The following is a 57,671-nucleotide window of genomic DNA, read 5'->3' on the forward strand; positions in this document are numbered from 1 at the left end:
AAAAGGCCCAAGCGACTGTTTAGCAAAAACACAGGTCTGTGCGAAGCCGTAAGGCGAAGTATACGGGCTGACGCCTGCCCGGTGCTGGAAGGTTAAGGGGAGCGGTTAGGGAGTAATCCCGAAGCTGTGAACCGAAGCCCCAGTAAACGGCGGCCGTAACTATAACGGTCCTAAGGTAGCGAAATTCCTTGTCAGGTAAATTCTGACCCGCACGAATGGCGTAACGACTTGGGCGCTGTCTCAACGAGAGATCCGGTGAAATTTTAATACCTGTGAAGATGCAGGTTACCCGCGACAAGACGGAAAGACCCCATGGAGCTTTACTGCAGCTTGATATTGGATTTGGGTACGATCTGTACAGGATAGGTGGGAGCCTTTGAAGCATGAGCGCCAGCTTGTGTGGAGGCGACGTTGGGATACCACCCTGATCGTATCTAGGTTCTAACCTGGTACCGTAATCCGGTACGGGGACAGTGTCAGGCGGGCAGTTTGACTGGGGCGGTCGCCTCCTAAAGAGTAACGGAGGCGCCCCAAGGTTCCCTCAGAATGGTTGGAAATCATTCGAAGAGTGCAAAGGCATAAGGGAGCTTGACTGCGAGACCTACAAGTCGAGCAGGGACGAAAGTCGGGCTTAGTGATCCGGTGGTACCGCATGGAAGGGCCATCGCTCAACGGATAAAAGCTACCCTGGGGATAACAGGCTTATCTCCCCCAAGAGTCCACATCGACGGGGAGGTTTGGCACCTCGATGTCGGCTCATCGCATCCTGGGGCTGAAGTAGGTCCCAAGGGTTGGGCTGTTCGCCCATTAAAGCGGTACGCGAGCTGGGTTCAGAACGTCGTGAGACAGTTCGGTCCCTATCTGTCGTGGGCGTAGGAAATTTGAGAGGAGCTGTCCTTAGTACGAGAGGACCGGGATGGACGTACCGCTGGTGCACCAGTTGTTCCGCCAGGAGCATGGCTGGGTAGCTACGTACGGAAGGGATAAGCGCTGAAAGCATCTAAGCGTGAAGCCCCCCTCAAGATGAGATTTCCCAATTCGTAAGACCCCTTGAAGACCACGAGGTAGATAGGTTGGAGGTGGAAGTGCAGCAATGCATGGAGCTGACCAATACTAATCGGTCGAGGGCTTATCCAAAAACTATTTCAATGTGTTGCAAATTCGTTTCGTATCTAGTTTTCAGGTGATCAAAACTGAATTGTAAGTGTACAAGTTATACTTGCAAGGAGGATGATCACGGCATTTGGCGATGCCGGATCCTGAATATACGTTTGGTGGCGATAGCGGAAGGGTTCCACGCGTACCCATACCGAACACGACCGTTAAGCCTTCCAGCGCCGATGGTACTTGGACCGAAGGGTCCCGGGAGAGTAGGACGTCGCCAAGCGGTACATATTCCCTGATAGCTCAGTTGGTAGAGCACTCGACTGTTAATCGAGTTGTCACAGGTTCGAGTCCTGTTCGGGGAGCCACTTATGGAGAGGTGTCCGAGTTGGCCGAAGGAGCACGATTGGAAATCGTGTAGGCGCCAAAAGCGTCTCGAGGGTTCGAATCCCTCTCTCTCCGCCAGCAAGGACTGCATATATGGCCCGTTGGTCAAGGGGTTAAGACACCTCCCTTTCACGGAGGTAACAGGGGTTCGAATCCCCTACGGGTCACCACTTTCTTTAATGCATCAGGGGATGAGAATCCCGTCGGTTCGTCGGAGGGTAACTTCGTAAGCATAGACTTCGCAGTCTCGAACGAAGTGAGAGTATCCCCTACGGGTCACCATTATCTTTAACAACATTCCAGACGGAGGCTTAGCTCAGCTGGGAGAGCATCTGCCTTACAAGCAGAGGGTCGGGGGTTCGATCCCCTCAGCCTCCACCATGATTTATCCCCAAAAAGTGAAGCACATGCTTCGCAAGTAATTCCGATTACTTTTCGGGGGTCCCATATAAGCAACCCTTTTAATGACGCGGGGTGGAGCAGTTCGGTAGCTCGTCGGGCTCATAACCCGAAGGTCGTAGGTTCAAATCCTGCCCCCGCAACCAATTTTATATCGCGATAGCGATAATGCCTCATGGAACTGTGGTGTAGAGGCCTAACATGCCTGCCTGTCACGCAGGAGATCGCGGGTTCGAATCCCGTCAGTTCCGCCATTCTTTACTCTTAGTAATAAGAGCCATTAGCTCAGTTGGTAGAGCACCTGACTTTTAATCAGGGTGTCGAAGGTTCGAGTCCTTCATGGCTCACCATCTTTACCAAGAGAGCTTGAGACGGAATACATATTTACATTGCGGACGTGGCTCAGCGGTAGAGCATCGCCTTGCCAAGGCGAGGGTCGCGGGTTCGATTCCCGTCGTCCGCTCCATTTTGCGCCCTTAGCTCAGCTGGATAGAGCGTTTGACTACGAATCAAAAGGCCGGGAGTTCGAATCTCTCAGGGCGTGCCATTTTTTAAACTAATTTACTTACTCTATTTGAAATTTCATTGTGCCGGTGTGGCGGAATTGGCAGACGCGCGCGACTCAAAATCGTGAGGGAAACCGTGGGGGTTCGAGTCCCTTCACCGGCATTAATTAACGGGATGTAGCTCAGCTTGGTAGAGCACCTGGTTTGGGACCAGGGGGTCGCATGTTCAAATCGTGTCATCCCGATTCGAATCGAAAGACTGCTTTCAGTGTAACTGAAAGCAGTCTTTCTTTGTTATGGATTGAAAATGATGCTAATGGCAAAAGCGGAACTGAATAATTTGACAGCTTCCCGGTCACAATATGAAAAACATTGAATAGAAGGGGATAACCTTGAGTGTTTTTCATTTCTTTAAGAAGCTGTTCAGAAAACGGTGGAGACGCTGGAGACGCGCGATTTGGCCCTGTGCAATCCTATTGATCGCAGGTATCATGATATGGACCGGCCAGAATATAAAGGATCAGATGCATAAGCTGCTCACTGCTGCATCCGACGAAACGCCACTGGCCGTAGAAACGATGCATTACTTGCAGATCGCGGATGATAAGTTGGAAGAACGCCGGCAGGATCAGAGGGAATTTATGCAGAAGCTGAATACCTCGAAGGGAAAGAAGCATGTTCATGTTCGCATCACTTATGTATGTGGCATCGAAGAGCAGGATATGGGTAAGCTTACGGCGGACGGTATTTATGAACTGATGAATAAAAATCCTTTATGGCAGGGACGCTTGGATAACAAAGGAGTAGTTTGGCTGGAGCACACCGTATCCGACCTCTCCCCCGCCTGTAAGAGGCAAGCTTATATGAGTATCGATTCCCAAGGAAACTTAACGTTGTTTGATGGCCCACCGGAAGAAGAGAAAGTGATGCGGACCTTCTTTCAGCTGGATGTCGGTTCGATGGAGTCTTCTTTGCCCAAAGATGTGATCAAGCAGCTTGAAGATGGTATTCGAATCCAAGATATGGAAGAGTATAACAGTGTTCTGTCAACCTTTAGCGATTATGCACGGGATATGGCTGAGAATGTCATGAACCCGACCCCTTAAAATTGTCCCTGCTTTGTCGCTTGGTGACTGAAAATGCTGCTGCCCGGAATTTTTCCGGGCAGTTTTTTGCGTTGGAGGGGGATGTCAGCGGTCTCAATATAGTGGATACGTAACGGTTGCTTAAAGGATCAAAGTTTTTCCTCAACAGAGGTCGATCTTTTGTTATAATGAGAGAACGATACATATGTTCGCTTCATCAGAGGAGAGATTGGTTTGCGCATTTTAGGGATCGACCCCGGGATTGCGATTGTAGGTTTCGGGTTTGTAGATAAGGTTGGAAGTAAAGTCACACCGGTACAGTATGGCTGTATCCAGACGGAAGCCCATACACCGGATGAAGAGAGGCTGCAACACGTGTACGAAGGCATGCAGCAGCTTATTGATAAATATGAGCCTGAGGCCGTTGCTTTCGAGAAATTGTTTTTTAACCGCAACGTAACCACGGCGATGTCCGTATCCCAGGCCAGAGGAGTTCTTATCCTGGCTGCGGTCCAGCGCGGGCTCCCGATTGCAGAATATACGCCGATGCAGGTGAAGCAGGCGATTGTCGGCTATGGCAAGGCCGAGAAGAAACAGGTACAGGAGATGGTCAGGATGTTCCTAAAGTTGCAGAGCATTCCCAAACCTGACGATGTGGCGGATGCATTGGCAGTAGCGATCTGTCACGCGCATTCCTATACACTGAATTCCAAGTTAAATGAGGTATTGCGAAAATGATCGATTTTTTACGGGGACAGGTAGTCCACTTAGAGAGTGAATATATTGTACTGGATGTTCATGGGGTAGGATACCGGGTGTTCTGTCCGAATCCATATGCCTTTGCCAAAACCGAAGGAACCATCACGGTGTTTACACATCATCATGTCCGTGAAGATGCCATCCTGCTGTTTGGATTTCCGACACGGGAGGAACAGAAGCTGTTCCGTAAACTGATCGAAGTCTCGGGTATCGGTCCGCGTGTGGCGCTCGGCATATTGGGCGGGGGATCACCGGATCATGTGGTTTCCGCCATCTACCAGGAGAATGTATCCTTCTTAATCAAGCTTCCGGGAATCGGTAAGAAAACAGCGCAGCGCATGATTCTGGACCTGAAGGACAAGCTTGAGGGATTCGGAAATGCGAGCATGATGACAGGTCTTTTTGCCATCCAGGAGCCTGAATCGGATGATAGCGGCTCGGCGTGGTCCGAGGCTCGCGAGGGGCTGAAGGCGCTTGGTTATACGGATAGCGAGCTGGATAAAGTCTGGCTGAAGATCAAGGATTCCGGCGCAAGCGGCGAATCCGTCGATGTGCTCATGAAGCGGGCACTGCAGCAGCTATTCGCTGGTTAGATAGAGAATCGCTGCAGGAGAGGAGTTTATATAGATGGACGATCGAATTATTTCCGCCAATCTAATGATGGACGAACAGGCTGTCGAGCTTAGTCTGCGTCCACGCTATTTGGCTGAATATATAGGACAGAATCAAGTTAAGGAAAATCTCAAGGTATATATCGAAGCGGCAAAAATGCGTAACGAAGCGCTTGACCACGTGTTGTTGTACGGTCCTCCGGGACTCGGCAAAACGACACTGGCGAATATTATCGCCAATGAGCTTGGCGTTAATCTCCGTACGACTTCCGGTCCGGCAATCGAGCGACCGGGGGATCTGGCTGCACTTCTCACTAATCTGCAGGAAGGAGATGTCCTGTTTATTGATGAGATCCATCGGCTGCACCGGACGGTAGAGGAAGTGATGTATCCGGCGATGGAGGATTTTGCGCTGGATATTATGATCGGGAAAGGGCCAAGCGCACGCTCGGTACGTCTGGACCTGCCGCCGTTTACCTTAATTGGCGCCACTACCCGGGCTGGATTGCTCTCTGCGCCGCTTAGGGACCGTTTTGGCGTGGTAAGCCGTCTGGAATTCTATACGGTGGACGAGCTGAGTTACATTGTGTCACGCAATGCGGATCTTTTGGAGATCGAGATATTAGGAGAGGCAGCAGAAGAGATTGCCCTGAGGTCGCGCGGGACGCCCCGCATTGCCAACCGTCTCTTGAAACGGGTCCGTGATTATGCCCAGGTTCGAGGAGATGGCATGATAACGCCAAGCATCGCTCAGGAAGCGCTGAAAATGCTGCAGATCGATCCGATGGGACTGGACTTTATTGATCATAAAATGTTGAGCGCCATGATCAAAAGCTTCCGTGGGGGACCTGTAGGTCTGGATACCATCGCGGCAACCATTGGAGAAGAAAGCCAAACTATTGAAGATGTTTATGAACCGTATCTCCTGCAGATCGGTTTCTTGCAGCGTACACCCCGGGGACGGGTTGTAACGCCCACAGCTTATCAACATTTAGGTATTCCCTTCCCTGAAGATCGTCGTTAGATTATAGAATCATTACACTCATACCAAATCCTAATAGCTACAGGAGGAAAGACTTAAATGGATAGGAACTGGACGAAATCATTATTCGGTTGGACCACCAAGGGACTCTTGTCACTGGCTGTTGCCGGAACCTTATGGAGCTCGCCTGCAGTACATGCGGCCGCTCCTTCAATAGATACGATTCGAGTTGCGATGTTTTTGGATCTGGGAAGTCAGTATAAATCAACAACCAATGCCGTTACACTGAAATCCGCTGAGGCTCTGACGGCATCGCTGCTTGTATCCGGTGCTCAGCAGACTTTGATGAGCATTCCAGCAAACCAGCAGGTCCGAATGAGTGTGGATACATACCGCGTCAAGGTGCTTGAGACCACGGATTGGAAAACGGCTTCGGAAGCGGCGAAAAAACTGGAGGCGACGAATGACAAACCGACGCTGTTTGCAGACGGCAATGTATACAAACTATATGCCGGTATGTATGGGACAGAGAAAGCGGCCGTGGACGCGGCAACGCGAACTGCGAAGACGGTAGCTGCATATCTGAATGGTCAAACGCCTTCTGTTAAAGGCGGACTGCATTTGTCTGCGGGATCGTACGGATCGGAGGCTGAGGCGGAGTCTGTACGTAAGACGTATGCAAATGCCGGCATGGATGCCTTCAATGTTGTGGTACCTAACGGAGGTGCATCCGCTTATGAGGTTTGGGTAGGCGAGGCAGCCAACACGGCCGATCTGGCTGTAGTCAGACAGGAAGCTGCTCCAATATCCGGCGCCCTCGTTGAAATGAATGCCGCAACCACGGGTCTGATGATGAGACGAGATGTAAGCCTGAACCTGGCGACTCCTCAAGAGACACAGCATTATATGTTGTCAGGTGGTCAGTCGGTTCTGCGGGTAGAAGGAAGCTCAGGTGCCGGAACGAATGTGAAGGAGCGATCGGATCGCTCCTATCGAGGCGCTTTGGAGATCGGACAAAAGAACGGTCAATTGTATCTCGTCAATGAACTGCCGTTCCAGCAGTACCTGTATTCCGTCGTTGGAGCCGAGGTGCCATCTACTTGGGGTGTTGAAGCGCTGAAAGCACAGGCTGTAGCGGCACGCAGTTATGCGCTCTTCCAAGGAAATAAGTTCGAAGTAGCCCATGTCGTGGACACAACGCTAAGCCAGGCCTATTATGGGACCGCCTATGAGTATCCAAGCATTATTCAGGCAGTGGATGCAACTGACGGCGAAGTGGTCATGAAAGACGGCAAAATAGTGGAAACCGTGTTCTCCTCCAATAGCGGAGGAATGACGGCGGACTCCACCGAGGTGTGGGGTAACCGTAACGATCTGTTTGCCGCGGTGGAAAGCACTGGAGATTCCTCATCCCAGGCAGCGCTTAAATCTTGGTATCATGTACTTCTTCCGAGTGGCGCTACAGGCTATGTACGTGAGGACAATGTGAAGGAAACCGGCAACAAAACATCGGCAGGACTCCTGTATATGACCGTTACCGCCAAGGATACGAATGTACGCCCATTGCCATTGATCCAATCGAACGTTGAGCCTGTAGGCAAGATGAATCCAGGAGAAACGGCTGTCGTCCTTGAGAAAGTGGCGGAATCCAACAGCTATGACTGGGTTCGCGGTCCGTATACTTCGGATCAACTACTGTCCTCTCTAAAAGGAAAAACCACTAACAGCCTGCCTGCTTCTATTACTTCGCTGGATGTAACGGAGCGAGGCCCTTCTGGACGTGCCCTTACGGTGAAAGCCAACGGTCAAGTGCTGGACGTAAAATATCCGGATATGTTCCGCTCGGCTTTTAACGGACTGCCAAGCACATTGTTTGATATTGAATCGACCGGAAGTTATACTGTATTGAGCGCGAATGGTGCGGTATCCACGGTTTCAAGCGGCCAAACTATATCCGTTATCTCAGGGAGCGGCAACGGAAATGTCAAAGGTTCCGGTACCGTTGTGATGAATGGAACGGGGAAAGCACGTGTGATTGAAAGCTCTTCCGGCTTTAAATTTACCGGTAAAGGCTTAGGCCACGGACTGGGCATGTCCCAATGGGGTGCCAAAGGAATGGCAGATGAAGGGTATGATTACAAGCAGATACTCCAACACTATTACCGCAACACGACTATTACGAAGGACTGAACGACATGAATGTGGATTTGTATGATTTTGAATTACCCGAACACTTAATTGCGCAGACGCCACTGCTTGATCGAAGCTCTTCCAGGCTTCTCACGCTGGACAAAGAGAACGGACATATAAGCCATCAAACGTTTGCGGACATCATAGACAGCCTGAATCCGGGGGATACACTCGTATTAAACGATACCAAGGTCATACCGGCCCGATTGTTTGGTGTAAAGGAAGACACCGGTGCGAAAGCAGAGGTCCTTCTGCTGAAGAATATGGGGCAAGACCGGTGGGAAGCACTTGTAAAACCCGGCAAGAAGCTGAAAAAAGGGAACGTAATTTCCTTTGGGGACGGTAAATTAAAAGCGATCATTGAGGAAGAAGGCGAGATGGGTGCTCGCATCCTATCCTTTTCGTATAAAGGGATTTTCCAAGAAATCCTGGATGAACTGGGGCAAATGCCGCTTCCGCCATATATTAAGGAGAAGCTGGATGACCGCGATCGGTATCAGACCGTATATGCGAAGCATGAAGGATCTGCAGCCGCTCCCACGGCTGGCCTGCACTTCACGGAAACTCTCCTGGAACAGATTCAGGCCAAGGGAGTAGACATCGCCTTCATTACCCTGCACGTGGGACTGGGGACATTTCGTCCGATGTCCGTGGAACAGGTTGAGGATCATGTCATGCATGAAGAGTACTATTCCCTTTCCCAGGAAACCGCTGAGCTGCTGAATGAAACGAAGCGGCGCGGCGGCCGGGTTATCGCTGTAGGGACTACCTCTTGCAGAACGCTGGAGACGGTTGGATCGGCGCTGAAAGGCGAGCCGCTGCGTGAGAGCAGCGGCTGGACAAGCATTTTCATATATCCCGGATATGCTTTTACCGTCGTGGACGCGCTGATTACGAATTTCCATCTGCCGAAATCCACGCTGGTGATGCTGGTCAGTGCGCTGGCCGGACGCGAACACATTATGAAGGCGTACAAGGAAGCTGTTGAGAAGGAATATCGATTCTTCAGCTTTGGCGACGCGATGTTTATCTATTAATTCGGAGGTTGGTTAATACAATGGTAGCAGCTGTTACTTATGAACATATTAAAACGTGTAAACAATCGGGCGCGAGGCTCGGCAGAGTGCACACCCCGCACGGCGTGATCGATACGCCGACATTTATGCCTGTGGGAACATTGGCAACGGTAAAAACCATGAGTCCGGAAGAACTAAAGGCTATGGATGCCCACATTATATTGAGCAACACCTATCATCTCTTTTTGCGTCCTGGACACGATATTGTGAAGGGAGCGGGCGGACTGCACAAATTCATGAACTGGGACCGTCCGATCCTGACCGATAGCGGAGGCTTCCAGGTATTCAGCTTAGCAGAAATGAGAAAAATATCGGAAGAAGGCGTACATTTCCGTTCCCACTTGAACGGAGATAAACTGTTTATCTCCCCGGAAGTCGCGATGGAGATCCAGAACGCGCTTGGATCTGATATTATGATGGCTTTTGATGAATGCCCGCCTTATCCTGCGGAGTATGAATACGTTAAACAATCCACCGAGCGGACCTCTCGCTGGGCTGAACGCTGCTTAAAGAGCCATGCCAGACCGGAAGACCAAGCCCTATTCGGCATCGTTCAGGGAGGCATGCATGAGGATCTGCGCCGTCAGAGCGCCCGTGATTTGACTTCCATGGATTTCCCGGGTTATGCTATTGGTGGACTTAGTGTGGGAGAATCGAAGCAGCTTATGTATGAAGTGCTGGATTACACGGTGCCCCTGCTGCCGAACAATAAACCTCGCTATTTGATGGGAGTCGGATCACCCGATGCGTTGATTGAGGGCTCGATTCGTGGTGTGGATATGTTCGATTGCGTGCTTCCGACGCGGATCGCTCGCAACGGGACAACGATGACAAGTCAAGGCCGTCTTGTCGTTCGAAATGCTCAATATGCCAGGGATTACGGACCGCTGGATCCGGAATGTGACTGCTACACTTGCCGTAACTACTCGCGTGCTTATTTGCGTCATCTGATCAAGAGTGATGAAACGTTTGGATTAAGATTGACGACGTATCATAACCTGCATTTCCTGCTCAATTTGATGCGTAACGTGCGTCAGAGTATTATGGAAGACCGTCTGCTTGATTTCCGCGATGAGTTTTTTGATAAGTACGGCCTACATGATAATGAAAAAGGGTTCTAAAGCAAGTTCATGGCCATCATGATAAGTTTGTGAAAGGGGGGAAAGATATGTTAGATTTAGCAGCTGGTGCAGGTCAAGGCGGAGGCGGTATTTTAGGGTTGATTCTGCCTTTCGTTTTGATGTTTGTCATCTTTTATTTTCTGCTTATTCGTCCACAGCAGAAGAAACAGAAGACCAGAAACGCAATGCTTAGCGCCTTGTCAAAGGGCGATAAGGTGGTAACCATTGGAGGCCTTCACGGTACAATTGTGGAGATTACCGACGATATTGTGGTTTTGAAAGTGAACGATGTAACGAAGTTGACGTTCGATCGTAACTCTATCAGCCATAGTGTGAATGCGGATGCATAATTACGTTTCACCTACATATGGAATGTAATCGTTATAACAAAGGCCGATTCCTTTTAGGAGTCGGCCTTTGTTTTTTAGCATGGTAGTGAGATGCTCGCCAGGAGCGTTAGTTTGAAACTTTATTTTTTTAAGTTGACCCCGAACATTCCCCCGATGGCGCCGGCGGCAAATACCGTGGCAATCAGCGTCAAATCTCCGAGAGATAAAGAACTATCCAAAGCAAGAAAGCCAATGACGAGCAGCGTAATGCCATATATCAGCCCTGTCAGGCAGCCGTAATACCAACCTTTGTTTCCTGCGCGCTTGCCGCTCACACAACCTCCGATAAAGGCTGCGATGGCATGTACGAGAAACGTGTAGAACGATAAATCATCTTCGGCTAATCCGCTGCCCCATAGAAGCAGGGATAACGCAAACGCGCCAAGAAACATCCAGAAAAAAGAATACAAAAGTCCTGAAAGAATCGGATTGGAGATCCTGAAAGTGAAAACTCGCCGGATCGGTTCCATGAATCATCCCCCTTAACTAATCTTGATCATTAAATTGTATGGCCAAGCCTGTACATATAGTACAAACTGAGCGTTTTGCATTCGGTTTTGCATGATTTCCATTAATTAATCCGTTGTAATCGAATGGGAAAAGCTATAGCAGGCCAGAATAGCTGTACATGAGAATGTTCGACAAGCTAGGAGGGATTGTTTATGTCTCATATGACTATTCTGATTCTGCGGACCATTCTGATGTATGTGGTCATCTTTGTCACCATGAGAATCATGGGCAAACGGGAAATCGGAAAGCTGTCCATCTTCGATTTGGTCATATCCGTTATGATTGCAGAGATTGCCGTTTTTGTTCTGGAAGATGTCCAAAAACCGATTTGGGAGGGACTTGCTCCTATCGCCGTTTTGGTTGCCATTCAGGTAGGTCTTGCTTACATCGGACTGAAAAATCGAAATATACGGCTGTTTGCCGACGGAAAGCCAAGCGTATTGGTGTCCCGGGGCAGGCTGCACCGTAAGGAGATGGCAAAGCTTCGCTATAATCTGGATGATCTGATGCAGCAGCTAAGGGGCAAAGATATTGACAGTCTGGCGGATGTTGAATTTGCGATACTTGAAACATCCGGTCAGCTCACCGTGATTCCAAAGGATACGGGGAACAGCTCCAACAGCAGTTCGAACAACTCTTCAAGTTCATCCAACACCTCAGGGGCCACCAATTTTTCATCTACTTCATCCCAATCCGAAAAGAACCCTACAGTCGTAGATATTCCTTACGATAAAATTACGTATGAAGGCCTGCCCATCCCGCTTATATTGGATGGAAAGGTGCAGGACGAGAACCTTGAATTAATCCATAAAACGCGGTTCTGGCTTAAGAACGAGATCCAGAATTACGGTGCTAAGGATTTTAAGGATATTTTTCTATGCTCTATTGACCATAAAGGCCGGATTTACATTGACCGTAAAGACAGGATCTAACGACGGCTGAATTTGTTGAACCAGGTGCCGACGACAGGCACACGATCCAAATCTCGCGGTGTTACCAGCTTGGTCATAAAAATCATGATGAAATAGACCAGAATACCAACTGTAATGGAAGCCCAAAATTGCAGCCATGGCGCGGTCGAAAACGGAAGATGTTTGTACCCATAGAGGACACAGGCACCCATAATGATCATAACCGCCCCGATTTTGACATAATCCAGCAGACGGAATCGAAAGCCGATCAGTCTCGATAGGCTGAAACCGTGGAGTAATGTAACGGCAATACTGTTTACGATAATGGCAATGACGGCCCCTATTATGCCGAAGGCGGGATTGGATGCCAAAAACACGATGAGGCTCATTTTGATGATCGCCCCGAATAACGTGTTGAGTAATGCCCGGCCCGGACGGTCCAGAGCTTGCAAGGCAGCTTGAAGCGGGGACTGCACATACAGGAACAAGGCAAACGGCGCCATGATTTTGAGCATATCGCTAATCTCCGCGTTGTTGTATAGGAGCAGGCATAATGGCTCAGCCAGGACAAACATAATGATGGCAAACGGAGCTCCGGAGACAAGGGCTAGCCGAAGGGATTGGTTCATTCGTTTGTGGATGGTCGTCCGGTCATTGCGGGCGGCTGCTTCCGAGAGTGAAGGCACCAGAGAGATGGCCAGAGAAACCGTCAGAGCACCGGGCAATAACAGGAGCGGGATGATCATCCCTTGCAGTGCCCCATACTGAGCGGTTGCTACGGATGTCGCTATACCTGCCATGGCCAGGCTGCGGTTGGTCAGAATCGTCTCCAGCAGGTAGGAGAATGAACCTACCATCTTGCCCCCCGTCACAGGCAATGCAATACCGAATAAACGTTTCAGGATGCCTTTATTCGAGGAAGAGTCTTCTTTTGCAGTTTTTTCGGATATGACTTCTTGCGGTTTAGGTAAAAGTTTGTTCCTAGGTCGTCCCTCCCCGGGATATTGCAGCAGCAGGGCTATCATGCCAATCAGTTCCCCCACGGCTGTTCCGAGCATGGCACCCGCAGCCCCGTAAGCGATGCCTTTGGGCATCAAGAGATGCGCAAACCAGAGCATGCAAATAATTCGGACAATCGTCTCGATCACGGAGGAGCTTGCGGAGGGAATCATGTTCTGTTTGCCCTGGAAATATCCACGGTAGACCGACGAAACGGCAATGATGATCAACATGGGTGTCATGCTGATAAAGGTTTGGTATACACGCTCGTCCGGCAAAAGCACGCCGGTTACCCAAGGGGCAAGGAGCAGACTAAGTCCCGTAAAGAGGGCGCCTGCTGTAACCGTCAGCATCAGGCTGACATGCAGGATTTGCTTGGAAGCATCACGCTTTCCGGCACCTTCCGCTTCGGCAACCATTTTGGCAATGGCTAGCGGAATTCCGCCGGTAATGATCGTCACGAGCACGATAAAGAAGGGATAACCCAGTTGGTAAATTCCGACACCCTCGGGTCCAATGATCCGGGGGAGGGCGATCCGGGGGATAAAACCGAGTAGGCGGTTTAATATGCCGGCTGCAAGTAAAATCAGCGTTCCTTTAATAAATGATTGCTTGTTCACTGTCCATCCCACTCCCTGGTTAAGACTGAATATGGTGACACGACATGGCTATTCTTATGGATATGCCCTACCTGTCCCATCTGATGACTTTACTTTTTTTTCAGGACATGGTAGGAATAGAAGGAAAGCAATGTATCCTGTCGAATGTAACTTAGGGACAACAGGGAGTCAGTGAGGAGGCCATATGCATGGAACTCGAGCAAATGAGCGAGGAAGAATTGATGAGCACCATTGAGATGGTATGCTTGAGCAAGGTTGAGGAAATGCATTTGATTGGGTACGAATATGTGACTAGCGACGATATTTGGAACTGTGTCAGCAGTAAATATGAAAAGGAAGGCATCCCCTCCCTCCACAAACTGGTCAATGACATTCTGTCCTTGAAGGCGACAGCTTTAATGAACTATATGACAATATCAGCATATAAGGGATCTTCTTTCGATTAATCGAAGAGGTCCCTTTTGCCTTGCGGATATAAGGGTTCATTCATAAACCCGACAAATTTTGATAAATTGACTGGGTTTTATGACATCGCTATAATAGGAATATTGAGTAAAAAGGGGGAACAAAGGACGGCATGAAGAGAATAATCAGTTTCGTCGGAACCGTACTCGTGATCACTGTTTTAATGGCCGTTACAACTCCAGGCTTGCTGAAAGACGTCCGTCTAGGTCTGGATCTTAAGGGTGGATTCGAAATCCTTTATGAAGCAGAGCCTTTGATGGAAGGGCAGCAAGTCACAAAAGAAGCACTGCAGGAAACCGCAAAGAGCTTGCAAAAGCGTGCGGATGCAATGGGAACATCTGAGCCTGAGGTTACGCCGGAAGGGGCGAACCGGATTCGCTTGAAGGTGGCAGGCGTAACGGATGAGGCTGAAGTTCGAAAAACGATGAAAGAACCTGCGAACCTCACATTCCGAAGCAATGACGGCTGTAAAGAAGGCGAGGAGTTCTGTAAGATTGAGCTCCGCGGCGACGATTTCGTCGAGAACGGCGCATCGGTTGCCTATGACCAGCTTAATCAGCCTATGATAGATATTAAAGTGAAGGACAAAGGGAAGTTTGCTGAAATTACAGGACGTCTTCTCGGTCAAGAGCTGGCTATCTTCATGGACGATCAATTGCTATCAGCTCCGACGGTACGTGCCGCATTAACGGATGGTACCGCACAAATTACGGGGAGCTATTCGCTGGATGAAGCGAAGCAGATCCGGGATACGATTAATCTCGGCGCCCTGCCGCTGAAGCTGGTTGAGAAGTACTCTCAGAGCGTAGGAGCTACGCTTGGTATGAAGTCTCTTACGAAAACGGTAGAAGCAGGTCTTATCGCGTCCGTTGCGATTCTGCTGTTCATGATAATCAGATATCGCGTACCGGGTTTGCTGGCAAGCTTTGCACTTATTTTGCATACATGGCTTCTGATTCTTATTTTTGTATGGGCTGACTTTACGTTGACGCTTCCAGGTATTGCAGCATTTATATTAGGTATAGGTATGGCGGTTGATGCCAATATCATCACCTATGAACGCATTCGGGAAGAGATCAGAACGGGCAAGAGTGTTCCATCAGCTGTTAAAGCAGGCGGCAAGTCATCCCTGCGAGCCATCATGGACTCCAACTTGACGACGATACTCGTTGCCGCTGTCATGTTCGGATTTGGTACCGGCGCGGTTAAAGGTTTTGCGCTTGTATTGATTCTGGAGATTATCTTGAGTATTGCCACGAACGTTTATTTCTCCCGTTTCTTGCTCAATCTACTTGTGAATATTGGTTGGGCCCGCAAACCGAGCCATTATGGCGTAAAGGAGCGTGACATTCGTGAGCTTTAAGAACTTTGATTTCGTAGGCAAAAGCAGATTTTTCTATATTCTATCCATTGCAATTACGATTCTGGGCTTGGTATTTCTCTTGACTCGTGGTCTTAACTATGGAGTTGATTTCCAATCTGGCTCGAACGTAGATATCTCTCTCTCCAAGCCGCTGACTACGGAGCAGATTAATACCGTATTAAAAGAGGCTGGCATCGGTGAAGATGCGAGCATTACTCCTGGTAATGACCGCGTGAATATTCGATTCAGCGAGGTGCTGACCGAGGACCAGGATTTGAAGATGCGTTCCGGCATTGAGAAGCTGGATAAAACGGCCACCTTCGAGATCAACACGGTTGACCCAGAGATGGCAAAAGAGCTGGGTCGAAACGCAATTTATGCGGTATTGATTTCCTGTATCGGGATTATCATCTATGTCAGCATCCGTTTTGAATGGCGGTTTGCGATTGCAGCAATTGTAGCGTTACTTCATGATGCATTTGTTGTTATTAGTATTTTCTCCATCCTCGGTCTCGAGGTGGATCTGACATTCATTATTGCCGTTCTGACGATTATCGGTTATTCGATTAACGATACGATCGTCATCTTCGACCGGATCAGGGAGAACCTGAGGTTTGCCAAGATTAAAAGATTCTCGGATCTTAAAGATCTGGTTAACAAAAGTTTGACCCAGACGATCGGACGTTCGATCTATACAGCATTGTCTGTTTTCATCGCTGCACTCTTCATGCTCCTGCTTGGCGGTGAATCGATTCAGATGTTCTCTCTGGCAATTTGTATCGGTTTGGCATTCGGCGCGTACTCTTCGATCTTTATCGCAAGTCCGTTGTGGCTCGTCCTTAAGGGGCGCAATGTCAGCAATAAACCAAATTCGCCAAAGCCAAGCAAAGATAAGATTGAAATCTAATTCAGCCGCTGTTGGCGTAGCAGTCTAGATAGTAGAGAGTCCTATACAAGTGGAAAGCCGCGTCGCAGGCGACGCGGCTTTCTAAAGTTAACAGCGATAATAAATATAGGATCGATAGTGACATTGAGGGGGGCCTCAAGTGAGCAATGAACGTTTGAATCATACGGAGACTGTCCTTTGGACAGGCATTGTAACGGATTTTGCATTAGCCTTGTGTAAAGGGATCGTCGGATATTTATCCGGCAGTAAGGCTCTAATCGGAGATGCTCTGCATTCTGCGGCAAATGCCGTGACTTTATTGGTGGATCGTTTACCGAGCCTGGGTATATTCGGCAATAAAAGCTCCATTCGGGACAAACGGAAGGTTTCGGACACGACGGAGCCCGTGATTTCGATTCTATTTGCCGTTTTATTGATCATGGGCGGTATTCAAATTGCGGTATCCGCGATTCAAACCATGGCATCAGGCGACCTGGAGCCGCCAACCAAATCGGCACTGCTTGCTGTTTTCATATCACTCGCTGTGAATGAAGCGGTGTTTCAGTACCAATGTCGGCAGATAAAAAGAAACAAGGATCCCCGGTATGAGGTGCTGTCCGCTGATCATCGATTTGCCTTGTACTCTTCGCTAACGGTATTAATCGGCGTGTCACTAGCTATGGGGGGCTCTTATTTTGAATGGACACCCCTGCTCTATATGGATTCGGTTGCGGCTCTGATTGTGGCTTGTCTCGTGATCCGCAAAGGGTATATACTAATCGTTCATTCCGTTTATGGAACGCTCGTGGAAGAGAAGCGGCATGAGCACGAAGCCGATTTCATGGATACGATTCAGCGAGTGCATGGCGTGATCACGATCGAGGAACTGAAGGTTCAGGAATACGGGCAGATCCGTCATGTGAACATTGAAGTGAAAATTACCGTGAATCCGCGGACGTCCGTATTGGAGGCTCAAGAGATTGCCGAGCGAATCCGGAAACTGTTAACCCATCGCTTTATTCAGGTTACGGATGCCAAGGTTCACGTGGTACCCTATGAACCGGGTTATCCATATAAATCGAACTATGACTTAATGGACAACGATATGCCGACACTGCCGCAGTAGCGTCTGGAGCTAACAGTTGTAAGTCAACAGGAAAAAGGCAGGAAAAGGAAGGTGAGTCCCTGTGCTGTATTCCAAATATGAATGGAGAATACGCTCGGCAGAGTCATCGATCACCGATAGGCTGGCCCAGGATTTGTCGCTGCCACCCATGGTGGCTTCACTCATGGCGTCACGAGGGATACAATCAGCCGAGGATGGACGGAGATTTCTATATGGAACGTTTGAGCTGACGCATGACCCTTATCTCATGCAGGGGATGCAAGAGGCTGTCCCGCGTATTCGTAAAGCTTTGGAGGATCGGGAACATATTCTGATCTATGGCGATTATGATGCAGACGGTGTTTCCAGCACGTCATTGATGATTCATCTGATGCGCTACTTGGGTGCATCTTATGATATTTATATACCACACCGATCCAATGAAGGTTATGGTTTACATAATCACGCGCTGGATTGGGCCCATCAGCAAGGGGTCAGTCTAGTCATTACCGTAGATACTGGAATTAGTGCAGTCGAGCAAATTGCATATGCCAATAGCCTTGGCATCGACGTAATTGTCACGGACCATCATGAGCCGCCTGAAGTGCTGCCAGAAGCTTATGCACTGATCAACCCGAAACTCCCTACATGCCCGTATCCCTTTAAGGGGTTGGCAGGCGTAGGCGTAGCTTACAAGCTGGCACAGGCTCTCGTTGGAGAACCACCGGAGGAATGGCTTCAGATTGTTTCCATCGGGACCATTGCGGACTTGATGCCGCTTACGGGGGAGAATCGGGTGCTTGTGAAGCACGGAATCGAATCAATGCGGAATACAAGGTATGAAGGCATTCGATGCTTGCTGGAGGTATCGGGGATCCATGTGGAGCAGGTGACTGCCGTAAATGTGGCATTCTCCATGGCACCACGGATTAACGCCAGTGGCCGTCTGGATCATGCAGGCCGTGCCGTTACGCTTCTTACAACAGAACACCGTGATGAAGCGGAACGGCTTGCCTGGGAACTGGATGGGCTGAACAAGGATCGGCAGCAAGTGGTCGAAAACATCGTCCAGGAAGCGCTTAGCATGGTTCAAAACCGCTGGAGAGGACAGGAGGTTCCTCCTGTCATCGTATTGGCGGGTGAAGGCTGGAATGTTGGCGTGGTTGGTATCGTGGCATCCAAAATATTGGAGCGATTCTACAGGCCAGTCGTTATCCTCGGGATTGATCCCGAGACGGGGAACTGTAAAGGCTCCGCCCGTTCAATTCCGGGATTTGATATTTATGCGGCTCTACACTCCTGCAAGGACGTCATGGACCATTTTGGCGGACATCCGTCTGCAGCGGGCATGAGCCTCCATCGAGATCGATTGGAGGAATTTGAACAGGGACTATATCGATATGCTGAGGAAGCACTCGAAGAAGAGCATCTGGTCGCAATTTGTGAAGCGGACCTGGAGGCCAGCTTGTCGGAGGTATCGGTGTCCGTTATTGAACAGATTGAACAGTTAAGTCCGTTTGGCATGGCGAATGCCGTGCCGAAGATCGTTTTCCGGGATGTTGTCATAAAGGAAGTTCGTAAAATCGGCAAAGAAGGAAAACATCTAAAGCTTCGTTTGCAGCAGAAGCGTGAGGTTATGGATGCGATCTCATTCGGATGGGGGCATCTGGCCGATATATTGCCGGTAGGCACGGCTGTGGATGTGCTTGGTGAGCTTTCCGTGAATGAATGGAACGGGAGTCGTAAAGTACAGCTCATGATTCAGGATATCTGCGCTCCTTATCAACAGGTGTTTGACTACCGCGGGATCAAAGAGCCGTTACAGGAAATTCAGAGGTGGAGAGCGGAGCTGGAGCCGCATCTGCGTTGCCCTGCAGTTCGGTCGGCCGTGGTGTACGCAAAAGATTCACATCCGGAAATAAAAAGTCAATTGTATGATATGTGCCTTTGGGTATATGATAGGAATGCTGGCATCATGCCGGATAATGATATTGCTGAAAACAGTCAAGAAGATATTTCCGTTTTGTTCGTACTGGATGTACCGGAAACGGCTGAACAACTGGATGCATTTATGTCAGCCTTCCATTCCGTTCCCAATATATTCATGCTGCATCCGACCCGGAACCTGCACGAACGTCTGCAAATTCCGGACCGCGAACAGTTTAAAAAGCTGTACGTTTCACTTGCCGGGATGACGTCCTCTTCCATGTCGGAGAATGAGGTTGTAGCACGTCTGCAGAAGCAGACTTCCTTATCTACACGCATGCTGCTCAAAGTACTGGATGTGTTTGAGGAACTGGCGTTCATCCAGCGTGTCCAGGGACAGATTACCTTTATACCGAAGCCGGAGAAAAAACCGCTGGACGCTTCCCGTCACTTCCGTGAGCTAAGCGATTTGGCGGATATGGAGCAGCATTTGCTGCATGCCGGTACCGAACAGTTAACCCAATGGATGATGTCCCGCACAAAAGGCGTATCTTAACCGCAACTATACAGGAGGAGATTATTTTGGATTTTAAAGATTATATTCGTGTTGTTCCCGATTTTCCGCAGGCGGGGATCAGCTTCAAAGATATTACTACACTGCTGAAGAATGGTGAGGTGTATCGCAAAGCCATCGAAGAATTGAAGATCTTGGTATCCGATCTTAAAATTGATGTGATAGCTGGTCCCGAAGCTCGTGGATTTGTCGTGGGTGCTCCGCTGGCTTATGCTCTTGGAGTAGGATTCGCGCCCATTCGCAAAAGCGGAAAGCTTCCCTATGAAACGATTGAAGTGGGATACGACCTCGAATATGGAAAAGATCGCTTGGCGATGCATACCGATGCGATCGAGAAGGGTCAAAATGTATTGATTGCGGATGATCTTCTTGCAACAGGCGGTACGATTGCGACTTCGGTTAACCTCATCCGTCAATTGGGCGGAAACGTCGTTGGAGCTGCATTCATGATCGAGCTGGCGGATCTCAATGGCCGTTCGAAGCTGGATGGAATCGAAGTATTTACATTGATGCAATACGAGTAATCGACAACAATCTTCCTGATTTTCCCGGGAAATAATAAACGCCCTGAGCAACCAGCTCAGGGCGTTTTTCGATTGGGGATAGGGGTGTTACTTTCAATCCGGCGTTTTCTCTACGAGCGGCTCATCATTTTTTTCATTGGAGAGCCCGGTAATCTCGAAGACTTTGAAGAGGAGAGCCATGAGGACACCTACAATGGTAGCCAGGGCCATACCCTTCAACTCGACGGTACCGAACTTCAAGGTTACGCCGCTAATCCCTGTTACCAGGACCAACGTAGCCAGGATCATGTTGCTTGCCTTGGAGAAATCGACCTTTTGCTCAACAAAGATCCGAAGTCCGGAAGCTGCGATAACCCCAAACAGCAACAGTGATACGCCGCCCATTACAGGGGTAGGAATGTTGGCTACAACAGCGGAGAACGTGCCGGAGAAGGAAAGCACAATCGCAATAACGGCTGCTCCAGCAATTACGAATATCGAGTATACCTTTGTGAGTGCCATGACACCAATATTTTCACCGTAGGTGGTATTTGGTGTGGAGCCAACAAATCCTGACAGAATGGTGGATATACCGTTAGCCAGAAGAGAGCGATGCAGGCCAGGGTTTTTGGAAAGGTCTCTGCCCACGATATTACTTGTTACCAGCAAATGCCCGATGTGCTCCACGATAACAACGAGGGCAACCGGAATGATGGTCCAGATCGCCCCGTTATCGAATACCGGGGTTGTCAGCTCCGGAGCCGACAGGAACCTCGCGTTCGCGATTTTCTCTGTGTCTACCACGCCTAGAGCGAAGGACAGAGCATAACCGACAACAATCCCGATCAGAATGTGAATGATTTTGGAGAAGCCGCGGAACAGGATGGCCCCGAATACGGTGACACCAAGAGTCACGAGCGAAATCGTAATGATTTTCGGATCAATGGACTGTCCCTCTTCTGGTAAAAAACCAGCCATACCTGCTGCAACCGGTACAAGCTCAAGCCCGATCATTGCAATGATGGCACCCATGACCGCTGGAGGGAATACAAAGTCGATCCATTTGGTACCCGCATATTTAACGATGAGAGCTACCACGCAGAAGATAACTCCTGTAACGATAAAGGCTCCTAAGGCTTTGCCATAGTTGGCATCCGGATCTTTGGCGAGCACGATCAGAACCGGAGAGATAAAGGCAAAGCTTGAGCCGAGGTATGCCGGGATCTTCCCTTTGCATAAAAAAATGTATAGCAGTGTACCAATACCGTTCATCAGCAGGATCATGCCGGGATCCACACCGAATAGGTTCGGTACAAGCACCGTACTTCCGAACATGGCAAACAAATGCTGCAGGCTCAGAAGGAAACCTGGACCAAACGGAAGTTTCTCATCAACTTGAATTTCTCGTTGCAAACCATTTCACTCCTCTTAGGACTTTAAATATAGGACCGTTCGCGTACGATCTTTAATAGATTAAATACAATCGTTCGTTTTTTCAACAATAATTTTTACAGTTCGTCAAAATATCCAATTGGTGTCAAGTTTTGATGTCTCCGAGCCGGAAACGGGCATACTATAAGTGTCTGAACGCTCGACATGTTGACGTATAACGTCACAAGCGTCATAATGATAGGAAAACAATCACGAGGGAACCTGCACGTTTTGACAAGGGCGGGTTCCATTTTATATAGAAAGGGAAGAGAAGGACTCCAAAATGGGCATAGAGCGATTACTCGAAAAGGCCAGCGCCTATATAAAAGAACCCGATCTTCTCCGCATCCAGGAAGCTTATGAATTTGCGGAGCAAGCCCACCACGGACAAGTGCGGAAATCGGGAGAACCTTATATTCTTCATCCGCTTGCGGTTGCAGACATCGTGGTGAATATGCAGATGGACACGTTGTCTATTATTGCTGCGTTGCTTCATGATGTCGTTGAGGATACAACCGTATCGCTCGAGCAGATCCGCGAGCGCTTCGGAGATACCTGCGCACTGCTGGTGGATGGATTAACGAAACTGGAACGTATTCAATTCCGATCCAAAGAAGAACAGCAGAACGAAAATTATCGTAAAATGTTTATCGCGATGGCCCGGGACATCCGGGTGATCGTTATTAAGCTGGCGGACCGGCTTCATAATATGCGCACGCTCAAGTATCAGTCCGAGGAAAGCCAGCGCCGTATTTCCTATGAAACGCTAGAGATCTTTTGCCCGATCGCCCATCGTCTAGGTATTTCCGCGATCAAGTGGGAGATGGAGGATATCGCTCTTCGTTACTTGAACCCGCAGCAGTATTACCGCATTGCGAATTTGATGCACAAGAAGCGGGCTGAACGAGAGCAGTATATCGATAATGTCATAGTCTGTATCCGTGAGAAGCTTGACGAGATGAGTATACAAGCCGACTTATCCGGCAGGCCGAAGCATATCTACAGTGTGTTTAAGAAAATGACGGTGAAGAACAAACAATTCAACGAAATTTATGATCTTCTTGCAATTCGCATTATTGTGGACAATATTAAAGATTGTTATGCTACGCTTGGCATCATCCACACCTTGTGGAAGCCGATGCCTGGCCGTTTTAAAGATTATATCGCCATGCCCAAAACGAACATGTATCAATCCCTTCATACGACGGTGGTCGGACCGAATGGGGAACCGACAGAGGTTCAGATCCGGACCTGGGAGATGCATCGTACGGCGGAGTACGGTATCGCGGCTCACTGGTCCTATAAAGAAGGTTCCGCAGGCAACGGAGGCAGCTTTGATAACAAGATGACGTTCTTCCGTGAAATATTGGAGCTGCAGCATGAGACGAAGGATGCCTCGGAGTTTGTAGAATCTCTGAAGATGGACTTTTTTTCCGATTTGGTATTTGTGTTTACGCCAAAAGGCGAAGTAATCGAACTTCCTTCAGGCTCCGTCCCTCTCGATTTTGCCTACCGAATTCATACGGAAGTAGGAAACCGGACCATTGGTGCCAAGGTCAACGGCAGAATTGTTCCGCTGGATCATCAGCTCAAGACCGGCGATATCGTGGAAATTTTAACATCGAAACATTCGTACGGTCCTAGCCAGGACTGGTTGAAGATTGCCCAATCCTCCCATGCCCGGAGTAAGATCAAGCAGTGGTTCAAGAAAGAGAAACGGGAAGAGAATGTGGAGAAGGGCCGCGATATGCTGGAGCGCGAGATCAAGCGCCTCGGTCTTGAGGTGTCCGAGTGGACGACCGATGATAAATTAATGGAGGCGGCCAAGAAATTCGCCTTTAATGATATCGAGGATATGTTATCCGCGGTTGGCTTTGGCGGGATCACTGCCGCCCAGATCTGTACCAAAGTGACCGAGAAGCTCCGTAAGGAGCAGGAGGAAGCGAATCAGCTTGAATTGACTTCCGAGATGAAGGAAATCAAGCCGGCGGAGAAACGAAGCCGTCCGACGAACGGCGTACGCGTTAAGGGGATCGATAACCTGCTTGTGCGTTTTGCGAGATGCTGCAATCCCGTGCCCGGCGACGATATTGTCGGTTACGTTACCCGCGGTCGCGGCGTATCGGTCCACCGTTCGGATTGTGCCAATCTGCCGACCATGGATGAAGGCGAGGAGGCCGCACGCGTAATCGAGGTGGAATGGGAAACGGCCGTTGAGGCCAATTACAGCGTCGATATCGAAGTGACAGGCCATGATCGTAACGGGCTGTTAAACGAAGTTCTTCAAGCGGTATCAGAGAGCAAGACGAATATTTCCGCAGTGACCGGCCGATCTGACAAGAACAAAATGGCGATGATTCACATGACGATTTTGATCCGCAATACGGATCACCTCCATTCCGTTGTGGAACGAATCAAGCGGGTGAAGGATGTATATACCGTTCATCGAATCATGCAGTGATAGCAATGATGGCACGGCTCCCGTGGTTAACGGACTCCGGGACTTCATGGACATGAACAGTCTCGGATGATTATACGAATGCGGTCTGTTATCCTGCGGGAGACAGGCCGTTTTATTTTAAGATATCAGAGTATAGAGTTCGGAGGATCTGCTGCCTGATATTGCAAGAAAAACTACCGATAAACGCGGTCTGTCTTCTTAGAGAGTACATCGATAGACATTTTTCTTATAGAAAAGAAGGAGCTAAACCTATGAGAGTGGTTATTCAAAGATGTAAGCATGCGCAAGTTACGGTTGACAATGAAATCGTAGGCAAGATTGAAGCGGGATTGATGGTGCTGGTAGGGGTGACGCACGAGGATGAAGAGAAGGATGCCAAATACCTTGCCGAGAAGGTTGCGGGGCTGCGAATTTTTGAGGATGAGGATGGAAAAATGAATTTTAGCGTCCAGGACGTGGGCGGAGCCATTCTATCGGTTTCCCAGTTTACGCTTTATGGCGATACCCGCAAGGGAAAACGTCCGAACTTTATGGCTGCCGCCAAACCGGATGAAGCGAATGCACTCTACGAATCGTTTAACCGCGAGCTCTTAGCGAAGGGGTTACAGGTTGAGACCGGGGTATTCGGAGCTATGATGGACGTGTCGCTAACCAATTGGGGACCGGTAACCCTGATCATTGACAGTAGATCCTAAACGGTTAAAAAAGACGGGCAGCATGCATCATATTGGAGAGATGGGGCATCCTGAGTGGACAAAGGCTTGTTAGGTATTCACACAACAAAAGGAGCTGCGTTCGTTATGCGTCAACCTCCCAAATTTTCCATATGGAGCAGTTTGCCTACGATGGTCGGGTCCGGAGACATTAGGGAAGCAGTGAGCACAGAACGCATGGTTACAGCTTCTGAAGATCCTGTACGACTCATCAGCGTAAAAGGACATATCCGGAAGCAGCTGCCGAGATCGTAGAACTAAATAGGATAGCGTATTGAGTCACTTCTGGTGACTACATAGCAGAGCCTGAGAACATTTCAGGCTCTTTTTTAATTCACTCATAAGTTGGGAGTCCTAAGATTCCCTGTTATGACTTGTAACTCCAATGGTGTAGATCATGGGGCTTCCGTTCATTCCGCTGTTATAAAAAAGGCATTCCAGGGTAATAACAAATCGAGGACAATCATGAAAGGAGATATGCCAGATGAGTAAAGTTGCATTTCTACTAGCTGACCAATTCGAAGATTCCGAGATGAAAACTCCTTATGATGCCGTGAAGGAAGCGGGGCATCAAGCTGATATTATTGGATTGAAACAAGGACAAGAGGTAAAGGGTAAACAGGGCAAGGCATCGTATACTACGGATAAAGCCATTGCCGACGTCAATATAAACGATTATGATGCGGTGGTTATTCCAGGCGGCTCTTCTCCGGAAAATTTGCGTCTGGATTCCCATATATTGCAGTTTGTTGCATCAGCGGACAAGGCAGGCAAACCGATTGCCTCAATATGCCACGGGCCGCAAATTCTGGCAAGTGCCGACCTGCTGAAGGGACGTACGATCACTTCCTATCCTCCGCTTCAGGATGACATGGTAAACGCAGGCGCAAACTTTAAGGATGAGGAAGTCGTCGTGGATCGCAATTTCATTACTTCCCGGACGCCGAAAGACGAGCCAGCCTTCGTGCGTGAGCTGTTAAAGGCATTGTAAGAAGTGAGTAGTTGTATGCTATATGGTTGTCCATGTTATACCGGTTTTTCAAACAAGTGGGTTGAAAAAAGGAGGAATGGACATGTCTAGACAAATTCAAGCTTATTTCAGAACGGAAGACGACGCTGAAGGCGCAAGGACGAGGCTGTTAACGTACAACACAGAGCAGTTGGAGGTGGGACAGCTTCAGGATCCGGTTCGAGGTGGGGGCAATATCCTCGTGCCGCTGGTGCCATGGGGTAATTCCGGCACGGGTGGAGCAACTGCAGGGGCTACAACGATGGGAGCTCCAGGCGGAGTCGTCGGGGCTCCGGGGGTCATCGTGGGATCACGGGATGCCGATGACAGCCGCGATAAAGCGCAAGATCGGCCACACGGCGATGATACGCTGGGCGACGCATGGCGCGAAGCGGACGTGACGGACCGGGACTATGATGATCTGAGATATACGCTGTCCGTTAAGGTAAGGGACGAGGATTACGATCAGATCGTACATGATTTGCGGGCGAATAACGCTTATGTGGAGCGATTTGATTAATTGACGGAAAATGCCTGACAGGCGTTTGGATTCCCTAAGAAGTTGGAGATTATCATTCGTATAGGGCATATTCATTAGTACACAAAAGGGCTGTTCCGCAGATGGAGCAGCCTTTTGCGGTTCATTTATTAAAAGCGCTTTCTCGCTTGTAACATAACTGTAATGTTTGTTCAATGTTCCTTTAATATTCCCTGTTTATAATAACAGCATGACCCCCTTTTTTATATAATATATGTTTTGGACCTACAACGTGGTTTGTAGGTTTTTTTCTTTTTTCGGGCAATTTCTACAAAGTTTCTTGACTTTAGTGTGGTAGTTCATTAGAATCTAAAAATATAATGTTTTGGGTATACTATATTTATGAATAATGGATTTCATGACGGGAACAAGTACTCCATCCCCACAAGACCAGAGAAGAATCCCTTGGCTGTAAGGATTCGCTTGATGAGTGGACGAATGACCTCCCCGAGAACAGACGGCGAAGCAAGCACCGGTTGACCGGTGGGATAGACAGTAGCCGAACTGCGCGACCGGGCGTTAAACGGATGAAGCGGATGATTGAATGCACTGATTTATGGTGTGTCGACGCCGGAATGTGGGTGGTACCACGGGTGATTATATGAATATCTCTCGTCCCTGTTGTCTTAAGACAGCGGGGCGGGAGATTTTTTAGTTTTCACGACTTTTTGCGAAATGACTCCTTAGAAAGAGGGATGAAGATGGCAAACGATAAATTCGAGAAACCGACAGGCACGCAGGACATCCTGCCAGGTGCCGTCGAGAAATGGCAGTTTATCGAGGAGAAGGCACGGGATTTGTGCCGGAGATACAACTACCGCGAAATTCGCACACCGATCTTTGAACAGACCGAGTTGTTCAAACGCGGGGTGGGCGAAACCACCGACATCGTAGAAAAGGAAATGTATACGTTCAGGGATAAAGGCGATCGCAGCATGACCCTCCGTCCAGAAGGAACGGCAGGCGTCGTCCGGGCTTACGTGCAAAACAAGCTGTATGGAGAGCCTGACGTCACGAAGCTGTACTACATGGGCCCCATGTTCCGCTACGAGCGCCCACAGGCGGGACGCTACCGCCAGTTCCACCAGTTCGGCGTAGAGGTGTTCGGGACTGCAGATCCGGCTATTGATGCTGAGGTGATTGCGCTGGGTTACAGCTTCTACAAGGAGCTTGGGCTGAACGGCGTAAAAGCGGAGATTAACTCCGTAGGGACGCCAGAGGTACGGGCAGCTTACCGAAGTACATTACTTGCTTTCCTGGAACCTATGAAAGAGAGCCTATGCTCGGATTGCCAGTCACGCATGGAACGCAACCCGCTGCGCGTGCTGGATTGCAAGAAGGACCAAGGGAAGTTCGGTGATGCACCTTCGATTCTGGACAGCCTGGATGAGGAATGCAGCACACATTTTGAGAAAGTAAAAGGGTACCTGGACGCCATGGGCATCGAGTATGAGATCAATCCAAGACTTGTTCGGGGATTGGACTATTATACGCATACCGCATTTGAATTCAAGGCCCAGGGCATCGGCGCAATTGATACGGTAGGCGGCGGAGGACGGTTCAACGGACTGGTCGATCAGATCGGCGGACCGGATCAGCCGGGCATCGGGTTCGGGATTGGTCTTGAGCGAATCCTATTGATCCTGGAGCATCAAGGTGTTAATCTGTCAGCCGCCAAGCCGCTGGATGTCTATCTGGTGGCGCTGGGTGAAGCCGCCGAGCAGGAAGTGGCAAAATTGATCTACGAACTGCGGAGCAATGGCGTAGCAGCCGAACGTGATTACCTCGGCCGGAAAATGAAAGCCCAGATGAAATCCGCCGACCGTCTGCAAGCTCGTTATACCGCCATTTTGGGTGATGACGAACTGGCGCGCGGAGAAATTGCCCTGAAGTCGATGGAAACCGGCGAACAGCGTACAGTTAAATTGGATCGTCTGGTACAAGAATTGGTTTAATCGTCGCATGAAGCGACTTAATAATATTAAAGGGGAATGATAAACGATGAAAAGGACGCATCAATGCGGTCACCTGACAACCGCGAACATTGGAGAAACTGTAACACTGAACGGCTGGGTACAGACCCGCCGCGACTTGGGAGGCGTGCTGTTCATCGATCTTCGCGATCGCAGCGGCATCATGCAAATCGTATTTAACCCGGATTTCTCCGGCGAAGCTTTGGCTGTTGCCGATAAGGTCCGCAGCGAATTCGTCGTGGCCGTATCCGGTAAAGTCGTAAAGCGTGATCCTGAAACGTTCAACGCGAACCTGCCTACTGGCGAAATCGAAGTCCAAGTGACAAGCATTGAAGTGCTGAATGCAGCCAAAACACCTCCGTTCTTTATCGAAGACGGCGTGGAAGTGGATGAGCAGCTTCGCTTGAAATATCGATATCTGGACCTGCGTCGTCCAGAGATGCAAAAAACGCTGATGCTGCGCTCCAAAGCGTCTAAAGTATTCCGCGACTTCCTCGACGACGAGGGCTTTGTGGATGTGGAAACGCCGATTCTGACCAAGAGCTCGCCGGAAGGCGCCCGTGACTATCTCGTACCGAGCCGTGTGCACGCAGGTGAATTCTTTGCACTTCCACAATCTCCGCAAATTTACAAGCAGCTCCTCATGGTGAGCGGGCTTGAACGTTACTACCAAATTGCACGCTGTTTCCGTGACGAAGACTTGCGGGCTGACCGTCAGCCTGAGTTTACCCAGGTCGACATCGAGACGTCCTTCATGGAACGCGACGACCTGCTGAACATGATGGAGCAGCTAATGGTGAAGTTGTTCAAGGAAACCATCGGCGTTGAACTTGCAACGCCATTCCAGCGTATCAGTTATGCCGATGCGATGGGCAAATACGGCTCCGATAAACCGGATCTTCGCTTCGGTTTGGAATTGATCGAAATGAACGATATCGTTGCTAACAGCGGGGTCAAAGTATTCTCTTCCGTTATTGAAAAAGGCGGCGAAGTGAAGTGTTTGAACGCTAAAGGTTGCGGGACTTGGACACGTAAGGAAATTGACGATCTGGGGCCATATGCAGCCCGTTACGGAGCGAAGGGGCTTGCTTGGATTCAAGTGAAAGAAGGCGAGTTCAAAGGACCTATCGTGAAATTCTTCAGCGAGCAGGAAATTGAAGCGGTAAGAGAACGTACGGGAGCCGAAGATGGCGACTTGCTGCTGTTCTCCGCAGACAATAAAAAAGTGGTTGCCGATGTCCTGGGCGCACTCCGCTTGAAAATCGGACGCCAGCTTGGCCTGATCAACGACAACGAGTACAAGTTTGCTTGGGTGCTGGACTTCCCGCTGTTCAGCTATGATGAAGAGGCGAAGCGCTATGTGGCCGAGCATCATCCGTTCACCCGTCCAAAAGACGAAGATCTGGAATTGATGGATACGGATCCGCTTGCCGTGCGTGCGGAAGCTTACGACATCGTTCTGAATGGATACGAAGTAGGCGGCGGTTCCATGCGGATTTTCAAACGCGAGATCCAAGAGAAAATGTTTGCGGCTCTGGGTATGTCGCCGGAAGTGGCGCATGACAAATTCGGTTATCTTATGGACGCGTTTGAGTATGGCACTCCTCCACATGGCGGAATCGCCTTTGGGTTGGACCGTTTGGTGATGCTGCTTGCCGGACGCACGAACTTGCGTGAAACGATTGCGTTCCCGAAAACGGCAAGCGCAACAGATCTGTTGATGGACGCTCCTTCCCAGGTGGACGGAGGACAGCTGGAGCAGCTGCATATCAAACTCGCCAAGAAACCGGGCGACGAGAAATAAGTCCGTTGTTCTTGATAAAGGAGGTTGCTTGAATTATGCTGCACCAATTTTCCCGTACGGAATTAGCCATTGGTCCTGAGGGCCTTGAAGTGATGAAGAACAGCACGGTAGCCGTGCTGGGTATCGGCGGCGTGGGAGGCATTGCGGTGGAAGCCCTCGCCCGTTCCGGGGTAGGCCGTATCATTCTGATCGACAAAGACGTTGTGGATATCACCAACATCAATCGGCAGATCCATGCCCTAACGACCACGGTAGGTCAGAAGAAAGCAGACCTGATGGTTGAACGTGTCAAACTGATCAATCCGGAATGTGAAGCGATCGCCCTGAACATGTTCTACACCGAAGAGACGTATGAAGAGTTGTTTAAATTCGATCTGGATTATGTGATTGATGCGTCGGATACGATCATTTATAAAGTACATCTGATCAAGGAATGCCTGCGGCGCGGGATTCCTATCATCTCCAGCATGGGGGCAGCCAACAAAATGGACCCCACGAAGTTCCAGGTAGCCGACATCTCCAAAACGTCCATGGATCCGATTGCCCGTATCGTACGCACCAAGCTGCGCAAAGACGGCATCAAGAAAGGGGTCAAGGTCGTATTCTCACTAGAGGAGCCGATGAAACCCCGCCAGGACGTTACGGAGAAGATCGTACCCGAGAATGCCCCTGAAATCCGGAAAGCGAAGCAGCCTCCGGCAAGCAATGCATTTGTTCCGCCAGTGGCCGGACTGATTATGGTCAGCGTAACGGTCAGAGAACTGCTCGAAAAGGGTGGCGTTTCGTTATAATGATCCAGTAAAACTCGGATTGAGAAAACGATAGACAAGCGGAAGGCAGGACGAAACGCGCCTTCGACCAAAACATAGAGTGGTTAATAAAACGCAGTGTCCAAAGCAATGGACGCTGCGTTTTTTATGGTCATCGCCGAAGCGAGTATGAATGGAAAACCAGCACCATGAAATTCCTGTGACAGAGCTTTGCTAGTATATTCGTACCAGCTGTGCTACAATGGAACTCCTTTTTGTGTCACGGCCCTTAAAGCCAGACTTTCGATGCGAAAAAATATGTTTCTTAGGAGGTAACTGAAAGTGTCAGAATCTTTTCAAAGTGCCTATCAAGAAGAAGAGTCAAGGCTAAACGAGGTTATCGTTGAAATTGACCGTCAGCTTGAACGTTTGCGCGGGATTCCCGTATACACAGGCCATGATTTTACGGAGCAGGTGCTCGAAGCGGGGCGGGAAGAGAAACGGCAGGCCCTCGCCAAAAGTTTGCCGGAGCCTTACTTCGGGAGGCTGGATTTTCAGGAGAGCGGAACGGGAGCGAAGAAACCGCTCTACATCGGGAAGATTGGCTTCGATAAGGAAGATGCCGGGGATCACCCGATGGTGATTGATTGGCGAGCCCCGGTCGCGAGCCTATTTTATTCGTTTACGGGCGGTACCGACCCGGCATCGTTCGAAGCACCCGAAGGAATCATCGAGGGGCTGGTGTATTTAAAACGCAACGTTGTGATCCGCAAGCAAATTTTGGAACGGGTATCGGATACGTACAATCGGGAGAGCGGCGGACCTGCCGTATCCGATGAGTTTTTGGTCTACCGTCTCGGGGAGAACAAGGACAACCGGCTTCGGGATATCGTATCTACGATCCAAGCCGAGCAGGACAAAATCATCCGGGCTGCCAAAAATACCGCTCTCATTATCCAAGGGGTGGCGGGAAGCGGAAAAACGACGGTGGCCCTGCATCGGCTGGCTTATTTGCTCTATCAATACAAGGAGCAGGTAACCGCGGAGAAAATGATCATATTTGCACCCAACCTGATGTTTCTGGATTACATATCCGACGTACTGCCCGAGCTCGGAGTTGGCGATATACAGCAGCGCACGTTTGGCGATTGGGCAGCGGAGCTGCTCGATATCGAGCTCGCTTCGGATGATCATGCACAGACGCTTCATCTATGGTTCGAGACCGACCCGGGGCAGGGAACCCCGGATATTGACGATAATGTCAGCGGGCGCTATAAAGGCTCATTGAGACTGATGGAGATCATCCGGCGCTGCGTGGAGGCTATCGAAACCGAGGCTCTACCGGACGGGGACTTCTCACCATGGGATGGGGCCGTACTGAAACAGGAGACGATCGCGGAATGGTTCTACCAGGAATATAAACCATATCCACTGGCCAAACGGAAGGAACGGCTGCTTGCCAGATTGCACCGCTGGGTCGAGATGGAACTGAAGAAATCGCCATCAGCGGCCGTGATGAAAGAACGGAAGAAAAAAGCGGCTCAACGAGAAAAGGCTTATGCGAACCGATGGCCGAAATTTGAGCCGGTCTCATTATATAAACAATTGTTTGGTGCGGCAAAGGCGACCGGAACGATGTTTGCAGAGCTAACCGCTCTGATTCCGTCCGAGGTGCTCGCGGCAACGCGTAAAGATCTGAAGAAAAACGTGGTCCGCGAAGAGGATTTGCCTGCCCTGCTGTATTTCCACTGTTTGTTGAATGATATTACCGGTGAGCAGCGTTTTGACCACATCGTCATTGATGAGGCTCAGGATTTCTCGCCATTTCAGGTAGCTGTGCTGGACCTGTTCGTAAGAGGACATTCCTTCACCATATTAGGTGATTTGTCGCAGGGCATTCATGCCTATCGCGGCGTTCATGCGTGGGAGGAAATGAGCTCCTTATTTAAGGAAGAGGAAACAGCTTATTTTGCGTTGACACGCAGTTACCGCTCGACGATGGAGATCATCGAATTTGCCAACGGCATTTTGGAGAAGGGTGTCAGCAGTGATCTGCTCGCCGTACCCGTATTTCGAAGCGGCGATGCCGTTCGCCTCATTCCTTATGAGTCGGAGAAATCCAGAACAAGAGATTTGGAACGGGCGATGGAGGCACTCATCGCTAAGGAATATCGGACGGTAGCCATTCTCACCCGAACCTTGAGGGAAGCGAAAGAGCTGCATGAGCAATTAATTGCTGCATGGCCGATGCTGAATCTGATCGATGGCAGCAAAGGAACGTATCAGGGGGGGTACTCCGTGCTTCCTGTTTATTTGTCTAAAGGACTTGAGTTCGATGCGGTTTTGGTAGCGGATGCGGATCGGAGTCATTACGCGGAAAAAGCTTGGGATGCCAAGCTGATGTACGTCGGCTGCACCCGGGCACTGCATGAGCTGTGGCTGCTGCATGGTGAAGCGCGTCCTTCTTATGTGACGGCGGACGCTTCGGATATTACAGCCATCGGCTGGCCCGCAGAGTAAGATAGGATTGTGTTACTAAGCGCGAAGAGGAAAGAACATAAAATGTCCCGTGGGGTGGTACATGTCTGCATGTGCTTGTCTCTGCGGGGCTTTTTGCTGTGCCCGCGCTTAACCAAACATTTGGTAGGAAGAACCAAGGTTATCGATATACCGGATCAAAGTCCAAACGGCGAGAAAGAAGAGTGCAGCTGCCAAGATGATGTAGAGGGTCATTTTTCGCATAGGTTTTCGTTTCAATTCAAAAACCTCCCTTCGAGTTCTCATGGTCTAACGAGATTTCATCTTCCTCACTGCGGATGCCCTGTTTATACTCATAAAGAATAATGGAGGAACGGATGAAGGCATACAGGCCGATCAGGAACTGCAAGATAAGGATGGTATACAATAGATTTATCGCCAGCCTCTCATCGTCGAGGTATTCTGGCCCATAGATCTCCTTTAATAGATTGTTTTGATTAACATAGGTATAGAGTCCAAGTAAACTGATTCCCATATTCATAGCCCCTCTAGATAAATTGCGTTTGGACTTCTTGCGAGTCGTCATAGCCACTCTCCTTAGATAAGGCTTCTCTATAATTTCCTATAATTAAGTAACGCTCCGGAAAGATAAAAGTTGGTTATCATGTTAAACGAGCAGCGAATATCGATGGGTATCCGAACCACTAGCGTGGATGTCCATAGGCTTGCTACAGGCATGACAAAATTGAATATGGTATGATAGAGTGTGACGGATTTGATTGAAACCGGCTTATCTTTGCATTGATATCAGACAAGGAAGTGTAGTTATGGATTTATTCAGTATCGGGCGTGAAGGGGACCGGGATTCCAGGCTGCTGGCCGATCGGATGCGCCCTTCGTCGCTGGATGAATATATAGGACAGGAACAGATTATCGGACCGGGCAAACTGCTCAGACGTGCCATAGAAGCAGACCAGGTCTCTTCCATTTTATTGTACGGCCCGCCGGGTTGCGGCAAAACAACGCTGGCGCATATTATCTCCCAGCAAACGAAGGGGTACTTCGTTCGGCTGAATGCGGTGGAAGCCTCGGTTAAGGACGTCAGGGAAGTCATTGAGCAAGCCCAGAGCAACCGCAGTCTGTACGGCACCAAAACGATCCTGTTCCTAGATGAGGTTCACCGCTTTAACAGTTCAAGACAGGATGCGCTGCTGCCTGCCGTGGAGAACGGTACGATTATATTTATTGGCGCGACAACAGAGAATCCATTTCATTACGTAAATGGGGCCTTGATGAGTCGTTCAACCTTGTTCCAGCTTGAGCCGCTGACTAAGAACCATTCCATGATCGCCATGCAGCGCGCGTTATCCGATCCAGATAAAGGACTTGGATTCATGGATCTCCAGGCAGACGAGGAAGCATTGGAGCATATTGCAACGATGGCGAACGGCGACATCCGCCGTGCTCTGAACGCCCTCGAATTAGCGGCCATGACCACGCCCCCGGATGAAAGCGGCAGGGTTCATATTACGCTCGAAGTGGCCGAAGAATCGATACGCAAGCCGCTCGTCAAGGCGGACGAGTCCACGCAGTATGACGTGCTGTCTGCCTTCCATAAAAGCATTCGAGGTTCCAGTGATGCGGCCTTGTTCTGGTTCCTGTATGCGGTCGAAAAGCTAGGGATGGACCCGATGGTGTTCATCCGCCGATTGATTGCTGCCAGCAGCGAGGATATCGGGCTGGCTAATCCGCAAGCGATGGTGCAGGCGGTGAGCGCACTGGATGCCTACCGGAATAACGGCTGGCCGGAAGCCAAGTTGAACATTGCCCAGGCGATTCTGTTTGCGGTGGAGAGCCCCAAATCGGATGGCGTTGTGACCGCCATATCCCGGGCGATGTCCGCCATGGATGAAGTGAAATCGGCTGAGGTTCCGCTTCATCTCCGTGATGCGCATTACTCGGGGGCGGTGAAGTTGGGACATGTCGGCTACAAGTACCCGCACGATTATCCAGGCCATTACGTGAAGCAGGAATATCTGCCGAAGGAGCTCTCCCGCCGGGTGTTCTATCAGGCGACGGAGCAGGGGAATGAAGCCAAGATCGCACACAATCAGCGATTACGACGCGAAGAATAGGGTCTTACAGCACTAACAGAATCAATGGCCGCTAGTTTAGCTAAATGGAGGAAACGAATGATGAAAACAGGGAAACAGCGGTTTGTCATCCTGCTGCTGTCCGCTGGTCTTATGCTGAGCGGCTGTTCGGGGAAAAACGCCCAGGAGCAGGTCGAAAGTGGACAGGCCGCGGAGGCAGCGCATGAGCACGGACATCAGACGCAGCTGGCCAACGGGGATATTCAGGAGGCAACGGCTTCGATTGATGAGCTGCCTGCCTTTTTGATGAGCCAGACCAGCGAGATGCAAACGATCTATGCCTTGTCTGCGCAGGTGAGTGATGTCATGAAATATATTCCTTGTTATTGCGGCTGTGGAGACAGTGCCGGTCATGAGAGCAACCTGAACTGTTTTATTGATGAGATTCAGGAGGACGGCACCGTGGTGTGGGACGATCATGGCACCCGCTGCGGGGTGTGTTTGGACATTGCCGTGGAATCTGCCAAAATGAGCAGCGAGGGCAAGAGCCTGACGGATATTCGGACCGCAATCGACGAGAAATACAGCACAGGCTATGCGAAGCCGACACCAACTCCAATGCCGCCCGCCGAAAGTTAATTCTACTGTAGATAAGCAAGAAGGTACCCGATGTGATCGATGGATCACTCGAGTGCCTTTTTTCTGTTGGGCATAAGGCCCTCAAGGCTGTTTTCAGGAATCGCCTGATCCGTTTCTCAGACTGACCGCCGTGATCTATCTCACAGCATCAAACTATATATGGATGTAAATTTATAAAACGAGACTATATATAGTGTGTTGATGATCTAAGGAGAAGGAGTTGATCGATTTCATGAAAGTCATGAAGAGAGACGGGTGCCTGGTGAATTTTGAGATAAACCGGATTGTGAATGCAGTGGATAAAGCGTTTATAGCCGTTGAGGGTGTGTCCCGCATGGAGGCTTCCCTGCAGATTGGCGATGCGGTTGTTCGTGCCACCGCGGAGATGGAGCAGGTGAGTGTGGAGGAAATTCAGGATATCGTTGTCGAGCATTTGCAAAATACAGGTTATGCAGAGGCAGCGGCAGCTTATCAACATTACAGGGAAACCCGTGACCTGGAGCGGATGCGGCGGGGAGAGCTTTACAAGATCAGCACGGATGTTATTGGGGTAACGAATCTGGATCTGCTGCGGGAGAATGCGAATCTGAACGGGGAATCCTTCAGTGGAAAAATGAGTCGGATCGGCTCCGAGTACGCCAAATGGATGGCAAGCAAATTCATCCTCCCAGGAGATCTCATGAGAGCGGTGAGGGATGGTTATGTGTATGTGCATGACCTGGACCAGTATGCACTCGGAACAACGAACTGCATTTTCATTCCGTTTGACCGACTATTGGCCAAGGGATTCAATACCGGTAACGGATCGGTTAGGCCGCCGCAGAGTATCATGACCGCGATGGCGCTGGTGGCCATCATCTTTCAATCCCAGCAGAACAGTCAATTCGGCGGCGTGTCCGGAAATAAAATCGATTGGGATCTGGCCCCGTATGTCGGAAAATCGTTTCGTCGGCATTTTCGCAAAGGGCTAGCCTACTTCGGAGAGTGTGAGCAGGGGGATCATAGACCCAATGTTCGAGTTCTTCCGGATAACGAATTATACATAGACAATGAGCAGTTGAAAGAAATTTATCCACGAATATATCACTATGCATATAACGAAACGGTGAATGAAGTAAAGCAGGCCGCGGAATCCCTGATTCACAATCTAAACACGATGAGCAGCCGGGCCGGCGGACAGATCCCTTTTACATCGCTGAACTATGGCATGTGCACGTCAACCGAAGGAAGGCTGGTGTCCCACGCTCTACTGGATGCCACGATGAGAGGGCTCGGCGGGGGAGAGACGCCGATATTTCCGCAGCATATTTTCCAGTGCAAGCAGGGCATTAATCAGGCGGAAGGGGAGCCCAACTACGATCTGTTGCTGAAAGCTGTTGAGTGCTCCAGCCGCAGGCTCTACCCGAATTTTGTCAACGTGGATGCATCGTTTAATCTGGTCTACTATAACCCGGACGAGCCAGACACGATTATTGCCACCATGGGCTGCAGGACCCGGACGATTTCAGACCGGTTCGGGCGAAACCGTCTAAGCGGCAAAGGTAATTTATCTTTTAATACGATCAATCTGGTTCGTCTCGGCATTGAGCATGGCATTATCGAAGGCAAACGGGATATGCCGGATCTGAACCTCTTCTACGAGCAGTTGGATCAGTATTTGACGATTGCGGTAGAGGGTTTGATTCATCGTTACGAGCTGCAGGCCGACCAACCGGCCAAAGCGTCTGATTTTATGATGCGGGAAGGCGTGTGGGAAGGCGGCGAGGCACTGGCACCGGAGGATAAGGTTCGCGAGCTCATCAAGCACGGAACCCTTGCGCTTGGATTTATCGGGCTGGCTGAATGCCTGAAGGCGTTAACCGGGCTGCACCACGGAGAAGATGAGACCAGCCGCAGTCTGGGAATCGAGATCATCCGGCATATGCGTCAGTTTTGCGATGCAGCCAGTGAAAGATATAACCTGAACATTACGTTGTTTGCCACGCCGGCAGAAGGGTTATCGGGGAAATTCACGAAGATGGACCGGCAAACCTTTGGTGTGATCGAGGGTGTCACAGATCGCGAGTATTATACGAATTCGTTTCATATTCCGGTGTATTATCCGATGGCCGCGTACCGCAAAATCCGTTCCGAGGCTCCTTTCCATGAGCTGTGTAATGCAGGAGCGATTTCGTATGTGGAGCTGGACGGCAATGCCCGGCAGAATACGGCTGCTTTTCGGGACATCGTACAGTTTGCCCTGCAGCAGAATATCGGATATTTCTCCGTAAACCATCCCGTCGATCGTTGCCCGGCATGCAATTACGAAGGGATCATCGGAAGCTCTTGCCCTGGATGCGGAGCCTCGGAGGCGGATGGAAACTTCCAGCGGCTGCGGAGGGTGACGGGATACCTAACGGGCAATTATACGGAGCGCTTCAATTCGGCCAAGCAGGCTGAGGTCAGGGATCGGGTGAAACATCTGTGAATGTGTGCGGGTATATCCCCGAGAGCATTAATGAAGGCCCAGGAGTTCGGGCAGTTCTATTCGTGAGCGGCTGCCGTCATGCTTGCGCCGGATGTTTTAATACGGATTCCTGGGACTTTGAAGCTGGGGAGCTGTTTACAGAAGAATTGTCTGCGTCCATACTGCAGGATATTATCGACAACCCTTTGCTGGATGGCGTGACCTTATGCGGTGGGGATCCGTTCTTCTCGCCGGAGGAGTCTGCGGCGTTTGTACGCAAGCTCAGGACCCTCTGTCCTGGGAAAAGTGTATGGGCCTACACGGGCTTCACCTTTGAAGCGCTGATGAGGCAGCCAAAGCTGCGCGAATTGGCGAAACAGTGTGATGTTATCGTGGATGGCAAATTTCAGTTGGAGCTAAGGGATGTCTCGCTTCCCTTTCGAGGCAGCTCGAATCAGCGCTTAGTTGACGTAGCCGCCAGCCTAGAACGGGGAGTAACGGTTGAATATATTCTTCGCTAGCACGTAAAAAAAAGAGCACACACTTTACGGAAACTTCCGTGTTCAGTGTGTGCTCTTCGCATTACGGCAGCGGATTAATATGGAACTTTATCCGCCGTTTCGATAGTTCCGCCGCCAAGGCATTCGTCCCCTTGGTAGAAGACAACGGCTTGGCCCGGCGTGATTGCTTTTTGCGGCTTGGCAAAAGCGACATGAACGGTTCCGTCTTCGCGTGGAGTTATCGTTACCTCCTGGTCCGGCTGACGGTAGCGGAATTTCGCGGTGCAGGTAAAGGCGTCTTTGGGCATAGCGTCTTGTCCTGCAATCCAATTGATTCCGGAGGCAACGAGTCCAGTTGAATACAAACTCGGATGATCGCCTTGGACAACGTACAGAATATTGTTAGTTAAATCCTTGTCGGCAACAAACCAAGGCTCTCCGGAGCCTGAGCCGCCAATGCCGAGACCTTGGCGTTGTCCCAGCGTGTAGTACATCAAGCCATCATGGCGGCCTTTCACTTCACCCGTGACAATGTCCACCATATCACCGGATTGGGCGGGGAGGTACTGTCCAAGAAATTCTTTGAAATTTCGTTCGCCGATGAAGCAAACGCCGGTGCTGTCTTTTTTCTTGGCGGTATACAGTCCGGCTTCCTCAGCGAGTCGGCGAACTTCCGGTTTCGGCAGATGCCCGATCGGGAACATTGCTTTGGAGAGCTGCTCTTGGCTCAGCGCATTAAGGAAGTAGGTTTGATCCTTATTGCTGTCGACGCCGCGCAGCAGCCGGTACTGTCCGTCCTCCTCGATGACGCGGGCGTAATGGCCGGTAGCCACATAGTCGGCTCCCAGATCCATGGCCTTATTCAGAAATTCACCGAATTTGATTTCACGGTTGCACATGACATCGGGGTTCGGCGTTCTCCCAGCTTTATATTCATCGAGGAAATAGGAAAATACTTTATCAAAGTACTCCTTCTCGAAATTGACGGTATAGTAGGGAATGTCGAGCTGCTCGCACACGCGGCGCACGTCTTCAGCGTCCGCTTCAGCTGTGCAGTAGCCAAGCTCATCGGTGTCATCCCAGTTTTTCATAAAGATGCCGATCACTTCATAACCCTGCTGCTTGAGCAGGAGTGCTGTTACGGAGGAGTCGACTCCTCCCGACATGCCGACAACGATACGAGTGTTATGTTTTTCTTTTGACATCGTTATCACCATTTTCATATTGAATTGTGCCCATGGAGGTATTTTAACATATTGGAACAAGGTTCACACGTTTCATTTTGTCCACTCAGCGTGAACATTTTTCGGGTTTCCGGCTGGAATATTACCCATTGAGGTCCAGGATATGTTACCATAAGCTGAGGGTAATGATCGGAATACGGAGAAAAATACAGGATAAGCTGCTTCACGCTTAGATTACGTCGTATTTGTCGCTAAACCCGCCACCTACAATTCATGTACAGGATGGACATAATATACAAATTACCGAAAGAGGTGTCACCCTTGAAGATATCAACAAAAGGAAGATACGGATTAACAATTATGATGGAGCTGGCCGCCAGGTTTGGTGAAGGGCCAACTTCGCTGAAGAGCATTGCCGAGAAGAACCAGCTGTCGGAACATTATCTTGAGCAGCTGATCGCACCGCTGCGAAATGCTGGACTGGTCAAAAGCATCCGTGGCGCATATGGAGGATATATCCTTTCCCGTGATCCGGCATCCATAACGGCAGGAGATGTAATCCGTGTGCTTGAAGGACCGATATCCCCTGTGGACTTCACGGAAGAGGACGATCCGGCGAAGCGGGATCTATGGCTTCGTATCCGCGACAGCATTGCTGAAGTCCTCGATTCCACGACGCTGGACTATCTGATCAACTATCATGAACAGTCTGCTGCAGACAACTATATGTTCTATATTTAAGTTATTGTTACATTAGTTGATCAATAAAGCTGATTAAATAAAGGGATAGCGGGCTTTTATGCCAATCGCTATCCCTTAAAAAATCACATAAAAATCACATTCTCTGCAGATCATTCGGGTTCATGATCAATTCTGAGGATGTCTGCGAAGTGTTTTTGAATCTTTTGATCTGCATCTTGTCTCATTTTCTCTGTCACATGTGTATAAATCTGTAGGGTGGTTTTTTCATTGTCGTGACCGACACGGTCCATAATTGTTTTTAGATCGACACCTGCTTCAGCTAACATGCTAACGTGGGTATGTCTAAATATATGAGGAGTCGCTTTTTTTTGTATATCTGTAAATTTCAAAATAGCATACATCCGATCACGAATTGCTTGGGCATTTAATGGGTATCCGTCATTATTACGAAAGAGGAAACCCTTATCGTGATAATCCGGAAACAACAATTTGTGCTCCTTCATCAGTACCTTCATTCGATTAATGTGCTTATGCAGCATCTCCATTACCATGGGGTCCACTGAGACTGTTCGTATGGATCCCGTTGTTTTAGGAGGTGTAAGCAGATATTTCCGCATATTATCACTGTCCATTGTTTTGGTGATCCTGATACTGTTTCTATCGAAATCTAAATCAGTGTTCTCATTCAATGAACATAGTTCCCCGGACCTCATTCCGCTAAAGGCTAATAGATAAAAGATCTCCTTGTCTTGGGGCTTGCCATGATCAATAGCAGCCTTAAGGAATTCGGACAATTCTTTTCGTGAGAGATACTTCTCTTCGATAACGGCATTCTCAATTTCCTCTACGCTAAGCGTCTTTTCGGGAACGATAGTGTCGATCGCCGGATTATCCATTCTCAATTTATTAAGAACAGCGTATTTAAAAATCATGTTACCTGTATTATGAATACCGTCCATGGTGTTTTTTTCATATCCTTCATCGTCAAGGTGATTAAAGATATGTTGGTATTCTCTATGTGTAATTTGAGAGATGTTTTTCTTCGCTAGATACCTATTGAGGACTTTGATTTGGACACCTCTTTGTCTAACAGTTCTTCGCTTAACTTTACGTTTTGAATAAGTCTTTAACCAATCTTCGGCAACATCCTCGAATGTCATTTTCCGGACTTTCTTTTCATCTATTCCATGATTTTTCAAATCATCTAAAACTTTTTGTGCACGTGCATAGGCTTCCTTTTTCGTGTCTCCACGGCGAGGGATTTGCTTTCGTTTTCCTGTAACTGGGTCTGGAGGGCCCTCTAATGTACAAATCCATTTATAACCTTGCTTGTTGTTGGCAGGAATCTTTGTATAACTCGCCACTTTCATCGTCCTCCTTAAAACTCATCGCCATGGAATCTCAGAAGTTCCTCGATTTCTTTTTTTTGAATGACAAACTTGTATGCTGAATTATAATATCTGCTTGCGAGATGGCTCAGCCTTAAACTGATTCTCCCATCTTTGGTATAGTCTAAGTCATGAAATTTGACCGGTTTAGAATCAGTGAAAACTTGCAACTCATTTTCCTCAATTCGTTCAAAATGTCCTCCTAGATCGAAGAGGAGTTCTTCCTGTGACATCAACGTCTCTTTATCGACTTGAATAATGATTTGGGATGGTTCTATATAATCCTCGGTTGAATCATAATACGCATAGAACGTCGTCTCCCCAAAACTTACCTGTGTTTCTTCAATAGCATGGTTCTTTGTTAACTGCTGCCTAGATGAGTCGATAAATAGCTTTCCTTGGAGTTCTCTGCGTTGGATCTGTTCAAGTCTCCGTTTTGCCAACTTTAAGGGTACTTTGAAAGTAGATGATAAAAATTGCACTCCATCATTTTGGCGATCAGGTAATTTTAGCGGAGATATCATAAAGAAAGGCATAGACGCATACAACACAAAGTTCTCAGCTTCTGCTTCTTGGCCTTCCCTGAAAAGTAGAGGCATTTTACGCTGATCGCCTACATGCCGTAGCACATGACACAATTCGTGAAAAAATATTTTTCGTTGTTGTAAACTAGTCAATCGTTTATCAAGAATTATAATTTTTTCTTTGTTATCAGAAACTGACTTGCATGTATCGTACTTCAGGTCAACATCAAATGATTCTGCAATACGATCAATATCCAACAGGGCTTCTGTATTCCAGAACTTATGTAATTTGTAGTGTTTAGATATTGATTGTTCAAGTGACGTCTCTTGATAGTGGGGAAATAACATAACTGCACCTCTGATTAGAATGTATGTTCGTTATGGTTGGCAAAATAAAAACCGTTTCCGGCTAAGAGGGACGTTTAGGCTATTTGCTTTTTATACCTTTCGTCGGTTCAGTTTTGTCCCGTGAGAGGGTAAGAAGACTAATAATATGTTGTGGACCTGGATCCTCGACGATTGACTTTACGATCACTGGCTCGTGGAACATGCTATTTGATTTACTAACTCCAATTCTGATCATAGGAAAACATCTCCTCAATAAGAATGTATGTTCTGTTTATGCTTAAAAAGAAAAGCCATCGCTGGCCTGTTCTTCTACTATTTTTTTGAGTCTTTTTCCGCTTGTTCAGCTGCTCGTCGTTTCATTGCTCGATATCGTTCCAAAGCAGCCTCCATTTCCTCGATTTCGTCTTCGGTATAGTTTTCTGGGCCTCCGTAGAAGGACATGTTTGTCTCATAACCCTTAGGATTTTCAGTTCTTCCCAAAAGGTAGTCTGTTGTAACTTCGAAAAAATCAGCAAGTTTATTGAGAGTGTTAGTATCTGGTTCATATACGTCGGCTTCCCATTTTGAGACGGTAGTATTATCAATCTCAAGTTTCTGAGCCAATTCACGTTGAGTTAATTTTTTGTCTTTCCTTAACTCTTTGATTCTAAGTCCTAAAGACATATAGTATTCCTCCAAATTTGCTGATTCATCAAATACAGAATACCATGAATGACAATTTTTTTAAATTTAGTTGATTAAACAGCAATTTATTCGTTGACATTTGATTATTCATCAATTACCATTGAGTTAACAACTTGATTATTCATCAAATAAGGTGGTGAAAAGGAAAGATGATTAATTACGGGAAACTAAAGAACCTCAGAACTTCAAAAAAAATTTCTCTACAAGAAATGGCAGACGCATTGGGACTACTTACAGCTGGTGGTTACTCACGAGTTGAATCTGGAGAAAATAAACTGAAAGCTGAGCATTTGCCAATTCTAGCAGAAAAATTTGGGATCAGTATGAATCACTTAACAAAAGAAATTTTTTTTGAAAACAGAGTTGATGAATGCTCAATTTTCGTTGATGATTCATCCATAACATCTGAGGAGAAGGAGGTGATCTAATGGGTGCAGGTCTTTTTAAAGTGGAGTTGGATTTCGGTCAGTTACAGGAAGCAATTAATACTGCTGTAGATCAGGCTTTGGAACGTCACTCTTTAAAGAACAACCTTCCTCCATTGCTTACAAAGTCACAATTTCAAGATCTACTGGATATTGGAGCGACCAAAGCTTCTGAACTCTTAAATCGTGAGGATTTTCCGGTAATACGTGAATTCGGCCATCCGCGAGTTCCTACCCATTTGTTAATGATTTGGATTGACGAACATACCGAGTGGATCCGGGACAATGTTGGTGAAAAATCGAAGGTGAAAGGGAAGGGAAGGGTGGCATAAGATGCGCTTTCGGTGGATGCGTCAAACCTCCAGAACTGCTTGTGTATCAGCAACAGTAACGAGAAGCCTGTTGAAAAGCATTGATGTCGGGATCGCGTTGGACATGTCGCTTCCGAAGTACGCTATAAATCCGGAAAAGCTATCGAAGCTTGAAAGAAAGAGAGTTTTAAAAGAAGCGACGGAAAGCTTGAAAAGGATTGAAGAAACCCGCCGGAGCGGATCCAGCTCCAGCGGGTGAGGGGATTGGGGTGGGGAAAAGCTCTAATTACATACTACAAGGTTGAACCACACTTTCCTATTCCAAAATGGAATATTCGGGGGAGGTGAAAGAACAATGAAATTTGGTGCAATTATGCAGGCTTGCCGGGAACGGGCTGGATTGACACAAGAGGAAATGGCCGCAAGACTTCACCGGACCCAGGCTTGCATTTCGAAATATGAGAATGACCACAAAATCCCGGACATGCCGACCATGCTCAGATGGGTGGAAGTTACCGGTGCTAAAGAAGTGGTGGTCGCATTCCTTTGCGGAATGGACGGGCTATCGATCATGCAAAGCATAATGCCATTTATAGGAGGATGATTGATTTGAAAAGAGAGGATCTAGTTGAACAAGCACGCTTAGCTGCGAAGTCAGCATCTCACAATCTCGATGTGATTTCTCGAAATCCGGATAAGATGCAGCCCGACAAGCTTTATAACGGAGTTGTGTATCTAAACAACATGATCAGATTCGCGGAAAAAGAATTGGAAATAAAAAAAGACCGCCTGGCAGGGCAGTCTCGACTGAGATCACGACTAATGAGTCTCTTGATGTCTATTTTAAATGGTGAACGTCAAAAGCGCAAGGGGTTTGAGCTATGAACAACCTAGTCGCCCAATCACCTGCAGACGTATATATCGCTACCACACAAGCACTTAGAGCAAGCACAGAATCTATCTCTCAATTCATTCAGGAGGATCCGGAAAACACTCAGCGATTGAATGAGCTCAACAGTCAACGAGAAGAAGCTTACCGGAACTGGACCAATGCAGCCTATCTCTTAAAAACTTTACCTGCATCAGAAATGGCGGTAGCCCTGAGCCGGATCGAACGCGAATTGAACATATGAGACAGAGCTTTAGCTTTGTCTCTCGGCGTCGGACAGTTTTCTAACCTGTTCGGCGTCGAGAGATGCGACTAACGCATCCAAGGTGGTGTCAACCCCCGGCCCACCTTGAAAAATACATACGAAGGGAGGACAAACCATGCAAGTGATTCAAAAGCTGACAGTCGTTAGTAATCCTACCCGGATCTTTGAAGTCGGTACAGAAGTCAACAACCGGGAAGTAATTGAGATCAAACAAGTGGGCTATGACAACATTTCGGAGTTCTGGGTGCTGGATGAGAATGAAAAAGTCATTGCCAGTGTTGAGAATTGCCCAGTCATCGTGGAGTGGCAGGAATTTGTAGAAGACGGACCAGTGGAAACTGCGAAAACAGAAAATGACCCGCAGCAACGGGTCATATCTGGTGCCAAAAATTAATTTTGTTGCCCCCATATTAGCAGATGAGGGCAATAAACACAAGAGGGAGTGATTCAATTGTCAACTGCCTTTTCGGCTGATGTATCTGGTCGGACAATCGATGTGGAGATTCAGCCGGCTACACAATATTCTCCACCCGTACTGACTATTCGGCAGCAAACAGGTTCATTTCAACTACATGCCGATCCGGAGCAATTGGCTGAGGTGGAATTCAAAATTAGGTCGTTCCTGGATGGCATTCGCTATCCAGAGACTCCGGATCAACAAGCAATCTTAAATCACGAAATCAAACAATCCGTTGAGGAGGAAATCGCATGAAAAAACAAGAGATCGCAAATAGATTGTTGGCATTACCAGCAGAAATCGCAGCAGCTGAGGATGAAGTGTTGGAGGCAAATAGCAATGTAGTAACCGCTAAAGAAATGCTTCAACAAAAGGAAGATGATTTGTTACTCAGCAATGTTATTGAAGGAAAAAACGCTGAAATCCGTGCTGCTCAGATGCGGGCGAACACAGTTGATGAGCGTGGAAACCTCTCTGAAGCCGAACTGAATTTGAAAAATGCGGCGGTGAGGTTGGGTAAATTGAAAGACGAGCTTCGGGCGCTTCAAGCAGCTGCTGGGCTCCTTCAGGGGGTGGCTTAATTGGATGAAACTAACTTGACAGTCATGCCCTCTCACTCCGGTGGAAACACCGGAGGGGGGGCCATCGTTGATCTTGAATTCGGAAGTGCCACAGATCTCCGAAGAAAGCTGGATGCTATGAAACAAAAGCTAAATCTGACCAAAGAGTTTTTTCGCGAAGTGATGCAGGATGGTGTCGACTATGGCATCATCCCTGGCACTGATAAGCCAACATTATATAAAGCTGGAGCTGAGGGGCTGTGTGAGTTCTATAATTTGGCCCCGACAATTGCATCAAAGGTTGAGGATAAAGTTCACGAAACAGGGTACTACGCAGTGGACGTGACGATTCGATTGCTTCATCGAGGGACCGGTTCGATTATCGCTGAAGGTGTTGGCCATGCGAACACGTATGAAAGTCGTTACCGTTGGCGCTGGGTATCTGAAAAGGACGTTCCCAAGGGAGTTAGCAAGGAAGACTTGGTTTCGAAAGAACGCAGCGGACAATACGGCAAGTATGTGCAATATCGGATGGAAAATGACGACATGCATTCCATTTGGAATACGGTGCTTAAGATGGCTAAGAAACGCGCTCTCGTGGATGCTGTTCTATCCGCTACTCGGTCAAGTGGCATTTTTGCTCAAACACAGGATGAACTCGAAGCATATTTACAAGGAGAGGATCCAGACGGCGATCCCGAAGGAAGAAGCACTCCTCCACCAAGACAAACCCGTCAAAGCAGTAGCTCCCGTTCTTCACAAAGTAGTTCGCGCTCTGGTGGATCAACCAGCAATGCTTCAAAAAACCGCGTACTCTCATTAATGAAAAGCCAAGGACTTGATTGGAATGGCTTAGCTGAAGAAGCCAGCACGGCTCTTGGGCGACCGGTTAAGAAGGTTGTTCAGGACATTCAGTCTGAAGCTGATTGGAAAACGGTTGGCGATTACCTGGAGTTTGGTGGAGGCGGCGATCAAGAAGAAATTAACTTCGATGATCTACCGGAGGATTTGCGATGAAAATTGCTCATATTGCAGATAGTCATTGGGGGTTCGGTTATCCGGGCCCCACACCGGAATCTAGATTCGAAGATATTACTCGGACGATGGATTGGGCTGCGGATCGCATAATAGCAGAAGGATGTGAACTGGTGTTATTCGCTGGCGATGCCTTCAAGGATGCCCGGGTCTATATCGACCGTGCGACGGCTGAAATCAGAGCCTTTGTGTCCTGGATTCGCAAGTTATCAAATGCCGGCATTGAAGTTGTGATCATCAGCGGGACACCGAGTCATGATGCGATTAGCGCATACCATCTCATTTCAGAAATGCAGATTCCACGTGTCAATGTTTTTACGGACCCTGGGGTCCATCAAGTCAGAGGAGTTAATGTAACGTGCCTCCCTGGTATGAACCGTAGTTCCTTCGCTACCGAGAAAGAGTTTGCAGGTTTACCACCACATGAGTTCCATCAGCGTATGACGGAATGGATTGCTGAGGAATGTGGCAGACTTCGATCTCAATGTAGTAATAAGCAGCCCAATATCCTGATGAGTCATCTAACCTTCGATCTGGCTGACACCGGGTTCGAAGATGCTTTACTTCAAAACGAACCGATCCTGACGGACAGGGCAGCAAAGATGTTTGATCTCGTTTGTCTAGGTCACATTCATAGGCCGCAGCTCGCTGGCAGCAATGTTTATTACAGCGGTGCTCCGGATCGGCATAACTTCGGTGATGAACGCACGACTCCGGGATTTTGGATACACGATCTCGACGGCGTCACTCTTTCAGGACCCGTCCCGGGCATCAAATCGCATTTTATTGAGACTCCAGCTCGGCGATTTAAAACGATTGATTGGTGTGACATGGATGTGGCTGCTTGGCTTGACGGTCAAGTGGACGACTTTGCCAACATCCAAGACACAATCATTCGAGTCCGATACACCTGCAGCGAGGAACTACAGAAGCGGTTTGATAGGCGCACATTGGAGAAGGCTCTGTATGATGCTGGGGCGTTCTTCGTGGCCGAGATTCGGGCGGAGGTTGAACGATCAGAACGAATCCGTGATACCGAAGTAACCGAAGGGTTGAATCCATTGACAGCATTGGCTGCTTGGGGAAACAACCAGGAGTATGAAACGACAGAGATTAGTGAGCTGCAGGCAATGACGACTGAACTAATGGAGGGAACATTTTAAATGTACAACACAAATGAGAGTATCGAGGCTCAGAAGAAATATTGCGAAGAGCACGAAGCACCTCACTTCGCACCAAACACTGGACGTTGTTGGAACTGTAATCAAAATATTTACCAGCCTATCGGTTGGAAATATGAAAATGGCAGGAGAATTCGTGTAGCTGCCGACTCTCCAGATTGCAATCGTACCACCGGCATAACAATTGAAAAAGCAGGTAAAGAACTGGTTACCGGGTGCCCTCATTGCAATCGTAGCTATTGCGATTAGGAGGGCAACATATGATCCCATTACGACTAATCATTCGAAATTTCAGAGCCATTGAGTTCGCCGACATTGATTTGTCAGCGGTAACGTTAGCTGCGATTGCCGGTCGTAACGGCGCAGGCAAATCATCAGCATTTACCTTGGGTCCGCGCTTCGCACTCTTCGGTGACGTAATCAAGGGCATCAGCCTGGACGACCTTGTTCGCAGGGGAGCCCAAGAAATGTCTGTCGAGTTTCATTTTGAGCATCAAAGCAGTGTATACCGGGTCATCCGGACGCGGAGTACAAAGGGTAAAGGCAAATCTACGCTTGAGTTACAGCAGCGGGTTAACGGAGCCTGGGAAAGTCGCTCGGCTGAGAAAATTGACGACACAACGGCCAAAATCCGCGCTTTGCTCAACTTGGACGACGAGACGTTCACATCCAGTTCCATGATTCTTCAAGGCCAGGCTAACGCCTTTACTGGCGCTACGGCAGGCAAACGGAAAGAAATTTTATCCCAAATTCTCGGACTTAATGTCTATGAACAATTGCAGGAGCGTGCCCGGCAGCGGGCTGCTTTGCTCCATATCGAAATCGAGAAAGCAAAGGACAAGCTTCTGACGCTAGATGAGCGCCTTGATGGAAGACTTGAGAAGGTGAAGGAGCTGCAGACGGTAGAGGACCAGCACGTCGCAATTCAGTCTTTGGTGTCTGGAGACGAGCGGGTGGTTCGGGAAAGCGAAGCACAACTCGCCGTGCTCGAGGTAAAACGTTCCCGCATACTGCAAATTGATCGGGACCTATCGACGATTGATGACGAGATTGGCACGTTGCAAAAGGAACGATCTAACCATCACGAACGCCTTGAGCGCGCCGAGAAGATTCTTGCGAACGAGGCAGGCATCTTGGCCAAGGCCGCCGAGTTGGATCAGGTCAAGCAACAGATCACCGTACTCGAGGCGCGAGGTGCGGAGAAGGATCGCCTACAGCGCGATTTGGACGCTGCCCAGGCGGACCTTAACCAGTTGGGAGAGTCCATGATCACATTAAGTGACCGAATGATGGAACTTAAGAAGCAACTTGCAGGTCGTGAAGCTCTCCATCAACAAGCGGAGGAGTATGATCTGGAGTCACAGCGCCTGCGTGCGTTTGAAACGCAAACCGACAAGTGGACTTTGCTGGATGCAGAAATTCGGAGCCTTGAAACCCAGCAAACTAAAGAAGAATCCCGGCTGAAGCTTGAAGAACAACGTCTAACAGACAAGATTACTGCACTGGAGCAACAAGAAGCACACATCCATAATAGCGGTTGTTTACCAACCTGTAGGTTCCAGCAGGCTGCCGCTGAGGCCGTCGCGGAGCTTCCGGATTTGCAGCACAAACTGGCAGAGTTCGACCGGTCGGAATTAGAACGGCTTGTAGCAGGTATTGCTGCGAAACAAACTGAACAACAGGAAATTAGCTATGATCCGGCGGCGCACCGGGAATGCAAGGTAATGGTTGACAAGCTGAGAGACGCAGCAACGGCCTATGCCGAGCTTTCTGGCAAAGATGAGTTGCTGCAGCAGTTGGAACAGCAACTTGGCGAGAAGCAGGCTCGTATGGAGACAGGGCAAGCGCGGCGGAATGACTTGAAACAACAGGCGGCCACCCTTGAAGCCGCACTGGCACCACTGCCGGAATTGGCGGCTCGTGCAGATGAACTGCAGCGCTGGGCGAAGCTTAAGGACGAGATCGGGGCTTCTCGGGAGGCTGCAGCGAACGCGCAAGAACGAATCGCCGCCATCGACGGTGATATCGCTAGCAAGCAAGCCCGGAAGGAAGAATTAGAGAACGAAAAAAACAGTTTGGTTATTGACACGCTCGAGTATGATGCATTGAAGCGTGAGCTGGACCAATTGCAGAACGTATTGCAAAACCGTCGCCGGCAGCTCGCAGCGCTGGCCGAACAAATTGGCGGCATTAAGGCAGTGCTTACTGCACTCGAGGCAGATCAGCAAGAACGGGACCGGGTAGCCACGGACCTTGAACCAAAGGCGCTACGTTGGACCCGTTATCAGGCACTAATTAAGGCGTTTGGTCGAGACGGTATTCCGGCCTTAATCATTGAGAACGCCGTTCCACAGCTTGAACGTATTGCCAATGAGATTCTTGGTCAGATGAGTAAAGGGAAGCATTACATCCGCTTTGAGACGCAGAAGGAACTTAAAACCCGTGCTGGTCTATCAGAGACGTTGGATATTATCATTGGCGATTGGTCTGCAGAACGGCCTTATGAAACTTTTTCCGGTGGCGAGCAACTTCGCATCGATTATGCCATCCGTTTCGCCCTTGCAGAACTCCTTGCTCAACGAGCTGGCAGTAAAGTCGAATGGCTCACAATTGATGAGGGATTAGGGAGTCAGGACGCTGAACATCGCGCTTTGGTATTGGAATCAATCAAATCGGTAGCCGGACGCTTTAAAAAGGTCTTGGTAATCACGCACATTGAGGACGCACAGGCTGCTTTTGATCAAATCATTCGCTTTGACAACAGTGATGGCAGCGTTGAAGTTCTCGTCGCATGAACGATGAGTTTGGCCAACCGATGCTACGCAGCATGATGGGCAATCGGATCTGGAAGCTGATTTCATCCGATCCGGATGAGTTCAAAAGGGAGACCCGGGCCTACTTCGCCCGGGGATATCCCGGATGGACCGTGTTAAAAGTCAAATACCCGTTTGTGTTTTTGAGGGACGACAGGGGGCGTAAAGTGTGAGTGAACCCATACAGTTGGATCTGTTCGAAGAGCAAGATGCACAGACGGTTTTAAACGGAATGTACTACGAGCGGTCATCAGGTAAGTTTGTCTCCTATGTTCTCGGACGCCGGCACTTTGAGGTAACGCCAGGCCGATGCCTCGGGGATAAGGAATGGAAAGAAAGAATGATGAAGGAGCGTGCGATATGAAAGTAATGACACAGGAAGAATTAAACCAGCGTACGAAGGAGATCGTGGACTTTCTTTCTGAAAAAACGAGGAAGCGAAGAAGGCGGGTATTGATCAGCACGGCCATTTCTATACTTCTGTCGCCTTTACATTAGGATCATTGATCGGGTTTGACTTCAAGCCTGAAGGATACGGTCCAATGATCGCCACAATGATTGATTCCCTTACGGACGGGCTGCAGACAGGCGCTCAGGGCAAGGGAGTAAATGGAACCTTTATTAAAATCGTGCGGGATTGATAGCAATTTAAGGGGATGAGCAAATGCCCGAAGGCAGTTACCCTTTTCCGATATACTCCGGATTACTCGAGCCAGAACATTACAAAAGAATAGGCAGCGCGATATGGCTTTTCCTCTGGTGCGTAAGCTCCACGACGGCGGAGAGAGAAGAAGAAGGAACGGTCTGGGGCATCGTCTTTGGGAACAAGCCTATGAAGTTGTCTGAGATATCCGAAAGGTTCGGAGTCAACGAAAAAACTGTAAGCCGCTGGTTGGACACCTTAGAGAATCATCAATACATACGAGTGACCAGGGCTCCAAGAGGCTTAATACTCTGGGTCAGAAACTCCAAAAAGAGAACGGACAAAAATGTCCGATCACCCGGAAGTGAACAGACAGAAATGTCCGATCACATCGACGGTGATAAGACAAATATGTCTGATCACAAACAAACTGATCAGACAAAAATGTCCGATCAGACGTCATTTTCGGATAGTGATCGGACAAATATGTCTGATCTAAAAGATCTTAAAGATCTTATTACTACTACTCCTACTACTGAGGATTGGATTGAGGAAGATGCTGATCCTCAGATAGACGGAATGATTGCCATTTTAAACGCTTATTGCAAGTTGAATAACAAGCTTGATTTCCATGTTAGACAAAAAGAGCGCGAAGCCATGGGTAAGATGGTCGCCGGGGGGATGCCGGTACCCTTTACCATCCGAACTATGGAGGGCCTGCTTCAGGCAAAGCGTGAACGGGAGGGAGAAAGCTTTAAATACCCGACCAGCTTTTTGTACTACGTGGACGGAATTCACGAAGCTTGGCAGAACTCCCAAACTATCAGTCCGCCGATGACTGAAGTCGCCCAGGGAGCGCCAGAGCAACCGAAACGATTGAGCAAGCAGCAGCAGGCGCTTGAAAACTTACGAAGACGAGCAAGGGAGGAACGACAGCGTGAACAGAGCTGAGGTAATCGACCTTTTCATCGAAATCAAGCAAGAGTACCCACATTTTAACGACAGTGACGAAGAAATTGATCGTCACTTGAAATATCTCAAAGATTTTCCGTTTGACGCAGCTTTGCATAATGTTGAGCAACACATCAAGACAAACAAATGGCCACCCGGCATGTCAGAGATCCGAGGCAGCTTGGGGGAACAGATCGAGCGAGACCGCATGAAGTCCTTCACGCAAGAGTATTTCGCTGAACGTGCCCGTGCTCGAGAAGAAGCGTGCCCGCCGCCGCCAGGTTGGAAAGAGGCTATATATGCAAAACTCAGACGTGTCTGACATGATTCTACCCGAGATGCCGCATGATTTGGCTGCTGAGTGCTCGGTGCTCGGCGCTATCTTGATCAACCCGGATGTGTACGAGTACGTAGAAGCACTGGTTCCGAACGCCTTTTATCGTGCAGAGCATCAGATCATCTTTAGCCGAATGTTGGAACTGGCCGAAGAAGGGCAGCCGATTGACTTGGTGACTTTGGCTTCGCGTCTGCAGGATCAGAAAGAGCTTGAGGATATAGGCGGCATTAGTTACTTATCAAAGCTGGCACATTCGGTACCAACGACAGCAAATATAGAATCCTACGTCACATCAGTACAAAACAAGTTCATGTTGCGTGAGTATATCCGGTCGAGTATGGCCGGGATACAGGCTGCCGTGGCGGGTGAGGATATTCAACGCCTGGTCACATCAGCCCAGCAGGTTGCGACAACGCTGGCAGATCAAGCAGCTCCTAAACAGGACTTCAAGCGAATTAATGACGTACTGGTGGAAGTCATCGAGACGACAGAAGATAAATCAGAGGCGTTTAAGACAGGTAAGGTTACAGGTCTTCAAACTGGATACACATATTTGGATTCAATCACTGCTGGTCTACAACGAAGTGATTTAATCATTGTCGCTGCCCGGCCATCTGTCGGAAAGACAGCTTTTGCTCTCAACATTGCGCAGAATGTAGCACTTCTGAGTAGAGATCCCGTAGCGATATTCAGTTTGGAAATGTCGGCTGCTCAGTTAGTGACACGAATGGTCAGCTCTGAAGGGAATTTGGAAGCAAGTAAACTCCGAATGGGCGATATGGCTACTGAGGACTGGACCAAGATGGCGAATGCTGCCGGGATACTTGGCGGGACCAATATTGTGATTGATGACTCGGCTGGAATCACGGTGCATGATATCCAATCGAAATGTCGGCGCCTTAAGAAGCAGGAAGGTCTCGGCCTGATCGTGATCGACTATCTGCAGCTGATCTCAAGCCGCGGTAAGGGTCGCGGGCCGGAGAACCGGCAGCAGGAGGTATCGGAGATCTCCCGGACATTAAAGCAGTTGGCTAAAGAGTTGGATGTTCCGATCATTGCACTTTCTCAGCTCAGCCGGGGAGTGGAGCAGCGTCAGGACAAGCGACCGATGATGAGTGACCTTCGGGAATCTGGATCAATCGAGCAGGATGCTGACATCGTGGCCTTCTTATACCGGGATGATTACTACGATAAGGAATCCGAGAAGAAGAACATCATTGAAATCATTATCGCCAAACAACGGAACGGCCCTGTGGGAACTGTGGAGCTGGTGTTCCTGAAACAGTTTAATAAATTCGTTAATTATGACCGGATTCATTCGGATCCCGGTCCAAAACCACCAAAGCCACCAAAACAGAACAAGGTGGTCAATATGCATAAGCGCCAATGGGCGTGAATGGAGGAAGGATGATGGGGAGTCCATGGAGCAAATGGAGCGTGTTCGAGTACTTAAGGCATCGGTTCATGCACACTGGCAGTGTTCCTGATCGTCAGGAGCTGCTTTTAGAGTTTTCAGACATGGAGTCTTCTGAGATTGACGAGGGCATTAAAGAATTTGAGCTTGCTATCAGGATCGGAGGCGAAAAACTTGCGCAGTGAAGCTCGTATTGATCCGTTCTTCCAAGAGGCTCCGTGGGAAATCATCTACGATAATGACGGCAGGCAGATAGGAGAGATATTCGTACTCACCGGGGAATCGAGAAAGGAGGCGACGCCATATGATCCAGTTCACCGTGTACGGCGAGCCCGTCGCGCAGGGAAGGCCAAGGGCATCCACAGCAGGCGGATTCGTTAAAATGTATGATCCTGCTAAGTCTCGGGATTACAAGGATTATGTTCGGCTCGCTGCAGCACAGCATGCGCCAAAAAGTTTATTAGAGGGGCCTGTCGGAATGATGCTCACCGTTTACCGATCGATCCCAAAAAGTTTCAGCAAGAAGAAGGCAGCTGCAGCTGAGGCCGGGGAAATAAGGCCGATCACCAAACCGGATGTGGACAATTATCTAAAGGGCGTAAAGGATGCCCTGAAAGGTGTCATCTGGAAAGACGACAGCCAAGTCGTTGAAGTGTTTACCCAAAAGAAATACAGCGGCAAACCGCGCATCGAGATCAAGATTAAGGAATTATCTTAAATATCTTACGAGGGGAAAGTGATTGGGATGGTTAAAAACTACGCGAAATTTACTGCTGAAATACAAAAAGGGATCAATATCAAAGGTTCAGATGTGGAAATGAAATTATTAATTCCGTTGAAAGCTGCTCAACCATACCTGAATTTTCTAAGCAACAGTCAAGGTAACGAAGTAAATATCTTTGTAGGAGATCCGCAAATGTCATTCGATTTCGAAGAGGATGAAGACGACGCCTACAAGCTTTACCAAGGTGGCCGTCGCGTAACTGCAGATGCCTCTGGTGTGGTGACAACGGTTGAACAACCGGATGAGCATAAGGATGAAAATCAGGCTGAGTTGGACCTCGATGAGTCCGGATTAGAGGGATCCGCTGAATCAAGTGATGGACAAGCTGAGGATCCTGCAGGTGAACCTTCGCTGGCAAAAGATGGCGACGAGCTGAATGATTACGAAAAGGAAATCATGGGTGAGGATTCGAAGCAAGAAGGTTCTGATCTTCCTGAATGGATGCAGCAGGAACAGCATGAGCAGTCGGGTGGACAGGAGATGACCTTCGAGGAATCAGATCAGGAGTCTGCAGCAGGCGGCGTCCCTGAATCTAAAAGCAGCCAGCCATCCAGCGATGAAGAGATCAGCAAAGAGGAGCTTGAACAGTTCATCCTGAAAGAACGCCCTTCTTTTGAAGATATTCCATTGGATTTCCCGTTGTTCTTGGAAAAACGTCTGAATGAGGGGAAGACATGGGTTGAAATTTCTAAGATTGCTGGCATTCCTTCCAGCCAAATTCAGCCGAAGTGGAAGAAGTATAAGGAAATGGTTACCAAGATGATGAAGGACGGCGGAGCCGCTTAATAATTGCAGTGTCATAACCCCGGTCTATGCAGACCGGGGTACCTAAATACATGGTTTTAACAGAACGTCAGTTCTTAAGTTGGGGAGGGATTAATGGTGGATGAACAGACTCGCAGACGAGTATTTCAAAAGGTGAAAACCTTTAGCAATCATAAGTTTTGGAATTGGATGAACTACATGCACAGCAGAGCCTACGCAAAGGCAGCTCAGCATTATGAAGAAGCGATGGGGATCGTGCTGCAGCCGAAACAAGCAGCCGCGGTAAAATCAAAGGCCACGGAAATCCGTGAGAAATGGGACGGGATGTCTACAGTCACGATCGACGATACCGAGGGTGCAGAATTCCAGTCATTGGGGGTGTAGACGTGGCAAAGATCCCTAATTGGACGAAAGAAGAGTCAGATTATCTTCAAGACCAATGGGGCGTGATAAGCATTAAGGGAATTGCGACACGTCTCGGAAAAAGCGTCAATGCCGTAAAGCTTAAAGCCCAACGTATGGGGCTATCTGATGCCAGAATGAACTTTGACGGCATAACGGTTTGCCAGCTTGGCAAAGCGCTTGGTCGAGAATACTCTACCATGAAAAACTGGATCAATCGTTATGGAATGCCTGCCAGAAAGAAACTGTTTGCGCAAAGCGCTAGGGTGCTGGTTATAGGATACTCCGACTTCTGGAAATGGGC

60 protein-coding genes, 11 tRNA genes and 2 rRNA genes (2 of these 73 cut by a window edge) are annotated in these 57,671 nt (G+C 48.8%); 64 read left to right on the forward strand and 9 right to left on the reverse strand.

Going from position 1 to position 57,671, the window contains the following annotated elements:
• From MKY48_RS08205 to yajC, 21 genes are all read left to right on the forward strand, one after another.
• Positions 1-1,137: ribosomal RNA gene (locus MKY48_RS08205) — 23S ribosomal RNA — on the forward strand; it begins 1,792 nt to the left of the window's first position.
• A 133-nt stretch (positions 1,138-1,270) separates the two neighbouring features.
• Positions 1,271-1,387 (forward strand): 5S ribosomal RNA (gene rrf / locus MKY48_RS08210).
• A 9-nt stretch (positions 1,388-1,396) separates the two neighbouring features.
• Positions 1,397-1,472: transfer RNA gene (locus tag MKY48_RS08215), tRNA-Asn, on the forward strand.
• Between the two features lie 5 nt (positions 1,473-1,477).
• Positions 1,478-1,569 (forward strand) — tRNA-Ser (locus MKY48_RS08220).
• A gap of 17 nt (positions 1,570-1,586) precedes the next feature.
• A tRNA-Glu gene (locus tag MKY48_RS08225) sits at positions 1,587-1,661 on the forward strand.
• A 135-nt stretch (positions 1,662-1,796) separates the two neighbouring features.
• Positions 1,797-1,872 (forward strand) — tRNA-Val (locus MKY48_RS08230).
• 87 nt (positions 1,873-1,959) lie between these two features.
• Positions 1,960-2,036 (forward strand) — tRNA-Met (locus tag MKY48_RS08235).
• 31 nt (positions 2,037-2,067) lie between these two features.
• Positions 2,068-2,144, forward strand: a tRNA-Asp gene (locus MKY48_RS08240).
• 20 nt (positions 2,145-2,164) lie between these two features.
• A tRNA-Lys gene (locus MKY48_RS08245) sits at positions 2,165-2,240 on the forward strand.
• 41 nt (positions 2,241-2,281) lie between these two features.
• A tRNA-Gly gene (locus MKY48_RS08250) sits at positions 2,282-2,356 on the forward strand.
• Between the two features lie 4 nt (positions 2,357-2,360).
• Positions 2,361-2,437 (forward strand) — tRNA-Arg (locus tag MKY48_RS08255).
• Positions 2,438-2,479: 42 nt separating this feature from the next.
• A tRNA-Leu gene (locus MKY48_RS08260) sits at positions 2,480-2,559 on the forward strand.
• Positions 2,560-2,567: 8 nt separating this feature from the next.
• Positions 2,568-2,641: transfer RNA gene (locus MKY48_RS08265), tRNA-Pro, on the forward strand.
• A 147-nt stretch (positions 2,642-2,788) separates the two neighbouring features.
• Positions 2,789-3,502, forward strand: coding sequence for a BofC C-terminal domain-containing protein (locus tag MKY48_RS08270; RefSeq protein ID WP_339271610.1), 714 nt, complete (start codon positions 2,789-2,791; stop codon positions 3,500-3,502).
• 213 nt (positions 3,503-3,715) lie between these two features.
• The gene (ruvC, locus tag MKY48_RS08275; RefSeq protein WP_076320426.1) at positions 3,716-4,219 is read left to right on the forward strand and encodes a crossover junction endodeoxyribonuclease RuvC; all 504 of its coding nucleotides are present in this window, start codon (positions 3,716-3,718) and stop codon (positions 4,217-4,219) included.
• Positions 4,216-4,833: a Holliday junction branch migration protein RuvA gene (gene ruvA, locus MKY48_RS08280; RefSeq protein WP_339271613.1), complete on the forward strand. Its 618-nt coding sequence runs from the start codon at positions 4,216-4,218 to the stop codon at positions 4,831-4,833. Before ruvC ends, ruvA begins: the two co-directional genes overlap by 4 nt.
• Before the next feature lie 34 nt (positions 4,834-4,867).
• Complete coding sequence (gene ruvB / locus MKY48_RS08285; protein ID WP_339292684.1) at positions 4,868-5,875, forward strand: Holliday junction branch migration DNA helicase RuvB; 1,008 nt, start codon at positions 4,868-4,870, stop codon at positions 5,873-5,875.
• A gap of 57 nt (positions 5,876-5,932) precedes the next feature.
• On the forward strand, positions 5,933-8,023 hold the full coding sequence (locus MKY48_RS08290) for a SpoIID/LytB domain-containing protein (protein WP_339292685.1): 2,091 nt from the start codon (positions 5,933-5,935) through the stop codon (positions 8,021-8,023).
• A 5-nt stretch (positions 8,024-8,028) separates the two neighbouring features.
• Positions 8,029-9,060: a tRNA preQ1(34) S-adenosylmethionine ribosyltransferase-isomerase QueA gene (gene queA, locus MKY48_RS08295; protein ID WP_339292686.1), complete on the forward strand. Its 1,032-nt coding sequence runs from the start codon at positions 8,029-8,031 to the stop codon at positions 9,058-9,060.
• A gap of 20 nt (positions 9,061-9,080) precedes the next feature.
• Positions 9,081-10,220, forward strand: a complete 1,140-nt coding sequence (tgt, locus tag MKY48_RS08300; protein ID WP_339271620.1) for a tRNA guanosine(34) transglycosylase Tgt — start codon at positions 9,081-9,083, stop codon at positions 10,218-10,220.
• 47 nt (positions 10,221-10,267) lie between these two features.
• Positions 10,268-10,570: a preprotein translocase subunit YajC gene (gene yajC, locus MKY48_RS08305; protein WP_339292687.1), complete on the forward strand. Its 303-nt coding sequence runs from the start codon at positions 10,268-10,270 to the stop codon at positions 10,568-10,570.
• Between the two features lie 119 nt (positions 10,571-10,689).
• Here yajC and MKY48_RS08310 read toward each other — a convergent pair whose 3' ends face one another.
• Entirely contained in the window at positions 10,690-11,079 is a 390-nt protein-coding gene (locus tag MKY48_RS08310; RefSeq protein ID WP_076320433.1) for a TIGR04086 family membrane protein, read from the reverse strand.
• A 192-nt stretch (positions 11,080-11,271) separates the two neighbouring features.
• On the opposite strand from MKY48_RS08310, the gene MKY48_RS08315 reads away from it, so the two are divergent.
• Positions 11,272-12,051: a DUF421 domain-containing protein gene (locus tag MKY48_RS08315; protein WP_339292688.1), complete on the forward strand. Its 780-nt coding sequence runs from the start codon at positions 11,272-11,274 to the stop codon at positions 12,049-12,051.
• On the opposite strand, the gene spoVB is transcribed toward MKY48_RS08315, so the two are convergent.
• Positions 12,048-13,649 carry a stage V sporulation protein B gene (gene spoVB, locus MKY48_RS08320; protein WP_339292689.1) on the reverse strand — a complete coding sequence of 534 codons (1,602 nt, stop codon included), beginning with the start codon at positions 13,647-13,649 and terminating at the stop codon, positions 12,048-12,050. The two genes, MKY48_RS08315 and spoVB, sit on opposite strands and share 4 nt — an antisense overlap.
• A gap of 188 nt (positions 13,650-13,837) precedes the next feature.
• Here spoVB and MKY48_RS08325 point away from each other — a divergent pair, with 188 nt between their 5' ends.
• The 6 genes from MKY48_RS08325 (at position 13,838) to MKY48_RS08350 (ending at position 20,492) form a co-directional block, all read left to right on the forward strand.
• Positions 13,838-14,095 (forward strand): post-transcriptional regulator, encoded by a 258-nt coding sequence (locus tag MKY48_RS08325; RefSeq protein WP_076320436.1) that lies wholly within the window; start codon positions 13,838-13,840, stop codon positions 14,093-14,095.
• 131 nt (positions 14,096-14,226) lie between these two features.
• Positions 14,227-15,477 (forward strand): protein translocase subunit SecD, encoded by a 1,251-nt coding sequence (secD, locus tag MKY48_RS08330; RefSeq protein WP_213645490.1) that lies wholly within the window; start codon positions 14,227-14,229, stop codon positions 15,475-15,477.
• Positions 15,467-16,384 (forward strand): protein translocase subunit SecF, encoded by a 918-nt coding sequence (secF, locus tag MKY48_RS08335; protein ID WP_098742581.1) that lies wholly within the window; start codon positions 15,467-15,469, stop codon positions 16,382-16,384. Before secD ends, secF begins: the two co-directional genes overlap by 11 nt.
• Before the next feature lie 139 nt (positions 16,385-16,523).
• Positions 16,524-17,489: a cation diffusion facilitator family transporter gene (locus MKY48_RS08340; RefSeq protein WP_339271629.1), complete on the forward strand. Its 966-nt coding sequence runs from the start codon at positions 16,524-16,526 to the stop codon at positions 17,487-17,489.
• Between the two features lie 61 nt (positions 17,490-17,550).
• Positions 17,551-19,950 (forward strand): single-stranded-DNA-specific exonuclease RecJ, encoded by a 2,400-nt coding sequence (gene recJ, locus MKY48_RS08345; protein ID WP_339271630.1) that lies wholly within the window; start codon positions 17,551-17,553, stop codon positions 19,948-19,950.
• 26 nt (positions 19,951-19,976) lie between these two features.
• Positions 19,977-20,492: an adenine phosphoribosyltransferase gene (locus MKY48_RS08350; protein WP_076320441.1), complete on the forward strand. Its 516-nt coding sequence runs from the start codon at positions 19,977-19,979 to the stop codon at positions 20,490-20,492.
• Positions 20,493-20,585: 93 nt separating this feature from the next.
• Here the strand turns inward: MKY48_RS08350 and uraA are convergent, their stop codons facing one another.
• Positions 20,586-21,884 carry a uracil permease gene (gene uraA, locus MKY48_RS08355; protein WP_339271633.1) on the reverse strand — a complete coding sequence of 433 codons (1,299 nt, stop codon included), beginning with the start codon at positions 21,882-21,884 and terminating at the stop codon, positions 20,586-20,588.
• A 301-nt stretch (positions 21,885-22,185) separates the two neighbouring features.
• Between uraA and MKY48_RS08360 the strand changes: the two genes are divergently transcribed.
• The 8 genes from MKY48_RS08360 (at position 22,186) to MKY48_RS08395 (ending at position 33,669) form a co-directional block, all read left to right on the forward strand.
• Positions 22,186-24,363, forward strand: coding sequence for a bifunctional (p)ppGpp synthetase/guanosine-3',5'-bis(diphosphate) 3'-pyrophosphohydrolase (locus MKY48_RS08360; protein ID WP_339271635.1), 2,178 nt, complete (start codon positions 22,186-22,188; stop codon positions 24,361-24,363).
• 251 nt (positions 24,364-24,614) lie between these two features.
• A complete protein-coding gene (dtd, locus tag MKY48_RS08365) occupies positions 24,615-25,058 on the forward strand; it encodes a D-aminoacyl-tRNA deacylase (protein ID WP_076320444.1) in 444 nt (147 codons plus the stop codon).
• Positions 25,059-25,560: 502 nt separating this feature from the next.
• On the forward strand, positions 25,561-26,067 hold the full coding sequence (locus MKY48_RS08370) for a type 1 glutamine amidotransferase domain-containing protein (protein ID WP_100535766.1): 507 nt from the start codon (positions 25,561-25,563) through the stop codon (positions 26,065-26,067).
• Between the two features lie 82 nt (positions 26,068-26,149).
• Positions 26,150-26,605: a hypothetical protein gene (locus MKY48_RS08375; protein ID WP_339271638.1), complete on the forward strand. Its 456-nt coding sequence runs from the start codon at positions 26,150-26,152 to the stop codon at positions 26,603-26,605.
• Positions 26,606-27,324: 719 nt separating this feature from the next.
• Complete coding sequence (gene hisS, locus MKY48_RS08380) at positions 27,325-28,578, forward strand: histidine--tRNA ligase (RefSeq protein WP_339271640.1); 1,254 nt, start codon at positions 27,325-27,327, stop codon at positions 28,576-28,578.
• Between the two features lie 46 nt (positions 28,579-28,624).
• Positions 28,625-30,400, forward strand: a complete 1,776-nt coding sequence (gene aspS / locus MKY48_RS08385) for an aspartate--tRNA ligase (protein WP_076320448.1) — start codon at positions 28,625-28,627, stop codon at positions 30,398-30,400.
• Between the two features lie 35 nt (positions 30,401-30,435).
• Complete coding sequence (locus MKY48_RS08390; protein WP_098742591.1) at positions 30,436-31,191, forward strand: tRNA threonylcarbamoyladenosine dehydratase; 756 nt, start codon at positions 30,436-30,438, stop codon at positions 31,189-31,191.
• A 300-nt stretch (positions 31,192-31,491) separates the two neighbouring features.
• Complete coding sequence (locus tag MKY48_RS08395; RefSeq protein WP_339271642.1) at positions 31,492-33,669, forward strand: UvrD-helicase domain-containing protein; 2,178 nt, start codon at positions 31,492-31,494, stop codon at positions 33,667-33,669.
• A gap of 108 nt (positions 33,670-33,777) precedes the next feature.
• Here MKY48_RS08395 and MKY48_RS08400 read toward each other — a convergent pair whose 3' ends face one another.
• Positions 33,778-33,906, reverse strand: coding sequence for a hypothetical protein (locus MKY48_RS08400; RefSeq protein ID WP_339271644.1), 129 nt, complete (start codon positions 33,904-33,906; stop codon positions 33,778-33,780).
• 1 nt (position 33,907) lies between these two features.
• Positions 33,908-34,213: a hypothetical protein gene (locus MKY48_RS08405; RefSeq protein ID WP_339271646.1), complete on the reverse strand. Its 306-nt coding sequence runs from the start codon at positions 34,211-34,213 to the stop codon at positions 33,908-33,910.
• Between the two features lie 241 nt (positions 34,214-34,454).
• Here MKY48_RS08405 and MKY48_RS08410 point away from each other — a divergent pair, with 241 nt between their 5' ends.
• The 4 genes from MKY48_RS08410 (at position 34,455) to nrdG (ending at position 39,326) form a co-directional block, all read left to right on the forward strand.
• Positions 34,455-35,762, forward strand: coding sequence for a replication-associated recombination protein A (locus MKY48_RS08410; RefSeq protein ID WP_076320452.1), 1,308 nt, complete (start codon positions 34,455-34,457; stop codon positions 35,760-35,762).
• A 57-nt stretch (positions 35,763-35,819) separates the two neighbouring features.
• Complete coding sequence (locus tag MKY48_RS08415; protein ID WP_339271648.1) at positions 35,820-36,359, forward strand: PCYCGC motif-containing (lipo)protein; 540 nt, start codon at positions 35,820-35,822, stop codon at positions 36,357-36,359.
• Between the two features lie 232 nt (positions 36,360-36,591).
• Complete coding sequence (locus MKY48_RS08420) at positions 36,592-38,826, forward strand: anaerobic ribonucleoside triphosphate reductase (protein ID WP_339292690.1); 2,235 nt, start codon at positions 36,592-36,594, stop codon at positions 38,824-38,826.
• Positions 38,823-39,326, forward strand: a complete 504-nt coding sequence (nrdG, locus tag MKY48_RS08425; protein ID WP_339271652.1) for an anaerobic ribonucleoside-triphosphate reductase activating protein — start codon at positions 38,823-38,825, stop codon at positions 39,324-39,326. The genes MKY48_RS08420 and nrdG overlap by 4 nt, the downstream gene beginning before the upstream one ends.
• A gap of 74 nt (positions 39,327-39,400) precedes the next feature.
• On the opposite strand, the gene mnmA is transcribed toward nrdG, so the two are convergent.
• Positions 39,401-40,510 carry a tRNA 2-thiouridine(34) synthase MnmA gene (mnmA, locus tag MKY48_RS08430; protein ID WP_144023395.1) on the reverse strand — a complete coding sequence of 370 codons (1,110 nt, stop codon included), beginning with the start codon at positions 40,508-40,510 and terminating at the stop codon, positions 39,401-39,403.
• A 300-nt stretch (positions 40,511-40,810) separates the two neighbouring features.
• Here mnmA and MKY48_RS08435 point away from each other — a divergent pair, with 300 nt between their 5' ends.
• Positions 40,811-41,230 (forward strand): Rrf2 family transcriptional regulator, encoded by a 420-nt coding sequence (locus tag MKY48_RS08435; RefSeq protein ID WP_009592789.1) that lies wholly within the window; start codon positions 40,811-40,813, stop codon positions 41,228-41,230.
• Between the two features lie 110 nt (positions 41,231-41,340).
• Here the strand turns inward: MKY48_RS08435 and MKY48_RS08440 are convergent, their stop codons facing one another.
• From MKY48_RS08440 to MKY48_RS08450, 3 genes are all read right to left on the reverse strand, one after another.
• A complete protein-coding gene (locus MKY48_RS08440) occupies positions 41,341-42,555 on the reverse strand; it encodes a tyrosine-type recombinase/integrase (protein WP_339292691.1) in 1,215 nt (404 codons plus the stop codon).
• A gap of 14 nt (positions 42,556-42,569) precedes the next feature.
• Positions 42,570-43,451 carry an ImmA/IrrE family metallo-endopeptidase gene (locus MKY48_RS08445; RefSeq protein WP_339271658.1) on the reverse strand — a complete coding sequence of 294 codons (882 nt, stop codon included), beginning with the start codon at positions 43,449-43,451 and terminating at the stop codon, positions 42,570-42,572.
• A 312-nt stretch (positions 43,452-43,763) separates the two neighbouring features.
• Entirely contained in the window at positions 43,764-44,114 is a 351-nt protein-coding gene (locus MKY48_RS08450; protein ID WP_339271659.1) for a helix-turn-helix transcriptional regulator, read from the reverse strand.
• Positions 44,115-44,284: 170 nt separating this feature from the next.
• Here MKY48_RS08450 and MKY48_RS08455 point away from each other — a divergent pair, with 170 nt between their 5' ends.
• The 23 genes from MKY48_RS08455 to MKY48_RS08565 form a co-directional block, all read left to right on the forward strand.
• Entirely contained in the window at positions 44,285-44,563 is a 279-nt protein-coding gene (locus tag MKY48_RS08455; protein WP_339292692.1) for a helix-turn-helix transcriptional regulator, read from the forward strand.
• Positions 44,563-44,892 (forward strand): DNA-binding protein, encoded by a 330-nt coding sequence (locus MKY48_RS08460; protein ID WP_339271663.1) that lies wholly within the window; start codon positions 44,563-44,565, stop codon positions 44,890-44,892. Before MKY48_RS08455 ends, MKY48_RS08460 begins: the two co-directional genes overlap by 1 nt.
• A 334-nt stretch (positions 44,893-45,226) precedes the next feature.
• Positions 45,227-45,475, forward strand: coding sequence for a helix-turn-helix transcriptional regulator (locus MKY48_RS08465; RefSeq protein ID WP_100538144.1), 249 nt, complete (start codon positions 45,227-45,229; stop codon positions 45,473-45,475).
• Between the two features lie 5 nt (positions 45,476-45,480).
• Positions 45,481-45,756 carry a hypothetical protein gene (locus MKY48_RS08470; RefSeq protein ID WP_339292693.1) on the forward strand — a complete coding sequence of 92 codons (276 nt, stop codon included), beginning with the start codon at positions 45,481-45,483 and terminating at the stop codon, positions 45,754-45,756.
• On the forward strand, positions 45,753-46,004 hold the full coding sequence (locus MKY48_RS08475) for a hypothetical protein (RefSeq protein ID WP_339292694.1): 252 nt from the start codon (positions 45,753-45,755) through the stop codon (positions 46,002-46,004). Before MKY48_RS08470 ends, MKY48_RS08475 begins: the two co-directional genes overlap by 4 nt.
• Before the next feature lie 136 nt (positions 46,005-46,140).
• Positions 46,141-46,419 carry a hypothetical protein gene (locus MKY48_RS08480; RefSeq protein WP_339271670.1) on the forward strand — a complete coding sequence of 93 codons (279 nt, stop codon included), beginning with the start codon at positions 46,141-46,143 and terminating at the stop codon, positions 46,417-46,419.
• 48 nt (positions 46,420-46,467) lie between these two features.
• Positions 46,468-46,737, forward strand: coding sequence for a hypothetical protein (locus MKY48_RS08485; RefSeq protein ID WP_339271672.1), 270 nt, complete (start codon positions 46,468-46,470; stop codon positions 46,735-46,737).
• Positions 46,734-47,063: a hypothetical protein gene (locus tag MKY48_RS08490; protein ID WP_339292695.1), complete on the forward strand. Its 330-nt coding sequence runs from the start codon at positions 46,734-46,736 to the stop codon at positions 47,061-47,063. Before MKY48_RS08485 ends, MKY48_RS08490 begins: the two co-directional genes overlap by 4 nt.
• Positions 47,064-48,059, forward strand: coding sequence for a hypothetical protein (locus tag MKY48_RS08495; RefSeq protein ID WP_339292696.1), 996 nt, complete (start codon positions 47,064-47,066; stop codon positions 48,057-48,059).
• A complete protein-coding gene (locus tag MKY48_RS08500; RefSeq protein ID WP_339292697.1) occupies positions 48,056-49,240 on the forward strand; it encodes a metallophosphoesterase in 1,185 nt (394 codons plus the stop codon). The genes MKY48_RS08495 and MKY48_RS08500 overlap by 4 nt, the downstream gene beginning before the upstream one ends.
• A complete protein-coding gene (locus MKY48_RS08505; protein ID WP_339292698.1) occupies positions 49,241-49,507 on the forward strand; it encodes a hypothetical protein in 267 nt (88 codons plus the stop codon).
• 11 nt (positions 49,508-49,518) lie between these two features.
• Positions 49,519-52,053 (forward strand): SMC family ATPase, encoded by a 2,535-nt coding sequence (locus MKY48_RS08510; RefSeq protein WP_339292699.1) that lies wholly within the window; start codon positions 49,519-49,521, stop codon positions 52,051-52,053.
• A complete protein-coding gene (locus MKY48_RS08515; protein WP_339292700.1) occupies positions 52,050-52,244 on the forward strand; it encodes a hypothetical protein in 195 nt (64 codons plus the stop codon). Before MKY48_RS08510 ends, MKY48_RS08515 begins: the two co-directional genes overlap by 4 nt.
• Positions 52,241-52,435, forward strand: a complete 195-nt coding sequence (locus tag MKY48_RS08520) for a hypothetical protein (RefSeq protein ID WP_339292701.1) — start codon at positions 52,241-52,243, stop codon at positions 52,433-52,435. Before MKY48_RS08515 ends, MKY48_RS08520 begins: the two co-directional genes overlap by 4 nt.
• Positions 52,432-52,569: a hypothetical protein gene (locus MKY48_RS08525; RefSeq protein WP_339292702.1), complete on the forward strand. Its 138-nt coding sequence runs from the start codon at positions 52,432-52,434 to the stop codon at positions 52,567-52,569. The genes MKY48_RS08520 and MKY48_RS08525 overlap by 4 nt, the downstream gene beginning before the upstream one ends.
• Positions 52,570-52,735: 166 nt before the next feature.
• A complete protein-coding gene (locus MKY48_RS08530; protein WP_339292703.1) occupies positions 52,736-53,665 on the forward strand; it encodes a MarR family transcriptional regulator in 930 nt (309 codons plus the stop codon).
• Positions 53,652-53,987, forward strand: coding sequence for a replicative helicase loader/inhibitor (locus MKY48_RS08535; protein WP_339292704.1), 336 nt, complete (start codon positions 53,652-53,654; stop codon positions 53,985-53,987). The genes MKY48_RS08530 and MKY48_RS08535 overlap by 14 nt, the downstream gene beginning before the upstream one ends.
• Positions 53,965-55,398: a replicative DNA helicase gene (gene dnaB, locus MKY48_RS08540; protein ID WP_339292705.1), complete on the forward strand. Its 1,434-nt coding sequence runs from the start codon at positions 53,965-53,967 to the stop codon at positions 55,396-55,398. The genes MKY48_RS08535 and dnaB overlap by 23 nt, the downstream gene beginning before the upstream one ends.
• A 14-nt stretch (positions 55,399-55,412) precedes the next feature.
• A complete protein-coding gene (locus tag MKY48_RS08545) occupies positions 55,413-55,601 on the forward strand; it encodes a hypothetical protein (protein WP_339292706.1) in 189 nt (62 codons plus the stop codon).
• 119 nt (positions 55,602-55,720) lie between these two features.
• The gene (locus tag MKY48_RS08550) at positions 55,721-56,134 is read left to right on the forward strand and encodes a RusA family crossover junction endodeoxyribonuclease (RefSeq protein WP_339292707.1); all 414 of its coding nucleotides are present in this window, start codon (positions 55,721-55,723) and stop codon (positions 56,132-56,134) included.
• 198 nt (positions 56,135-56,332) lie between these two features.
• Positions 56,333-56,986, forward strand: a complete 654-nt coding sequence (locus MKY48_RS08555) for a hypothetical protein (RefSeq protein ID WP_339292708.1) — start codon at positions 56,333-56,335, stop codon at positions 56,984-56,986.
• A gap of 96 nt (positions 56,987-57,082) precedes the next feature.
• Positions 57,083-57,349 (forward strand): hypothetical protein, encoded by a 267-nt coding sequence (locus tag MKY48_RS08560; RefSeq protein WP_339292709.1) that lies wholly within the window; start codon positions 57,083-57,085, stop codon positions 57,347-57,349.
• A gap of 2 nt (positions 57,350-57,351) precedes the next feature.
• Positions 57,352-57,671: the 5' end (the start) of a hypothetical protein gene (locus MKY48_RS08565; RefSeq protein WP_339292710.1), read on the forward strand. Its footprint extends 457 nt past the window's final position; the window shows 320 of its 777 coding nt (coding positions 1-320); the start codon lies at positions 57,352-57,354; its stop codon lies off the right edge, out of view.

Source organism: Paenibacillus sp. FSL W8-0187 (assembly GCF_037969755.1).
In the GTDB taxonomy this organism is placed as follows: Bacteria; Bacillota; Bacilli; order Paenibacillales; family Paenibacillaceae; genus Paenibacillus_AQ.

Coding starts and splice junctions, on each gene's coding strand:
- ruvA (WP_339271613.1), top strand. CDS start 4,216: ATGATCGATTTTTTACGGGGACAGGTAGTCCACTTAGAGAGTGAATAT.
- ruvB (WP_339292684.1), top strand. CDS start 4,868: ATGGACGATCGAATTATTTCCGCCAATCTAATGATGGACGAACAGGCT.
- MKY48_RS08290 (WP_339292685.1), top strand. CDS start 5,933: ATGGATAGGAACTGGACGAAATCATTATTCGGTTGGACCACCAAGGGA.
- queA (WP_339292686.1), top strand. CDS start 8,029: ATGAATGTGGATTTGTATGATTTTGAATTACCCGAACACTTAATTGCG.
- tgt (WP_339271620.1), top strand. CDS start 9,081: ATGGTAGCAGCTGTTACTTATGAACATATTAAAACGTGTAAACAATCG.
- yajC (WP_339292687.1), top strand. CDS start 10,268: ATGTTAGATTTAGCAGCTGGTGCAGGTCAAGGCGGAGGCGGTATTTTA.
- MKY48_RS08310 (WP_076320433.1), bottom strand. CDS start 11,079: ATGGAACCGATCCGGCGAGTTTTCACTTTCAGGATCTCCAATCCGATT.
- MKY48_RS08315 (WP_339292688.1), top strand. CDS start 11,272: ATGTCTCATATGACTATTCTGATTCTGCGGACCATTCTGATGTATGTG.
- MKY48_RS08325 (WP_076320436.1), top strand. CDS start 13,838: ATGGAACTCGAGCAAATGAGCGAGGAAGAATTGATGAGCACCATTGAG.
- secD (WP_213645490.1), top strand. CDS start 14,227: ATGAAGAGAATAATCAGTTTCGTCGGAACCGTACTCGTGATCACTGTT.
- MKY48_RS08360 (WP_339271635.1), top strand. CDS start 22,186: ATGGGCATAGAGCGATTACTCGAAAAGGCCAGCGCCTATATAAAAGAA.
- dtd (WP_076320444.1), top strand. CDS start 24,615: ATGAGAGTGGTTATTCAAAGATGTAAGCATGCGCAAGTTACGGTTGAC.
- MKY48_RS08370 (WP_100535766.1), top strand. CDS start 25,561: ATGAGTAAAGTTGCATTTCTACTAGCTGACCAATTCGAAGATTCCGAG.
- MKY48_RS08375 (WP_339271638.1), top strand. CDS start 26,150: ATGTCTAGACAAATTCAAGCTTATTTCAGAACGGAAGACGACGCTGAA.
- hisS (WP_339271640.1), top strand. CDS start 27,325: ATGGCAAACGATAAATTCGAGAAACCGACAGGCACGCAGGACATCCTG.
- aspS (WP_076320448.1), top strand. CDS start 28,625: ATGAAAAGGACGCATCAATGCGGTCACCTGACAACCGCGAACATTGGA.
- MKY48_RS08390 (WP_098742591.1), top strand. CDS start 30,436: ATGCTGCACCAATTTTCCCGTACGGAATTAGCCATTGGTCCTGAGGGC.
- MKY48_RS08405 (WP_339271646.1), bottom strand. CDS start 34,213: ATGACGACTCGCAAGAAGTCCAAACGCAATTTATCTAGAGGGGCTATG.
- MKY48_RS08410 (WP_076320452.1), top strand. CDS start 34,455: ATGGATTTATTCAGTATCGGGCGTGAAGGGGACCGGGATTCCAGGCTG.
- MKY48_RS08415 (WP_339271648.1), top strand. CDS start 35,820: ATGATGAAAACAGGGAAACAGCGGTTTGTCATCCTGCTGCTGTCCGCT.
- MKY48_RS08420 (WP_339292690.1), top strand. CDS start 36,592: ATGAAAGTCATGAAGAGAGACGGGTGCCTGGTGAATTTTGAGATAAAC.
- mnmA (WP_144023395.1), bottom strand. CDS start 40,510: ATGTCAAAAGAAAAACATAACACTCGTATCGTTGTCGGCATGTCGGGA.
- MKY48_RS08445 (WP_339271658.1), bottom strand. CDS start 43,451: ATGTTATTTCCCCACTATCAAGAGACGTCACTTGAACAATCAATATCT.
- MKY48_RS08450 (WP_339271659.1), bottom strand. CDS start 44,114: ATGTCTTTAGGACTTAGAATCAAAGAGTTAAGGAAAGACAAAAAATTA.
- MKY48_RS08455 (WP_339292692.1), top strand. CDS start 44,285: ATGATTAATTACGGGAAACTAAAGAACCTCAGAACTTCAAAAAAAATT.
- MKY48_RS08460 (WP_339271663.1), top strand. CDS start 44,563: ATGGGTGCAGGTCTTTTTAAAGTGGAGTTGGATTTCGGTCAGTTACAG.
- MKY48_RS08465 (WP_100538144.1), top strand. CDS start 45,227: ATGAAATTTGGTGCAATTATGCAGGCTTGCCGGGAACGGGCTGGATTG.
- MKY48_RS08475 (WP_339292694.1), top strand. CDS start 45,753: ATGAACAACCTAGTCGCCCAATCACCTGCAGACGTATATATCGCTACC.
- MKY48_RS08480 (WP_339271670.1), top strand. CDS start 46,141: ATGCAAGTGATTCAAAAGCTGACAGTCGTTAGTAATCCTACCCGGATC.
- MKY48_RS08490 (WP_339292695.1), top strand. CDS start 46,734: ATGAAAAAACAAGAGATCGCAAATAGATTGTTGGCATTACCAGCAGAA.
- MKY48_RS08500 (WP_339292697.1), top strand. CDS start 48,056: ATGAAAATTGCTCATATTGCAGATAGTCATTGGGGGTTCGGTTATCCG.
- MKY48_RS08505 (WP_339292698.1), top strand. CDS start 49,241: ATGTACAACACAAATGAGAGTATCGAGGCTCAGAAGAAATATTGCGAA.
- MKY48_RS08510 (WP_339292699.1), top strand. CDS start 49,519: ATGATCCCATTACGACTAATCATTCGAAATTTCAGAGCCATTGAGTTC.
- MKY48_RS08515 (WP_339292700.1), top strand. CDS start 52,050: ATGAACGATGAGTTTGGCCAACCGATGCTACGCAGCATGATGGGCAAT.
- MKY48_RS08525 (WP_339292702.1), top strand. CDS start 52,432: ATGAAAGTAATGACACAGGAAGAATTAAACCAGCGTACGAAGGAGATC.
- MKY48_RS08530 (WP_339292703.1), top strand. CDS start 52,736: ATGCCCGAAGGCAGTTACCCTTTTCCGATATACTCCGGATTACTCGAG.
- dnaB (WP_339292705.1), top strand. CDS start 53,965: ATGCAAAACTCAGACGTGTCTGACATGATTCTACCCGAGATGCCGCAT.
- MKY48_RS08545 (WP_339292706.1), top strand. CDS start 55,413: ATGGGGAGTCCATGGAGCAAATGGAGCGTGTTCGAGTACTTAAGGCAT.
- MKY48_RS08550 (WP_339292707.1), top strand. CDS start 55,721: ATGATCCAGTTCACCGTGTACGGCGAGCCCGTCGCGCAGGGAAGGCCA.
- MKY48_RS08555 (WP_339292708.1), top strand. CDS start 56,333: ATGTCATTCGATTTCGAAGAGGATGAAGACGACGCCTACAAGCTTTAC.